Annotated in this window: 42 protein-coding genes and 1 tRNA gene (1 of these 43 running past the window's edge); 22 read left to right on the top strand and 21 right to left on the bottom strand. The window is 66.8% G+C overall.

What is annotated here, in order from left to right; translation table 11 throughout:
• The 6 genes from ACFWIW_RS08775 to ACFWIW_RS08750 all read left to right on the top strand — a co-directional run.
• A protein-coding gene (locus ACFWIW_RS08775) for a copper resistance protein CopC (protein ID WP_378367876.1) crosses the window boundary here: on the top strand, nucleotides 1–281 show its 3' portion. The gene continues 259 nt to the left of window position 1, outside the view; 281 of the gene's 540 nt are visible here — the last part of the coding sequence; its start codon lies beyond the left edge, outside the window; the stop codon is at nucleotides 279–281.
• Nucleotides 282–422: 141 nt separating this feature from the next.
• Complete coding sequence (locus ACFWIW_RS08770; RefSeq protein ID WP_378367875.1) at nucleotides 423–1,079, top strand: glycosyltransferase family 2 protein; 657 nt, start codon at nucleotides 423–425, stop codon at nucleotides 1,077–1,079.
• A complete protein-coding gene (locus ACFWIW_RS08765; RefSeq protein WP_378367874.1) occupies nucleotides 1,076–1,720 on the top strand; it encodes a DUF2064 domain-containing protein in 645 nt (214 codons plus the stop codon). The genes ACFWIW_RS08770 and ACFWIW_RS08765 overlap by 4 nt, the downstream gene beginning before the upstream one ends.
• Complete coding sequence (locus ACFWIW_RS08760; RefSeq protein WP_378367873.1) at nucleotides 1,717–2,325, top strand: methyltransferase domain-containing protein; 609 nt, start codon at nucleotides 1,717–1,719, stop codon at nucleotides 2,323–2,325. Before ACFWIW_RS08765 ends, ACFWIW_RS08760 begins: the two co-directional genes overlap by 4 nt.
• Nucleotides 2,322–3,380 (top strand): molybdopterin-dependent oxidoreductase, encoded by a 1,059-nt coding sequence (locus ACFWIW_RS08755; protein ID WP_378367872.1) that lies wholly within the window; start codon nucleotides 2,322–2,324, stop codon nucleotides 3,378–3,380. The genes ACFWIW_RS08760 and ACFWIW_RS08755 overlap by 4 nt, the downstream gene beginning before the upstream one ends.
• A complete protein-coding gene (locus ACFWIW_RS08750) occupies nucleotides 3,377–3,790 on the top strand; it encodes a hypothetical protein (RefSeq protein WP_378367871.1) in 414 nt (137 codons plus the stop codon). Before ACFWIW_RS08755 ends, ACFWIW_RS08750 begins: the two co-directional genes overlap by 4 nt.
• A gap of 149 nt (nucleotides 3,791–3,939) precedes the next feature.
• Here ACFWIW_RS08750 and ACFWIW_RS08745 read toward each other — a convergent pair whose 3' ends face one another.
• From ACFWIW_RS08745 to ACFWIW_RS08735, 3 genes are all read right to left on the bottom strand, one after another.
• Nucleotides 3,940–5,364, bottom strand: a complete 1,425-nt coding sequence (locus ACFWIW_RS08745) for a trypsin-like peptidase domain-containing protein (protein ID WP_378367870.1) — start codon at nucleotides 5,362–5,364, stop codon at nucleotides 3,940–3,942.
• 72 nt (nucleotides 5,365–5,436) lie between these two features.
• The gene (galT, locus tag ACFWIW_RS08740) at nucleotides 5,437–6,519 is read right to left on the bottom strand and encodes a galactose-1-phosphate uridylyltransferase (RefSeq protein WP_378367869.1); all 1,083 of its coding nucleotides are present in this window, start codon (nucleotides 6,517–6,519) and stop codon (nucleotides 5,437–5,439) included.
• Complete coding sequence (locus ACFWIW_RS08735; RefSeq protein ID WP_378367868.1) at nucleotides 6,516–7,316, bottom strand: DeoR/GlpR family DNA-binding transcription regulator; 801 nt, start codon at nucleotides 7,314–7,316, stop codon at nucleotides 6,516–6,518. The genes galT and ACFWIW_RS08735 overlap by 4 nt, the downstream gene beginning before the upstream one ends.
• A 92-nt stretch (nucleotides 7,317–7,408) precedes the next feature.
• Here ACFWIW_RS08735 and ACFWIW_RS08730 point away from each other — a divergent pair, with 92 nt between their 5' ends.
• Nucleotides 7,409–7,792: a VOC family protein gene (locus ACFWIW_RS08730; protein ID WP_378367867.1), complete on the top strand. Its 384-nt coding sequence runs from the start codon at nucleotides 7,409–7,411 to the stop codon at nucleotides 7,790–7,792.
• Here ACFWIW_RS08730 and lspA read toward each other — a convergent pair.
• The 6 genes from lspA to ACFWIW_RS08700 all read right to left on the bottom strand — a co-directional run bounded on the left by lspA (nucleotide 7,770) and on the right by ACFWIW_RS08700 (nucleotide 12,226).
• Nucleotides 7,770–8,288: a signal peptidase II gene (gene lspA, locus ACFWIW_RS08725; RefSeq protein WP_240599600.1), complete on the bottom strand. Its 519-nt coding sequence runs from the start codon at nucleotides 8,286–8,288 to the stop codon at nucleotides 7,770–7,772. The two genes, ACFWIW_RS08730 and lspA, sit on opposite strands and share 23 nt — an antisense overlap.
• Nucleotides 8,266–8,760: a carboxymuconolactone decarboxylase family protein gene (locus ACFWIW_RS08720; protein ID WP_378367866.1), complete on the bottom strand. Its 495-nt coding sequence runs from the start codon at nucleotides 8,758–8,760 to the stop codon at nucleotides 8,266–8,268. The genes lspA and ACFWIW_RS08720 overlap by 23 nt, the downstream gene beginning before the upstream one ends.
• On the bottom strand, nucleotides 8,760–10,184 hold the full coding sequence (locus ACFWIW_RS08715) for an ATP-binding protein (RefSeq protein WP_378367865.1): 1,425 nt from the start codon (nucleotides 10,182–10,184) through the stop codon (nucleotides 8,760–8,762). Before ACFWIW_RS08715 ends, ACFWIW_RS08720 begins: the two co-directional genes overlap by 1 nt.
• On the bottom strand, nucleotides 10,181–10,873 hold the full coding sequence (locus tag ACFWIW_RS08710) for a response regulator transcription factor (RefSeq protein ID WP_240599598.1): 693 nt from the start codon (nucleotides 10,871–10,873) through the stop codon (nucleotides 10,181–10,183). Before ACFWIW_RS08710 ends, ACFWIW_RS08715 begins: the two co-directional genes overlap by 4 nt.
• 85 nt (nucleotides 10,874–10,958) lie before the next feature.
• Complete coding sequence (locus ACFWIW_RS08705) at nucleotides 10,959–11,573, bottom strand: trimeric intracellular cation channel family protein (protein WP_016337390.1); 615 nt, start codon at nucleotides 11,571–11,573, stop codon at nucleotides 10,959–10,961.
• Complete coding sequence (locus ACFWIW_RS08700) at nucleotides 11,573–12,226, bottom strand: response regulator transcription factor (protein ID WP_005155565.1); 654 nt, start codon at nucleotides 12,224–12,226, stop codon at nucleotides 11,573–11,575. Before ACFWIW_RS08700 ends, ACFWIW_RS08705 begins: the two co-directional genes overlap by 1 nt.
• A 346-nt stretch (nucleotides 12,227–12,572) precedes the next feature.
• Here ACFWIW_RS08700 and ACFWIW_RS08695 point away from each other — a divergent pair.
• Nucleotides 12,573–12,645 (top strand) — tRNA-Arg (locus ACFWIW_RS08695).
• 213 nt (nucleotides 12,646–12,858) lie between these two features.
• On the opposite strand, the gene ACFWIW_RS08690 is transcribed toward ACFWIW_RS08695, so the two are convergent.
• The 9 genes from ACFWIW_RS08690 to ACFWIW_RS08650 form a co-directional block, all read right to left on the bottom strand.
• Nucleotides 12,859–15,042, bottom strand: coding sequence for a UvrD-helicase domain-containing protein (locus tag ACFWIW_RS08690; RefSeq protein ID WP_378367864.1), 2,184 nt, complete (start codon nucleotides 15,040–15,042; stop codon nucleotides 12,859–12,861).
• A complete protein-coding gene (locus ACFWIW_RS08685; protein ID WP_378368047.1) occupies nucleotides 15,039–21,551 on the bottom strand; it encodes a DEAD/DEAH box helicase in 6,513 nt (2,170 codons plus the stop codon). The genes ACFWIW_RS08690 and ACFWIW_RS08685 overlap by 4 nt, the downstream gene beginning before the upstream one ends.
• Complete coding sequence (locus ACFWIW_RS08680; protein WP_378367863.1) at nucleotides 21,548–26,683, bottom strand: class I SAM-dependent DNA methyltransferase; 5,136 nt, start codon at nucleotides 26,681–26,683, stop codon at nucleotides 21,548–21,550. The genes ACFWIW_RS08685 and ACFWIW_RS08680 overlap by 4 nt, the downstream gene beginning before the upstream one ends.
• A complete protein-coding gene (locus ACFWIW_RS08675) occupies nucleotides 26,680–29,499 on the bottom strand; it encodes an SNF2-related protein (protein ID WP_378367862.1) in 2,820 nt (939 codons plus the stop codon). The genes ACFWIW_RS08680 and ACFWIW_RS08675 overlap by 4 nt, the downstream gene beginning before the upstream one ends.
• Nucleotides 29,500–29,591: 92 nt before the next feature.
• On the bottom strand, nucleotides 29,592–30,641 hold the full coding sequence (locus tag ACFWIW_RS08670; protein ID WP_378367861.1) for a serine/threonine-protein kinase: 1,050 nt from the start codon (nucleotides 30,639–30,641) through the stop codon (nucleotides 29,592–29,594).
• Nucleotides 30,642–30,680: 39 nt separating this feature from the next.
• Nucleotides 30,681–31,589, bottom strand: coding sequence for a hypothetical protein (locus ACFWIW_RS08665; RefSeq protein WP_378367860.1), 909 nt, complete (start codon nucleotides 31,587–31,589; stop codon nucleotides 30,681–30,683).
• A gap of 21 nt (nucleotides 31,590–31,610) precedes the next feature.
• Nucleotides 31,611–32,732: a DUF3696 domain-containing protein gene (locus ACFWIW_RS08660; RefSeq protein WP_378367859.1), complete on the bottom strand. Its 1,122-nt coding sequence runs from the start codon at nucleotides 32,730–32,732 to the stop codon at nucleotides 31,611–31,613.
• Complete coding sequence (locus ACFWIW_RS08655) at nucleotides 32,732–33,922, bottom strand: DUF262 domain-containing protein (RefSeq protein WP_378367858.1); 1,191 nt, start codon at nucleotides 33,920–33,922, stop codon at nucleotides 32,732–32,734. The genes ACFWIW_RS08660 and ACFWIW_RS08655 overlap by 1 nt, the downstream gene beginning before the upstream one ends.
• A 442-nt stretch (nucleotides 33,923–34,364) precedes the next feature.
• Nucleotides 34,365–34,736: a hypothetical protein gene (locus tag ACFWIW_RS08650; protein WP_378367857.1), complete on the bottom strand. Its 372-nt coding sequence runs from the start codon at nucleotides 34,734–34,736 to the stop codon at nucleotides 34,365–34,367.
• A gap of 451 nt (nucleotides 34,737–35,187) precedes the next feature.
• On the opposite strand from ACFWIW_RS08650, the gene ACFWIW_RS08645 reads away from it, so the two are divergent.
• The 6 genes from ACFWIW_RS08645 to ACFWIW_RS08620 all read left to right on the top strand — a co-directional run bounded on the left by ACFWIW_RS08645 (nucleotide 35,188) and on the right by ACFWIW_RS08620 (nucleotide 44,476).
• A complete protein-coding gene (locus ACFWIW_RS08645) occupies nucleotides 35,188–35,883 on the top strand; it encodes a hypothetical protein (protein WP_378367856.1) in 696 nt (231 codons plus the stop codon).
• Between the two features lie 20 nt (nucleotides 35,884–35,903).
• A complete protein-coding gene (locus ACFWIW_RS08640; protein WP_378367855.1) occupies nucleotides 35,904–36,425 on the top strand; it encodes a DUF6907 domain-containing protein in 522 nt (173 codons plus the stop codon).
• A 56-nt stretch (nucleotides 36,426–36,481) separates the two neighbouring features.
• Nucleotides 36,482–38,026, top strand: coding sequence for a TIGR02677 family protein (locus ACFWIW_RS08635; RefSeq protein ID WP_378367854.1), 1,545 nt, complete (start codon nucleotides 36,482–36,484; stop codon nucleotides 38,024–38,026).
• A complete protein-coding gene (locus tag ACFWIW_RS08630) occupies nucleotides 38,023–39,216 on the top strand; it encodes a TIGR02678 family protein (protein WP_378367853.1) in 1,194 nt (397 codons plus the stop codon). The genes ACFWIW_RS08635 and ACFWIW_RS08630 overlap by 4 nt, the downstream gene beginning before the upstream one ends.
• Nucleotides 39,213–43,259 (top strand): TIGR02680 family protein, encoded by a 4,047-nt coding sequence (locus tag ACFWIW_RS08625; RefSeq protein ID WP_378367852.1) that lies wholly within the window; start codon nucleotides 39,213–39,215, stop codon nucleotides 43,257–43,259. The genes ACFWIW_RS08630 and ACFWIW_RS08625 overlap by 4 nt, the downstream gene beginning before the upstream one ends.
• Before the next feature lie 95 nt (nucleotides 43,260–43,354).
• Nucleotides 43,355–44,476, top strand: a complete 1,122-nt coding sequence (locus ACFWIW_RS08620) for a TIGR02679 family protein (RefSeq protein WP_378367851.1) — start codon at nucleotides 43,355–43,357, stop codon at nucleotides 44,474–44,476.
• Here the strand turns inward: ACFWIW_RS08620 and ACFWIW_RS08615 are convergent.
• Nucleotides 44,473–44,859 (bottom strand): cupin, encoded by a 387-nt coding sequence (locus ACFWIW_RS08615; RefSeq protein ID WP_378367850.1) that lies wholly within the window; start codon nucleotides 44,857–44,859, stop codon nucleotides 44,473–44,475. The two genes, ACFWIW_RS08620 and ACFWIW_RS08615, sit on opposite strands and share 4 nt — an antisense overlap.
• Nucleotides 44,860–44,937: 78 nt before the next feature.
• Here ACFWIW_RS08615 and ACFWIW_RS08610 point away from each other — a divergent pair, with 78 nt between their 5' ends.
• The 3 genes from ACFWIW_RS08610 (at nucleotide 44,938) to ACFWIW_RS08600 (ending at nucleotide 47,737) form a co-directional block, all read left to right on the top strand.
• Nucleotides 44,938–45,507, top strand: coding sequence for a TetR/AcrR family transcriptional regulator (locus ACFWIW_RS08610; RefSeq protein ID WP_378367849.1), 570 nt, complete (start codon nucleotides 44,938–44,940; stop codon nucleotides 45,505–45,507).
• A gap of 116 nt (nucleotides 45,508–45,623) precedes the next feature.
• Nucleotides 45,624–47,054, top strand: coding sequence for a 3'-5' exonuclease (locus tag ACFWIW_RS08605; protein WP_378367848.1), 1,431 nt, complete (start codon nucleotides 45,624–45,626; stop codon nucleotides 47,052–47,054).
• On the top strand, nucleotides 47,051–47,737 hold the full coding sequence (locus tag ACFWIW_RS08600) for a DarT ssDNA thymidine ADP-ribosyltransferase family protein (protein WP_378367847.1): 687 nt from the start codon (nucleotides 47,051–47,053) through the stop codon (nucleotides 47,735–47,737). Before ACFWIW_RS08605 ends, ACFWIW_RS08600 begins: the two co-directional genes overlap by 4 nt.
• Here the strand turns inward: ACFWIW_RS08600 and ACFWIW_RS08595 are convergent.
• Both ACFWIW_RS08595 and msrA read right to left on the bottom strand, forming a co-directional pair.
• Nucleotides 47,687–48,178 carry a molybdenum cofactor biosysynthesis protein gene (locus ACFWIW_RS08595; protein WP_378367846.1) on the bottom strand — a complete coding sequence of 164 codons (492 nt, stop codon included), beginning with the start codon at nucleotides 48,176–48,178 and terminating at the stop codon, nucleotides 47,687–47,689. The genes ACFWIW_RS08600 and ACFWIW_RS08595 overlap by 51 nt on opposite strands.
• Complete coding sequence (msrA, locus tag ACFWIW_RS08590) at nucleotides 48,157–48,651, bottom strand: peptide-methionine (S)-S-oxide reductase MsrA (RefSeq protein ID WP_063273222.1); 495 nt, start codon at nucleotides 48,649–48,651, stop codon at nucleotides 48,157–48,159. The genes ACFWIW_RS08595 and msrA overlap by 22 nt, the downstream gene beginning before the upstream one ends.
• A 108-nt stretch (nucleotides 48,652–48,759) precedes the next feature.
• Between msrA and ACFWIW_RS08585 the strand changes: the two genes are divergently transcribed.
• The 5 genes from ACFWIW_RS08585 (at nucleotide 48,760) to ACFWIW_RS08565 (ending at nucleotide 57,511) form a co-directional block, all read left to right on the top strand.
• Nucleotides 48,760–49,086 (top strand): hypothetical protein, encoded by a 327-nt coding sequence (locus ACFWIW_RS08585; RefSeq protein WP_378367845.1) that lies wholly within the window; start codon nucleotides 48,760–48,762, stop codon nucleotides 49,084–49,086.
• Nucleotides 49,087–49,173: 87 nt separating this feature from the next.
• Nucleotides 49,174–50,667 (top strand): TIGR02677 family protein, encoded by a 1,494-nt coding sequence (locus ACFWIW_RS08580; RefSeq protein ID WP_378367844.1) that lies wholly within the window; start codon nucleotides 49,174–49,176, stop codon nucleotides 50,665–50,667.
• Nucleotides 50,664–51,884: a TIGR02678 family protein gene (locus tag ACFWIW_RS08575; protein ID WP_378367843.1), complete on the top strand. Its 1,221-nt coding sequence runs from the start codon at nucleotides 50,664–50,666 to the stop codon at nucleotides 51,882–51,884. The genes ACFWIW_RS08580 and ACFWIW_RS08575 overlap by 4 nt, the downstream gene beginning before the upstream one ends.
• Entirely contained in the window at nucleotides 51,881–55,864 is a 3,984-nt protein-coding gene (locus ACFWIW_RS08570; RefSeq protein WP_378367842.1) for a TIGR02680 family protein, read from the top strand. Before ACFWIW_RS08575 ends, ACFWIW_RS08570 begins: the two co-directional genes overlap by 4 nt.
• Nucleotides 55,865–56,293: 429 nt before the next feature.
• Complete coding sequence (locus tag ACFWIW_RS08565; RefSeq protein ID WP_378368046.1) at nucleotides 56,294–57,511, top strand: DUF222 domain-containing protein; 1,218 nt, start codon at nucleotides 56,294–56,296, stop codon at nucleotides 57,509–57,511.
• Nucleotides 57,512–57,671: the final 160 nt, after the last annotated feature.

Here is a 57,671-nt window from a genome sequence, read left to right as displayed (position 1 = left end):
CCGTGGTCACCGGGGAGAAGTTGTCCGCGCCTCTTCGGCCGCTGGGCGCCGCCGGCGTCTACACGGTGAAGTACCGCGTGGTGTCCGCGGACGGCCACCCCGTGTCGGGTTCCGTCCCGTTCACGCTCACCACGGCGGGCCCTGGTACGGCCGCGGTCCCGAAGGTGCGGAGCGAAACCGCGGTGGCGGACGACACCGTGCCGGTGTGGCCGTGGATCGCCGGGGCCGCGCTGGTCGCGCTCGCCGGGGCGTTCGTGGCCAGGCGGATCGCGAAACCGTGACGGGCACCTTAGCCCCGTCCCGGCCACCCGGCGGGCCGGACGCGGAATCCGTCAGAACTCGGTAAGAACTTCGCCGACGTCATGATTCGGTAAGCACGGCAAGGGTTTTCGTCCGTCCATCCCGGACTTAGCGTACTTCGCGTGAACGATGACCAGGTTGACGTCGTGCTCCCCTGTCTCGACGAGGCCGGCGCCCTGCCCGGCGTACTGGCGGCGCTGCCCGAACGGTATCGGGCGATCGTGGTCGACAACGGCTCCACGGACGGTTCCGCCGAGATCGCGGGCGGGCTCGGGGCGAAGGTCGTCCACGAACCCCGGCGCGGCTACGGCGCCGCGGTGCACACCGGGCTGGAAGCGGCGACGGCGGACGTCGTCTGCTTCGCCGACGCCGACGGTTCTCTCGATCTCGCCGAACTCCCGATGCTCGTCCGAGGCCTCGCGGACGCGGATCTGGCGGTCGGAAGGCGGGTGCCGACCGGGCCTGGTGTCTGGCCGTGGCACGCGAGAGCCGGGAACGCGTTGATCTCGTCGCTGTTGCGGCACAAGGGATTGCCGGTCCGGGACATCGCGCCGCTGCGGGCCGCTCGACGACAGGCGCTCCTCGATCTCGGCGTCACCGATCGCGCCTTCGGCTACCCGCTCGAACTGCTGATCAAGGCGAGGCGCGTGGGCTGGCGAGTCACCGAGTTCGACGTGTCCTACGGCGAACGCGCGAAAGGCACGAAGTCGAAGGTGTCCGGTTCGCTGCGCGGAACCCTCCGTGCCGCACGGGATTTCGGGCGGGTGCTGAGCCGATGACCTTCTGCCTGCTGATCGTCGCCAAGACGCCCGTTCCCGGTTTCGCGAAGACGCGGCTCTGCCCACTCGCGACACCGGAACAGGCCGCCGAGATCGCGGCCGCCTCCCTGCTCGACACCCTCGACGCCGCCCTCCGGACCCCGGACGCACGCGTGGTCGTCGCCATGACCGGCGAACACGGCAAGTCCGCCCGTGGCGCGGAAATCGCCGCGGTACTCCGAAAAACGGAGGTGATCCCCCAACGCGGTGAAGGTTTCGACATCCGGCTCGTCAACGCCCACGCCGACGCCCCTCGCCCCGGGGAGCCGGTGCTGCAGATCGGGATGGACACCCCGCAGGTCACCCCGGAACTCCTTGCCGACGCCGCGGACAGGCCCGGGGATTCCGTCCTCGGCCTCGCCGAAGACGGCGGCTGGTGGGCACTGGGACTCAAGGACCCGTCGTACGCCAAGGCGCTCGCCGGGGTCCCGATGTCGCGCGACGACACCGGACGGCAGACCCTGCGCGCGCTGACCGATATCGGACTGCACCCCGGCACTCTGCCCACACTGTCCGATGTGGACACGATCGCGGACGCGCGCCGCGTCGCCGCCGCGGCACCACACGGCCGGTTCGCCCGAGCGGTGGCCGAAGTCCGGTGACCGCCTTCGACCGCGGCCTGCTCGGCCACCGCTGCTGGCTGGAACTGGCGACCGGCGAACGCGTCGACCTGCCGGTGGACCGCTGGACGGCCATCCCCTGCGAAGGCGACGAGGTGCTCCTCGCCGCCTGCGACGGCCCGACCCTCGACGTCGGCTGTGGCCCCGGCAGGCTCACCGCCGCACTGTCCGAACGCGGCGTCGCCTCGCTCGGCGTCGACATCTCCGCCACCGCCGTACGGCTCACCCACGACCGGGGCGCCGCCGCGCTCCACCGCGACGTCTTCGACCGGCTCCCCGGCGAAGGACGGTGGCGGCATGTCCTGCTCGCCGACGGGAACATCGGCATCGGCGGCGATCCGCACCGGCTACTGACGCGGATGGCGGAACTGATCACCGACAGCGGGACCGTGCTCGTCGAACTCGACCCGCCCGGCCGCGGCCTCCGCCAGGACCGGGTCCGGCTGCGCCCCGACAACGGCGCCTGGTTCACCTGGGCGTGGGTCGGTGTCGAGGCGATCGCGGACCTCGCCGCCCGCGCCGCGTTCCGCGTCGCCTGGTCCACCAGCCACGGCCACCGCTGGTTCGCCTGCCTGGAGAAAGCATGAACACCCCTTCGGAGCGCGTGACCTCCCGGATCGGGCTCGCCCTCGCCGTCACGTTCACGCTGTGCTTCGTCACCGGCCTCATCAGCCATCTCATCCAGCATCCGCCGTCGTGGTTCGGCTGGCCGAGCCGTCCGGTCTGGCTGTACCGGGTCACCCAGGGCACGCACGTGCTCTCCGGGATCGCGTCGATTCCCTTGCTGCTGGCCAAACTCTGGAGTGTCTACCCGAAACTCTTCGAGCGGCCGGTGATCCGTTCCCTGCCGCACGCGCTCGAACGCCTGTCGATCCTCGTGCTCTCCGCGGCCGCGTTCTTCGAACTCGTCACCGGCTTGTTCAACGTCGCGCAGAACTATCCGTGGAACTTCTACTTCCCGCAGCTGCACTACGCGGTCGCGTGGGTGGCGATCGGCTCGATCCTGGTGCACATCGCGGTGAAACTCCCCATCGTCCGCCGCTCGCTGACGACGAAGCCCGAACCCTCGCGGCGCGCCTTTCTCCGCACGACCTGGCTGGCCGCGGGAGTCGCCGTCGTGGCGACGGCCGGTGCGACGGTTCCGTTGCTGCGCACGGTTTCCGGCCTTTCGTGGCGCAGCGGTAAGGGCCTTCCGGTGAACCGGACCGCCGAAGCCGCCGGTGTCCTGGACGCGGCGAAAGACCCGAACTGGCGGCTCACGGTGGTGACCCCGAGCGGCACGAGAACCTATTCACTGGAGCAGCTTCGCGCCCTGCCGAGGACTTCGGCCGAACTGCCGATCGCGTGCGTCGAGGGCTGGAGCGAATCCGCGCACTGGAGCGGTGTCTCCCTGCCGGACCTGTTGCGGCACGCCGGAAGCACGCCGGGCACCCCGGTCCGCGTGTTCTCGCTGGAGAAGGCGGGGCCGTACGGGATCAGCGAGCTGCCTGGCGAGCACACCGCGGACGAACTCACCCTGCTGGCACTGGAACTCGACGGTGAGGTCCTCAATGCCGATCACGGTTTCCCGTGCCGGATCATCGCCCCGAACCGGCCCGGCGTCCTGCAGACGAAATGGGTCACCCGCTTGGAGACGCTGTGAAGACGTTGCGGTTGCTGCTGTTCCTGCCCGGCCTCGCCGCGCTCACGTGGGGCGCGGTGCTGTTCTCCGAGTACGCGTTCTCGCTGCGCCCGGACGTCTTCGGGACGCTCGGCTGGCTCGCCGGCGGTCCGCTGGTCCACGACCTGCTGGTCGCGCCGCTGGTCGGCGCCGTTGGCCTCGCGCTGAGCAGATTCCTCCCGGACCGCTGGAAGACGCCGGTCAAGGCGGGCGCGGTGCTCACCGGTGTCCTGACGCTGCTCGCGTTCCCGTTGCTGTGGCGGCCTTTCGGCGGTGCGCGGAACCCGGGCCTGCACGACGCCGACACCGTCACCGGCCTGCTGCTCACCCTCGCCGTCGTGTGGGCCGGTGTGCTCGTGGCCGTGCTCTGGCGACGGCCTCGTGAGTGGTAAGGACGGTTAGAACCGTCCTTACCACTCACGAGACAAAAGGGACCACGCGCGACCGGGATTGGCAGCCGGTCGCGCGTGGTCTCCGTGGTCCGGCCCGCTGGGGGTTCGAGCCGGAGCTGGTCTCGGCCGCGCACGGCGGCCGAGCGTCTCTAGTTCGGGGTGACGGGCTGGCCGCCGAGGGTCACCTCGATGACCTTGTCCCCGCTGAGGGTGAACTTCACCTTGTCGTTCGGCGCCCTGGTGCGGATCTCGGCGACGAGCGCGTCCGCGTTGGGGATCGTCCGGTCGTCCAGCTTCGTCACGACGTCGCCGGATTTGAGGCCCGCCTTCTCCGCGGGGCTGCCCGGCGTGATCTCACCGAGCTGCGCTCCGCCCGTCGGCGCCGTCTGCACTCGCGCGCCGATGAAGGTCTGCGTCGCCTGGCCGGTGTTGATGATGTCGTCGGCCGTGCGGCGCGCCTGGTCGATCGGGATCGCGAAACCGATGCCGACGTTGCCGCCGCTCTCGCCGCCCTGGCCCTGCGCGGACTTCGGGCTGTAGATCGCCGAGTTGATGCCGATGACCTGGCCGGCCATGTTCGCGAGCGGGCCGCCGGAGTTGCCGGGGTTGATCGCCGCGTCGGTCTGCACCGCCGACATCACCGTGGTCTGGTCGCCGTTGCCGCCGGCGCTCACCGGCCGGTTCAGCGCGCTGACGATGCCTGAGGTGACCGTGCCGGTCAGCTCGAACGGCGAACCGATGGCGACCACCGGCTGCCCGACCCGCAGGTCGTCGGACCGGCCGAGCTCCACCGGGGTCAGGCCGCTGACGCCGCTGACCTTCACCACGGCGATATCCGTCGTGGGGTCGCGGCCGACGACGGTCGCCGTCCCCTTCTTGCCGTCCTGGAACACCGCCTGGATCTGCCCGCCTCCGGCGGCGACCTCGACGACGTGGTTGTTGGTGAGCACGTAACCGTCGGTGCTGAGCACGAAACCGGAGCCCTCGCCCGCCCCCGACCGGCCGGACACCTGCAGCTCGACCACGCTCGGCGACAGCTTCTGCGCCACGGATTCGACCGAACCGGCGGGCAGGTTGCCCGTCTGCTGGGCGGGCTTCGGCGCGTCGAGCGCGTTCACGGCGGAACCGCCGGACCCGTCACCGGTCAGGTAGCCGACCGTGCCGCCCGCGACCCCGCCGACCACGAGCGCGATCGCCGCGACACCGGCGAGCAGCTTGCCCGAGGTGGACTTCTGCGCCTGGCGCTGCTGCGGGACCGCGTAGACCGACGGACCCGGCTGGGTGAACGGCGTCTGCTGGCCGGGGATCTGCTGGCTCTGCGTGTACGGACCCTGCGACGCGTGCTCCTGCGTCTGGGTCTGCTGGGCCTGGGTCTGCTGGGCCTGGGGCGACCACGGGTTGTACTGCTGCTCCGGGGTGTAGGCCTGCTGCGCTCCGGTGTGGGGAGTGGCATGGCCGCCGAGGCCGGTCGCGTCAGGCTGCTGCGGCGCGGGCTGAGCCGCCCAGGCAGCGCTCTGCTCCGCGTCCGGCCGATCGCCGGCGGGCCGCGCCTTCTCGGCGTCGTTCTCGGTCATGTCTTCACCTTGCGGGATGGTCCTGAGAAGTTCCTGAGCCAAAGCTGTGCATCGCACATGAGTATGGCCCTGTCAGCGGGTGGCGCGCAGCCTGTCCGCGATCTGCTCGGGGGTGGCGTCGTTGATCCACACGGCCATCCCGGACTCCGAACCCGCCAGGTACTTCAGCTTGTCCTTGGACCGCAGCACCGAGAACACCTCCAGGTACAGCCAGCCGAGTTCGCGGTCGCGTTTGGCGGGCGCCTGGTTCCAGGCCGCGATGTAGGGCAGCGGCCGGTCGTACAGCCCGTCGCAGCGGCGAAGGACTTCGAGGTAGACGTCGGCGAAGTCGTCACGCTCGGCGTCCGAAAGCGCGGGGATGTCGGGCACCTGCCGATGCGGCACGATCTGGACCTGCACGGGCCAGCGCGCGGCGGGCGGCACGAACGCCGTCCAGTGCTCGCCGGCGACCACGACCCGCTCCCCGGACGCCCGCTCGGCGGCCAGGACGTCCCCCATCACCGGACGGCCGTGCTCGGCCTCGTAGGCGCGGGCGACCTCCAGCAGGCGCTCGGTCTTCGGCGTGACGAACGGGTATCCGTAGATCTGACCGTGCGGATGGTGCAGGGTCACGCCGATCTCTTCGCCGCGGTTCTCGAACGGGAAGACCTGCTCGACACCGTCCATCGCGGACAGTTCGGCGGTGCGGTCGGCCCAGGCGTCGACGACCGCGCGGACCTGTTTCGCCGTGAGCCCGGCGAAAGAACCGTCGTGGTCGCTGGTGAAGCAGACGACCTCGCAGCGCCCGACGCCCGGCGCGACCGGCACCAGCCCCGCTCCGTCCACTGTGGACGAGTCACCGAGGACGTTGCGGGCGAAGGAAGGGAACCTGTTCTCGAACACGGCGACGTCGTAGTCCGCCTCCGGGATCTCGCTCGGCTTCCCGGGTTTCGAGGGGCACAACGGACACAGGTCGGCGGGCGGTTTGTAGGTGCGCGTCTGCCGGTGCGCGGCCATCGCGACCCATTCGCCGGTCAGCGGATCGCGCCGGATCTCCGACGCCGCCGCGACCTGGGGCAGGTCACGCGTGTCCTCGGCGGTGCGTTCGGGCGCGCCCGGAGCGTCGAAATAGATGATCTCCCGGCCGTCGGCCAGGTGCCTAACCGTGCGCTTCACGCTTCTTCAGCCTCAGCCGTCTCCGCCGTTTCGGCGATCATCAGCTCACCCGCCTGCTCGGTGAGCGTTTCCCTTGCGTTGTCGGACAAACCGTCGTCCGAGACGACGACGTCGGCCTCTTCGAGCCCGGCGATGGTGGAGATCCCGACGATGCCCCATTTGGTGTGGTCGGCCAGCACGACCAGCTTGCGGCCCGCTTCGACCAGCGCGCGGTCGGTCTCGGATTCGGTGAGGTTCGGTGTGGTGAACCCGGGGCCGTCGGCCATCCCGTGCACGCCGAGGAAGACGACGTCCAGGTGCAGCGACCGCAGGCTCTGCACGGCGACCGGGCCGACCAGCGCGTCCGACGGGGTGCGGACACCGCCGGTGAGGACGACCGTGCGATCCGGCTGGTTCGCGCCGCGCAGCACGTCGGCGACCTGGATGGAGTTCGTGACGATCGTCAGGCCGGGGACCTCGTCGAGCGCCCTGGCCAGCGTCCAAGTGGTGGTGCCCGCGGAGATGCCGATCGCGGTGCCCGGCCGGACCAGCCCGGCCGCGAGGGCGGCGATGGCCTCCTTCTGCGCGCGCTGGCGCACGGATTTCGCCTCGAAACCGGGTTCGTCGGTGCTCTTGCCGACGATGGAGGTGGCGCCGCCGTAGACCTTCTCGACCAGGCCACGGCTCGCGAGCACGTCGAGGTCGCGGCGCACCGTCATATCGGAAACGCCGAGCCTCGCGACGAGATCGCTGACCCGGACCGCCCCGGTCCGGCGCGCCTCCTCGAGGATCACCGCCTGTCGTTGCCGCGCGAGCACGAAGCCTCCGATGACTACACTGGATCAACTACACAAAATCCTACACGATCAAACATGGCGCGGCCCGCCGAGTTGCCTGCCACGATGTGGCCATGGCCAGGCTTCGCGACGTCGTCTTCGACTGCCGGCATCCGGCTTCGCTCGCCCGCTTCTGGGCGGCCGCGCTCGACGGCTACGAAGTCGCACCCTATGCCGAAGAGGAGCTTGATCGCCTTCGTTCCCTGGGGTTTTCCGGTCCCGAAGACGATCCTTCGGTGCTGGTCGAAGCGGCGTCGGGGCCCCGGCTCTTCTTCAACCTGGTGCCGGAACCGAAGGTCGTCAAGAACCGCGTACATCTGGACCTGACCGGAGACAGCGTCGAACGGCTCGTCGCCTTGGGCGCGCGTGTCCTCGCGCACCCTGAAGAGGGATTGGTCGTGCTCGCGGATCCCGAAGGGAACGAGTTCTGCCTCGTCAGTCCTCCGCCGTCTCCTTGACGCCGTCGATCGGGACGCCGCGGAAGCTCAGCACGAAAAGCGAGACGGCGCCGAAGAACAGCGCGATGTCGGCGACGTTCCCGACGAACCAGCCGTTGTAGTCGATGAAGTCGACCACATGGCCGCGCGCGAAGCCGGGCTCGCGGAACAGGCGGTCGCCCAGATGCGTCGTCGCGCCCCCGAGCAGCAGCCCGAGCGAGATCGCCCAGCCCGCCGAACGGACCTTTCGGGAGATCCACAGCAGCGCGACCACCGCGGCCGCGGCCAGGATCGCGAAGATCCAGGTGGAGTTCGCGCCCAGCGAGAACGCCGCGCCCGGGTTGTAGAGCAGCCTGAACCGGATGAAATCGCCGATCACCGGGATCGGCGCGTGATCGGTGAGGGCGTCGACGGCCCACCATTTGGTCAGCTGGTCGGCGGCCAGCAGCACCGCGGCCACCAGCAGTGTCCACAGCAGACGGCGGGGCGGCGGCTCAGGCGCGTTCTCGGTGCTCATCACCCGTCAGAGTAATGGCGAGCGCGTTGAGCGCGGCGGGGAAGCCCACGTAGACGGCGAGATGCAGGATCGCCTCGACAGCCTCCCGGAGCTCCCCCGCGTCCTTCGCTTCCTGGAGGACGTCGGCCAGTTCCGGCGCCACGCCGCCCTTCGCCGTGTACACCGCGATCCGCTTGAGCCGCCCGGTCGTTTCGTCGTCCTGCGCCAGGTCACCACCGACGTTCGACACGGCGTCGCGATGGAACCGAAGCTGCGCCTCCGCGTAGCCCAGGGCCTCCAGCGCGGCGACGGTCACCAATTGCCGCTGTGCCAGCGAAAGCCCCGGCCGCTGGTAGACCCCGCCGTAGACGAAGGCCACCGCTTCCCTGCCGTAGTCCGTCGCCCCGACGGCGTCGAACAGCTTCAGCACGGCGGGGTTCTCGACGCCGCCGAGCAGCCGAAGCAGCTCGAGACCCTTGTCGTAGTCACCCATCAGGCCGGGGCTCCCGGGAGCCGCAAGGTCATCAGCGCGCCGCCGGTGGCCGCGCGGCCCGCGTAGACGTCGCCGCCGTGCCGCTGCGCCGCGTGCTGGACGATGGCGAGGCCGAGCCCGGAACCGGGCAGCGTCCGCGCCTCGGATGAGCGATAGAAGCGGTCGAACACCTTCGGCAGATCCTCGTCGGCGATGCCCGGCCCGGAGTCCTCGACTTCGAGCACCGCCGTGCCGTCGCCGACCGGGTACAGCCGGACCCCGACCGTCGACCCTTCCGGCGAGAACTTCACCGCGTTGTCCAGCAGGTTCAGCACCGCGCGTTCCAGCGCGCTGGTGTCGCCGGTCAGCACCCACGGCTGCAGCGAGACGTCGAATTCGATCTCGCCCGCGCGGCGGCGTGCCCGGTCCAGCGCGCGCTCGACGACGTCGACCATCTCGACCCGCTCGTGTTCGATCCGCGGCTCGTCCTGGCGCGCGAGCTCGACGAGGTCGCCGATCAGCTGGGTCAGCTCGTCGAGCTGGCCGCGGATGTCGGCCTCGATGTCGCTGCGGTCCTCGTCGGACAGCGTCCGCGCGCCCGGCCTGCTCGCGGACAGCAGGAGCTCCAGGTTCGTGCGCAACGAGGTCAGCGGAGTGCGGAGTTCGTGTCCGGCGTCCGCGACGAGCTGTCGTTGCCGTTCTTGCGATTCGGCGACCGTGCCCAGCATCGTGTTGAAACTCTGGGTCAGGCGGGCGAGTTCGTCGTCGCCGCTCACCGGGATCGGCCGCAGGTCGCCCGTGGTGGCGACGCGTTCCGCCGCCGACGTCAGCCGGTCGACCGGCCTCAGCCCGGCTCTCGCGACGGCCGTTCCCGCGGCCGCGGCGACCAGGATCCCGGCGCCGCCGATCAGGAACAGGACGACCGAAAGCTCGTTCAGGGTGCGTTTCGTCGGGCCGAGCGACTGGGCGAGCACCATCGCCTGCCCCGCGCCCTGCGGGAGGGCGACGACCCGGCTGTCGGTCTTCGGGTCGGTCCGCAGGGAGAACGGTGAGTCCCCGGAAGCGACCGCGATCTCTTCGTCGCCGTACGGCGGGCGGCTGCCGGACTGCGGATAGGTCAGCCGGACCTTCTGCCCCACCGTCAGCTGCCCGATCTGCAGATCCGCGCTGGCCAGGAAGGCGCCGGGAACCTGCTGCAGCTCGGTCTGCACCTGCGGCGAATCGACCGCGGCCTGCGCGCGGGCGAGCAGGTTGTCGTCCACCTGCTGGTAGAGGTTCTCCTTCACGACGAGATACGCGCCGAGGGAGACCAGCGCCACCGCGCCCGCCACCGAAACGGCCGCGAGCAGCGTCACCCGGCCGCGGAGCGAGAAGCGCCGCGTGCCCCAGCGGTCGCCGCGCGGATCCTTTTCGGACACGTCGACGACCGGGACCGGCTCGGTCACGGCGGGGTTTCCCTCAGTACGTAGCCCACTCCCCGCACCGTGTGGATCAGCCTCGGTTCGCTCCCAGCCTCGGTCTTTCGGCGCAAATAGCCGACGTAGACCTCCAGCGCGTTGCCCGACGTCGGGAAGTCGTATCCCCACACTTCCTCCAGGATCCGGCTGCGGGTCAGAACGTGCTTCGGGTAGGAGAGGAACAGTTCGAGGAGGGCGAATTCGGTCCTGGTGAGGCTGATCTCCCGCCCGCCCCGGCGCACCTCGCGCGTCCCCGGGTCCAAGGTGAGGTCCGCGAACGAGAGGACCTCCGCGTTCTGGCCTGCCTGCGGATCCGGGATCGCCCGGCGCAGAAGCGCGCGAAGGCGCGCGAGCAGCTCTTCGAGCGCGAAGGGCTTCGGCAGGTAGTCGTCGGCGCCGGCGTCGAGGCCGGACACCCGGTCGGACACCGTGTCCCGCGCGGTCAGCACGAGAATCGGCAGGTCGTCACCGGTGCTTCGCAGGCGTCGGGCGACCTCCAGGCCGTCGAGCCGCGGCATCATCACGTCGAGGACCATCGCGTCGGGTCTGTTGGCGATGATCGCTTCCAAGGCCTGCGCGCCGTCCCCGGCCAGCTCCACCTGGTAGCCGTTGAACTCAAGGGATCGCCTGAGTGATTCACGGACGGCCCTGTCGTCGTCCACTACGAGGATGCGCATGGCGACAGTCTTACGCAGAGTGCTGAGACTCGCCTAAGAACACACACAGAACCAACAAAGGAAATCCGGCGGTCCGGAAGACGTTTCAGCCGGTCTCGGGCCCTTTTGCAACAGGTGCGTTCCATCTCCGCCACAAAGCGAGCATCCGGACCCCCACCACCGCGGCGGCTGCTACCACCGTCACCGGCCCCGGCGGCAGTCGCAGAGCGTGACCGATCACGACGAGCACGGCCCCCGCGAGCGCCGCGACCGCGTAGATCTCCTTCCGCAGCACGAGCGGGATTTCCCGCAGCAGGAGATCACGCACAGCGCCGCCACCGATACCCGTCGTCATGCCGATCAAGCACGCCGCGTAGGGGGTGGCGCCCGCGTTCAACGCGATGGTGGTCCCCGCCGTCGCGAACACCCCGAGCCCGAGCGCGTCAGCGAGCAGTACGGCACGCCTCAGCTTCGCGATCTGCGGATGGAAGACGAACACGACCAGCGCCGTCCCGCCGCAGACCGCGAGATAAGGCCAGGTCCGCAGGGTCGTCGGCGGTGTGATCCCGAGCAGGACGTCACGGATGACCCCGCCGCCGAGCGCGGTCGTCAACCCGACGACCACGACCCCGAAGACGTCCAACCTGGACCGCACCGCCGCGAGCGCCCCCGAAGCGGCGAACGCGATCAAGCCGAGGAACTCGAGCGCGGTGAGGATCATTACTGGTCGAGCAGGCCACCGCGGTAGGCCAGCAGCGCGGCCTGCACCCGGTTCGCCGCGCCGATCTTGGACAGGACGGCCGAGACGTAGCCCTTCACCGTGGCCTCGGACAGGTGCAGGCGCCCGCCGATCTCGGCGTTGGACAGCCCCTGCCCGATCAGCCCGACGACCTCACGCTCCCGCTCGGACAACGACGCGAGCAGCTTGCGCGCCGGCTGCGCGGCCCGCTGCTCGTCCCGATGCGACTGCACCATGCGCGCCGCGACCCCGGGATCGAGCACCGCGCCACCCCTCGCGAGGTCGCGCACCGCCCTGAGCAGCGCCGCGGGATCGATGTCCTTGAGCAGGAAGCCGTTGGCCCCGAGCCGCAGCGCGAGACTGACGTAGTCGTCGATGTCGAACGTGGTCAACATGGCCACGGTCGGCGGATCGGGCAGCGCGAGGATGGCCCTCAGCGCGCGAATACCGTCGTCAGGCGCCCGCATCTTGATGTCGAGCAACGCGACGTCAGGGTGGTACCGCCGGGCGACCTCGACCGCTGATCTCCCGTCGCTCGCCTCGCCCACGATCTCGATATCGGCAGCGCCCGACATCATGGCACGCAGGCCCGAACGGACCAGTTCCTCGTCGTCGGCGAACATGAGCTTGATCAACGAAGCCCTCCGGCAGCCGGGGGAGCGGCGTCTCGCGTCCCGTTAACGAAGATTACCTACTGTTGTTCAGGGTTTCGAAACCAGACACGTACGAGTGACCCGCGCGGGTCATCTGTGTCGATCTAGCGCTCGATTCAGACCCTGTTCTCCTGCTGGAGAGTGTGGCCGCTCCTGGGTGGATCCGCAGGTCGAGTGTCACTGGACGGCCAGTGTCGCTCTCCGGCCGCTGCCCGCTAGCGGACTCTTGGGAACCGCCGTTCGGGGCATTTCGGACCGGCCGCTCGGTTGCTCGGCCCTCGTGCCCGGCCGGGGGCGGTCACCCGGTAGGCTGTGCCTGGCAGTACATGCCCTCGTAGCTCAGGGGATAGAGCACCGCTCTCCTAAAGCGGGTGTCGCAGGTTCGAATCCTGCCGGGGGCACACAGGTCTGAGGCGTCTTCGAAGCTCTCCAGCGCGACGTCGTGACCCCGTCCATGACCCAAACTTCGCCCCTGGCCAAGCCGCGGCATACCGCTCTGACTCTCATCACGCCGCTGCTGTGCCAATGCCTCCTCGCCCAGGAGCCCCCCCCCCCGGCCCCGGCCGTCTCCACCTCATCTTTTGTTGAGAAGGTACCCAGCTGAGTAAGCTTGCTCACGCAGGATCTTTCGACAAAGTGGTCAAGAAACGGCTGGGACTGCCATGCCAGAAGACCGCCAGCTGATCCCGTGCCCGAGTAGCTGCCACAAACAGTAGCGAGCGGTCCCGTTGAATCTGCCGCTGAAACCGAGCCGGGTCCGCGGTGCGCATCCTGTCGACGCTCGTGCGGGGGAGCAAACCCTCGGCGGCACCTGCGATGACAATCCGCTGAAACTCAAGTCCCTTGAATCTATGCATTGTGCCGATGGAGACACCTTCAGTTCCCTTAGGTCCATCCGAAGTCAGCTCAACCGATGAAATACCCGCGTCTGCCAACATTATCGAGAGCCGAGCGACGAGATCTCGGGTTGGAACGCACACCGCGAGATCTTCCATTCGGCTGACAACAGACCACTCGCCCAGCCGAGCGACAACAGCATCGAGTTCGGCCGCTTCGGTCGCGAATCCCTGGAATGACGGCACCGGACCGTCCAGCACCGAGCGGTACCCGTCAAGCCCGTCAATGCCGCCGTCGAGGTCGTCGTAGCTCTGCCCCTTCATGATCGCCATCGCCGAGCTGAGAATCTGCCTGCTGGTCCGGTAGTTCAGAGTCAGCTTCGACGACCGGCCCCGAATATTGACACCAAGGCTGCCCAGGCTGACGACATTGTCGTAGATTCGCTGATGGGTGTCCCCGGCACAAAAGATGTCGTTCCGGTCCTCCGGGACCATGGATCGCAGCATCTTCCAATGTGCGCCATGGAGGTCCTGCGCTTCGTCGACCACCACGTGGCGGTAGCGGAAGTCGCCGGACGCACCGGCACGGAGACGAGCGGCTCGTTCGGCCTCCAGCCGCGCCGCGTACGCCGCGGTGGCGTTGTGCGTGGTCCAGTTTCGGTCATCCAGCCGTTTGCCGAACTGTTCAGCGAGCTGCCAGACGTCCTTGCGGTCGGCCCTGGTGAGCCTGCGCCCCCGACCCGCTCGCCTCACCTGCGCGTATTCAGAGAAGGAGTTGAGGGCTTGTCCCAGGATCACTTGCGACCATTCCTCGGCGAGAAAGTCGGCGTCCCATCCCGTCGTTCCCGTTTCGGCCACCAGGGCCCGCCATTCGGCGAGTGCTTGCTGGTCAGTGATCACGTTCCGTCGGGCGAATGTATCGGTGGCGTCGACGACCCGCCTAGCGAGCTTGCTGATGTTGACCACATCGACACGTTGGGCGACTTCGGGCCCACCCAGATCCATTAGTTTCCGCCGCAGATCTTCTGCCAGGTTCCGCGTGAACGTGGTGAAGAGGATAGGCCTGTCATCACCCGGCGGAAGCTGGGCGGCGAGGTGACACACCCGATGCAACGCGACAACGGTCTTTCCGGTCCCGGGGCCACCGGAGACCCTGGCGGGCCCGCTGTAGTCGCGGGTGACCAGTTTGCGCTGCGTGGGATGCAAGAAGATCTTCCAATGCGGGAAGTCTCCTTGCAGTGCGGTTTCCAACGCCTTGTCGTCGGTCGTCACCTGCGTGGCGGGTCGATCGAGCGCACTGGCGAAATCGTCGGGATCGACCGCGTCCTCGACCGCCTGCGGCGCGACGATGTTCTTTCTGACATCATCGATCGACATTCCGTCGTACAAGGCGAGCAGGATCTCACCGGTCAGACTCGGAGCGTATTCCGCCAGCCCGAGCAGTTCTTCCTCGCTGGTCAGCTTGACGACGATCGGCACGAGCGCTTCCGCGACGCCGAGTTCGATCAATTGGGCCGGCGTACACGAACTGAACAATGGATGGTCCACCGTCGGCCGCGGGACTTTCGACCGCTGGATTCCGATACTGCTCTCGACGGCGACTATGTCCACGAACTCGATGCCACCGGTGACCGGGTTGACACTGTAGGCGAACTCATTCGCGAGCCGCTCGAGCATCTCAAGGTTTTCATAGGATTCGCCACGGTGCGCCACCGTCAGCAGCAGCCACTCACTGTCTCTGATGTGACTGATGATCGCCCGGTAGTCTTTGGTGACCCTCGCCGAGAACAATGGCGACCCGGACAACCTCTTGAACCGCAGACCATGAGTGGCCGGGTCGCGTCGAAATTTCTTCAGAAAGTCATAAATCGCCCCTTTGGTGGAGCGATCCATCTTTTCGATCTCTTTGTCAGCCTTGTCGAGCATCCTCAACGTGACCGCGGCCGCCGCCTGACCGCTCATAGCTCTTCTCCCTTTTCCAAAGCTCGACCATCCACATCAGACTCTCCGAGCAAGCTGATCAAGCCGTCCAACGGCCACTCTCGGACCAGCTTGGCCTTCCACCCGGCCGAAGCGTAGGCGGTGTCGCGCCGACGAGCTTCCTCCGGGCCGATGACGTCGATGAACACCGCGACCTTTCTGTCCGGCCACGCCATTTCCGCGACCCACCCGGCCGACCCCAGCTCGTACCCCACCTCCGGCCTGGGGACCGCATGAGCGGCGAGGGTTCGTGCCAGGTCATGGAGCTCGACATCGTCAGGAGCGAGTTCGGCCATGACACCGGGCCACCTCATGTCGACGGTGGAATCGAAATCGACGTCACGTGCGGAATCCTCGGCGCGTAGTACGGCGTAGGCGCCTGTCCCATCACTGATCGCCAGATCTTCGGAGCAGGCCAGCGTCAGATCACTGGCCGCGAGCTGAATTCCGTCTCCTGGCCCCACGTTGAGGAATTGCAGGAGGTCCCCCCACCGTAGCCAGCTCGCCCATCGTGGCCGGTGGTCCGCGGCACCGACTGAACGCGGGTCGTCGGCCAGCACGGTGAATCCGCTGAACACCGCGGCAGGGCCTCTTCGGTCGACCGCGAAAACAATACGTCCGCCATCCACATCGGAATGCCGCACGATCGTGATGTCACCAGCAGCGGACGCGGGCATCGACACGCCTTCGAGCGCGGCTTCGATCCGTTCGTCTGCTCCGGCCGAATCGGTCGTGATGATCTCTCGTGCCGACGGATCGTGAGCGAGCAGGCCGGCCAGGGCCGCTTCGGCGAGCTGCCGCCAGCCTTGCGGGTCGGGCTCGGACAAGAACGCCAGCAAGGAGCGCACCGGATTGGTCCAGATGAAATCGTCCAAGTCGGCGCCGCGCCCACCCGACCGCTGGTAGTGGCTCCTGGCGGTCTGCTGCGCTGTCGCGAGGTAGGGCTGCCATTCCCGTTGCTCCCCACTGCTCCACCGCACGACGTCGTCCCAGGTCAGCTGGAAGACGAACATGCCGTCAGCGCGCAGCCGCATCCGTTTCGCGGCATCGGTCGCGATCCGGTTGTGTTTGACACTCGCGTGCCAGCTGAGCCCGTCGAGATACACGGCGACTTTCAGCGGAGCGCCGTCGAGTCGGGTGAACATCACGTCTGGAATCTGGTCGCGCAGGTTCTTGTGCAGCTCGACCTGCCAGTGGATCACCTGCGCCGTCACGGGAGCGTCGATTCGGAGGTCGAGTATCTCCTTGTTCGCGACGGACACCCTGCTCGCGATGGTGCCAGGGCTTGCCGGGTCCGCGCACCAGGTCGTCAGAGCGTTGAGGAACTGATCTTCGAGTTCGCTTTCCACCTGATCCACCAGCGGGATCTCGGCGACGGTCTCGATCTCGTCTGTGGAGAACTTGCCTTCTCCGAGAAGTTCGCCGATCAGGTTGAACGCCAGCTTGGCGTCGACGAACGGATGATCCTCATCGGGAACCCGGCTCAGCAGGCACCGATGGCAGGCGCGCTTCCCATCGGCCCGGCAAGGACACGATTTGATAATCGCGCGGGCCGAGCGGAGCACAGCGGCGAAATCTTCGGCTTTCGACAGGCGGTGAAGATACCCGGTGCCCCCTGGCAGGCTGTCGTACAGCACAAGGAAACGACGGCGTTCGCCGGTCTCCTGATCCGGCATCGATGCCGGAACGATCCGCAAATGGTCCGGCTCGCCACGGTAGTGTGCGGCGACTCCCGCGAGCAGCGCCGCGGTGAAGGACGCCCGCCGCTCGTCCACCAAGGTCGTGACGGCGGGAAGAAGGATCCGGATCGCTTCGGTGGTCAGATCGTGGACGAGTACGACGCGTTCGTCCGAACCGGAGTCCGGGTCACGTTTGCGACGGCACCACGGACGATGCGGATTGTTCGCGATCGAGGTTCCGCTGCTCTCCCCTGTGTGTGTTTGCGGCGTCCCGCCGGGATCGTCGGCGGTCGCGAAACCGCAGATGGTGCACACGCCGAAGCCGGTGATCCTGACCTGCTCCCCCGCAACCGTCCCTGAGGGCAGCACGTCGAACCGCTTCCGGCCGAGATTGAACCGCCGGATGCTCGCCTTTCCCGCGTAGTCGACGCCAAAGGCCATGCCCCGACGCCGCCAGGAACCTGGGGCGATGTCCTGCGGCGCGATGTCGACCGTCGTGGCGACCTCGTAGTACATGCGGTCGCGGTCGTCGGAATCGTCGCTGACCCGTGCGTTGTCGCGCCGGTCACGAGCGCTGACTCGGCGCGGCGCAAGCACCTTATGCAGGCAGCCCGCGTCCGCGATGGCGGGACTCTTGCAGCGCTCACACGCCGACGTGTCTTCGAGAGCGTTGAAGGTCCGGGCGTACCCGCAGTTCGGGCACAACCTCCAGTGCCGCCAGTGCTCGCGGCCTGGCGAGCCCAGATCGAGACCGGTGATGTGATGTTTGTAGCCGTTGACATAGAACGTGTTCCCTGGCGCCAGCTCGGTCAAGGCCAGTTGGGCCGGACGCGTGTACTCCCGAAGCTCGGAGTCGTGCCTAACCCCGCCGCTCGCGTCGGTCTCCTGCCAGTACAGCGTGCCTTCCAGCTCGACCGGATCGTCGACAAGAGCGTAGTTGGGCAACATGCCCGACTCGACCAGGAACTCCTGAGCGCCCTTGCGGCGTTGCAGCTCGGTGATCCGCCTGGTGATCGCCCGGCGTTCCCGCTCGAGTTCCCGCGCGAGCTGGGCGTGTTCGGAGTCACCCGCGGTCAGCCCGCCGCGAGCGCGCTGGATGGCGACCAGTTTGGCTTGGAGATCGTCGATTTTGGCCTGGAACACCGTCGCGATTTCGGCGGCCCGCACCTGGACCCCGCTCACGGCGAACTCCCGTACCGCCTCGTGCGCCTGACGGGCGGTTTCGTCGTCAGGTTCGGACGGAAACAGGGCGAGGAACGGCTCGACCAGCTCGTGGGCGTTGGCCAGCGCGGACGCGGCGAAGTCACTCAGCCAGCCGGACTCGCCGAACAACAGCGACGCCTGGCCGGGTAGTGGCAGCACATCCGGCAGCCGTCCTCTCGCCGCGAGATCCACGAGGTGGGCGATGTATTGCCGCTTGAGGATTTCGACCGCGGACAGGTAGCACCCCGGCGGGGCGATGCGGCCCGCGATCATCTCCAGCGGCTCGGCGAGGTAGTAGAGCTCGCGCGGCCGGCGACCGACGAACGAAAGCAGCAAGGCGTTGCCGGTCGCGCGGCCAGCCCGGCCTGCCCGTTGCACGTAGTTCGCGGGGCTGCTGGGCACCGACGCAAGGAGCACCGCCGACAGATCGCCGATGTCGATACCGAGTTCCAGGGTGGGCGTCGCGGAAAGCACGTTGGGATCCGTGTTCTTGACCCTGTCCCGGAATCCCTTCTCGACGCGCTCGCGCTGCTCGCGGTTGAGCACGCCGGTGTGTTCGGCGGCCACCACTTGATAAGGCTCCGCGCTGCGGTACAGCTGGCGGTAGTAGTCGAACTGGAAGTCCCGGCCCGCCCCGGGTTTGGCCTCCGCGGTCAAGACGCCCGTGCACCGGAAACGCGGGCAGGATTTGCCCAGCCAGACGTGTTCGTGGCCGGGGAACAGCGGCTGATGCCTGCCGCAGGCGTCACAGGCCACACTCGCTTGGTCGAGTTCGCCGTCACCCAGCAGTTGGATCCGTACGTGGCCGGGCCGGAATCCATAGATGATGCTGTTGTCCCGCGCCGAATGCCGGGCGAGAGCTCCGATATCTGCGAGTGCTGGGAGCAGCTGCGTGAGATACCGGCCAGCCTGGGGCTTGGGAATTCTCAGGCACCGTGACGCCCAGTCCGCGAACCAGCCACTCGGCGAACTCACGTCGTCGAACAGGCTCCTGCTCTTGCGATCGCCAAGGAGGAAGATCGGTGCGGAGACCCCGTTGGGGAAGGCGGGCATCCCTGTCGGGCGGCCACCCCAGATCTGCCACCTGCGCATCCCCGTCTGGTCGATATACGGGTCGAGCCAGTGATGTTTGATCGCGCCGGAGGTGCGCATCCGCTGGGCCACGCCGTGCACGAACGTCAGATAGTCGTCGAGCGGCGGCAGTGTCCCGTCGATCGTCAGATCGCCACCGAGCCGCTGATGCACGTCACGGGCGAGAGCCGCCACCTCGTCCGGATTCGCGATATCGACGTGGACCGCTGCCGTACGGGTGAGCTCGATCGTCCGGCCCTGCCGGGAACGCACGCCGAACTCGCAGATCGCGGCGAACGCGAGCCGCTCGGCCACCAGATCCCACGTCGCCTGGGTCGCGGCGCCACCGGCCAGCAAATCGGATACGCCAGGCAAATCGCGCACGTCGGGCGGGACCACCGCGGCCAGTGTGTACGAATCGTCGTCGAAGTCGTCCGCGGCGGCCTCGATGACGTCGGCGATAAGGTCGTTGAGGGCGATGGCTCGGCCCTCGACCAGCCTGCTGGTGAGCAGTACCCGCAGCGAGAACGTATAGGCGCGATCCGCGACGAAACCAGCGCGATGCGCCGCGTCCTGCACGGAGTCGGAGAAGATCAATGTCTTCCGCTCGCCGCGCTCCAAGCCGTTCGATGTGAACAGATCCGTAACCGCGACCGAGACCAGCGAAGCGAGTCCGGAACCAAGGAACCGGATGCCGTTGTCAAGTCCACAGCCAGGGCATCGGTCTTGTGCGGCGGCGTCGTCGGCGGCCTTGTCGTTGCGCAGGTCCGCCAGCACGAAAACACCATCCAGTGCTTTCGCTTCGACGTCGGCTTGTTTGAGCGGGCGAACTCGGGCGCCGTCAGCTTCCAGCAGCAACACGGGGACGTCCGCCCCGGCCGCGCGTCGCTCGGCCTCCGCGAAGGAGGCGTGGATCAGCGCGCGACGACGACGCTTGTCGTCAGTGAAAGCGGCACGGTAAACGCGGTCCGCTTCGGTGATCAGTTCGGCCGGGTCGCTCTCGGGTGAAAGCGCCATCCAGCCGGACCGTCCGCAATGACGGCAGTACACGGCAGGCAGATAGCCACTCGGACGGCTGACTCGCTCCGTACGCGCGTCATCGCCGGGAACCACGTCGATCACCGTGTGGCCGCCGTTGTCGTGCTGGTTCGCCTCGCCGAACCAGTGAAATCCGGGTTCGGCGGTGATCCGCCGCAGCAGTCTGCTGACCGAACGGACCCACAAGTGCGCATCGACGTGCAGCAGTGGCCGGTCCGGCGCTTGCGGGTCGCGCGCGTGCGACAAAAGACCGATGAACCGCGAGAGCGCGATCGCAGCCGCCTTCGGATGGGTACGAGTCTCGGTTCCCCAGGCATAGGCGCCGTTTTTCGGAAGCCCGGCCAGTACAGTGTCCACAGTGGCCGGTCCCCCGGACAGCACCTGCAGGACAGCGTAAGTGAGAATGTGTTGTTTGAGCTTGCCACCCAGGTCAGCCGGATCGGTGATCGCCTCACCGAGGACGATCTTCGCGATTTCGGCGAGCGCCTCCGGGTCGCGCGCAGGGTCGGGCGCGCCGGCTAGCTCGCGCGGGCTCGACACGGGAAGCGTGACGTCGATGTCGTCGATGAACTCGTCGACCGTGAGCCTGTCTTCGCCCACGATGCTCGAATCGGTGAATGATGTGCCGAACACCCGGCCCGCGACTTCGAGCAACTCCGTCCGGGTCTCAGTATCGGTGCCGTCGCCGCCGACGGTGGCCGACGTCGCCACCGGGCAGATGTCGCCGAGCGGGGCGTCCGGCCTGCTGGTGCCGGTTGCGGAAGCGAGCCTCCGTAACAGCATCGCCACGTCGGTGCCCTGGGCGCCGTCGTAGGTATGGAACTCGTCGAGTACGACGTAGTTGATGTCGGCGTCGTCCCACAGCCGGAGATCATCCATCCGCTGCAACAGCAGGTCGAGCATCTTGTAGTTCGTGATGAGGATATCCGGCCGGACACGGCGGATCTCGGTACGGGAGTTGAGCACTCGCGCGAACTTCGTTTCCGGTGTGTCGCCGATGTAGAGGCCCGCGGTCACGCCGGCGAGCGCCGGGTCCTGCAACCGCTTGTCGATACGGCCCGCCTGGTCGCCCGCGAGGGCGTTCATCGGGTAGAGCAGGATCGCTTTGATGCCGTTGCCCGCACCGTTCCGTCGCGCACGGGCGCAGTGATCGAGGATCGGCACCAGGAACGATTCCGTCTTGCCTGACCCGGTTCCGGTGGTGACCAGCGTCGGCTCGGCCGGTCCGTGCAATGTGGACAGTCGCTCGAAGGCACGTGCCTGGTGCTGGTGGGGACGAAATCCGGCGGGCGCCCAGTCGAGATGCTTTCGCCAGTCGAGGTCGGTCGGCCGGAATGGGGTACGGATGCGCAAGTACGGCCCGCGGAATATGCCCTCGGCAGGATCGTTGAAGAACTGCTCCAGCGCGTCGCGGGTCGCGTCGTCATCCAGCGCGAAGGTGGTGGTCAAGTACTGGGTGATGTTGCGCCGAAGCTCGTCGGCGGCCAGCGTCGGTTTCATGCGGGCCCCCTGGCTTCCGCGAGCCTCTTGCTGAACACCGCGTGCGCTGCTCGCATCTCCGCGGGCCGATCGGCCTTGTAGAACGGCGCCGTGTAGCCCGCCGGCGGCGGCGCGCCTTCCTCCAGGTGAGCAACCAGTTGTTGGTAATGCTCCTTGGTCTGTCCATACCCGAAGGCATGTGACTTCGCCGCGATCCGGCGGCCGGTGGCGTCGAAGTACATCTGATCCTCGCGTTCGGACAGGATCGGGTAGCGGGATTGGTAGATGGCCACCAGCTCGTCGGCCTCGATCCCCAGCCACACCGCCACCAGCGCGTCGAGCTCGACCAAGGCTGCTCGCCGCGCGTAGTCCGTGCGCAACGGGCTATCCCAGGTCCACTCGTCTTCGACGTCGGACAGTGGTGCCAGCCGCGGCCACTCCATCGCCCAGCTCTCGGCGCTTTGCCAGCCCGGGTCATACAGTTCAGTCCACAGTGGACGGTAGGCATGCGTTAGGCAGTTCAACCGCAACGTCCTCAGCAATAGCGCCGACTCAAGCGGATGACCTGCTTCTGGCGCTGGCATCTTTCTAGCATCGTACGGCGTGAGATCTTGTCTGCCCGTTGCTCGAATCAAGTAGTCAAGGGGGAGACACGCCCAGAAACCTGCGGTTCTCACGGTCACCCGATTCGACGCCATCGCAAGACTGTGCACAGTAATAACGTGTGCGGGACCTGGAGGAATGAGCGACGCGAAGAGGCTGCGTTCCGATCCCTTCGGGTCGATCATGCGCCGCCAGGCAAGTCGAAAGAAGTCGGTGTATTTCCGCTTGGCCACCTCGACCAGATAATCGTCGACTGCCTCACTCGTCGGCTCACCACCGCTATGTGCTGCAACCTCAGTGTAAGCCGCGTGTACCGCTTCGGGCGAGTTGCGGAGGTCGTCGAGCCGCCGGTGGTCCACCCATCGATCTTGAGCACCCTCGTACCGTTGCCGATCACACGCACGTGCGTAAGCGGTGCGCGGCACCGCATCCTCAGGGATGGCCGTCAGGTCCCAAGCCGTCCAGTCATTGTTGCTCCGCAGGTCCTCATCCGGCTGCTTGGCCAACGGTGTAGAGATACCGAAGTGCGGCCCCTGTAGCACTGCCTCGTCCCAAGACTGAGGCGTCGCGATCTCCCACTTGATGTAGCCCAGCTTCTTTCCGTTGGCTTCATCGTAACCACGAGAAATCTCAGGTCTATAGTCCCCGACTCGACGCGAAGTTCGAGACAACGCCGAGATCGCACTTTGTTCAGCGGTGGTAATCGGGTACAACAGGGGTGTTTCCGGTACCGGTGCCACCGAATCCGCGCCGGCCAGTGCCCGCCAATCCGCCAGCTTCACCTCGTCGACCTCGACGATCCGTGCCGAATGCGGGCGTGTGTCCCACGCACCCAAGTGCTTCTGCCCTGGCAGGTCTCCGACACCGTCGTGAATCAAGGAGTCACGCAACACGCTGACATCGTGAAGCTGGCTGAGGTGCTTGAAACCGATCCCCTGCCGAGCTCCGTATACGTGGATACCGAACTCCTGCCGGTCGCTGAGGTCAGAAAACGCCCATTTCGAGACGTTGACAAAGTGACCGTGCACCCGCAGATGCCGGTATGCCTCCGCCCGCAGGGGCCCTTCCTTCACCCCACCGAAATGGGTGTCGGGGTGGATCATGCCGATCGTCCCCGATCGGCCGACATGCGCCCACGTCCGACACATGAAGGCCCGGTACAGATCCGGCTGAGTACCTGCGACGAGCGGATACATGACGGGTGAACCGAGGGTGTCGACCATGCCGACATTCCTCGTCAACTCGGAGAGCACGAAGTCAGCAGCCGTTTGATTGGCCAGCAGCTCAGACTTACGCTCGGCCCGCACCTCGGGCGCGGGTCGCTCGGCGAGCTTGAACCATGGGTCGAACTCCGCGAGGACCGCGTCTTCCTCCCACCTCGGCCGCACCCAGGGCGGGTTACCCAACTGCAGATCGAAGCCGCCCGCCTCGCTCGCGAAGACATGCGCGAAGTCCAGTTCCCAGTGGAAGAAACCATGCTCCTCGGCGACGCTCTCGACGGTCGTGAACCACGGATACCGCTGGATGATCCGGTGCGGCTCCTCCATGTTCATCAGGTTGCGCAGTGCGTCTTCTCGCGCGTCCAGCTCGGACAGCAGTCGCTTCGGCTCACTGAAAAGCGTGCCTTCTTCGAACGTGAGATCAGCGGAACCGAGCAATGACTCGGCGAAATCCAGCCAGTCATCCATTGTGGACAGAGGGATCGCTTCCCTGCGGCGCGCGGGTGCACCCGCTGACCATCCCTTACCTCCCCGCCGCCGAGGAGCCGGCTGCACCTCGACCTCATCGGGTTCGTCGAAGATCGATGTCTGTTCGGCCACGCCGAGGCCGGGAAGGGCGAACTGCCGCATTGGGCCGGTCGCCGCACCCATGCCGGGGGTGGCATCGGAATCCGGTTTAGCCCGCAGCTCCGCAGAGCGAGCGGCGACCATCTTGGCCGTCTCGTACTCGGGAGCGCCGCCATCGAGCAGAGCCGTACGTTGCACCGGCCAGAACCACAGGGCACACCACGTGTCCATGAGTTTCTTGAGTCGCCAGTACGGCGAGCCGGGAGCCTGCAGGTCGTCAAGCACCTTGTCCCGGTGCACGGCTTCCTGAGGATGTGGCAGGTCGTTTTCGTCGACACCCCACACGGGAATATGCCGGGAGATCTCCCGCTGCGAGATCCGCAGGCGAACGATCACCTGCTCCCACAGGAGTTCAACCCGGCCGGCGAGACCCTGAAGCCGCTTGACTTGCGCCGGCGTCGGCTTGTGCCGCATCGACGTCCGCCACGCGCGGAGCCGCGTCGTGTCGTCTCGCGCGAATTCCAGCGCGTTGACCTTCGCTGCGACCGCTCCCCAGCCCGCGGCGGGTAGCAAGAACTGGTGCACGGCACCATCGGGCAATTCGCCGTCGCGGAACGGCAGTTCCGTCGGCTGCTCCGGCTCCTTCGCCTTCGCCCAGTTCCCGGCCTTGACCTGACCGGGAGTGTAGTACCGCCTGCTCGCTCCGATCAGCGAGTTGCCCCACCGCAGATGCAGACCGAACCAGGGGGCCTGCAACCCCGAATGCATGACGTTGAGCCAGAGCGACACCTCGGCCAGCTCGACCGCAATGGGGTTGAGGTCGACGCCATAGCTGTTGTGGAGGGCGATGTAGGCCTTGACCTCACGCAGCCGGTCTTCGTACTCGTGCGGTGGGACCTGTTCCTTGCGTTCTTCCGCGCGACGGCGCAGATACTCCGCCGCGACCTGATTGATCGCTTCGTTCAGGAACGCGCCGGATCCCAGTGCCGGCTCGCAAATCGTCCAGTCCAGGATATCCCGCGCCCGGACTTCGCCCGCTTCGGCGATCCGGTGTTCCAGCGCGAGCTGAACGGTGATCTTGGTCAGCGATTCCGGGGTGTAGTAAGAGGCGCTGGTCTGCCTGTCCCGCCCGGCCAGCCGGTAGACGAACGCGCCCGCCGGATAGCGGACACGCAGCGGGATCCCGGTCTCCTCGTTGACGCGGTGCACGAACACATTGTCCGAGAACTGGTCGGCCTTGTCCGCGGGAACCATCCAGCTGCCGTCAGCCGGATCGCCGCCCTTGGCGACTTCGTACAACTCCTGTTCCGCGATGAAACCGGTATACGACATCAGGCCCTCGTACACCGCGCCGAGCTGGTTGATACCGAGCTGCGCGTAGGAGATGAACCCGCCGCGCTCGCCCTTACGCCCCTTGCTCAGCATGAGCAGCCGCAAGACCTCGTGCAGGCATTTGTTGCGCAGTCGGGTGTCGACCACCACCCGGCGATCGTCGGCGTCGTCGTACTCGGCCGAACCGATCAGCTTCGTGCGTTCCGGCGCGAACAGGTCGGAGTTGAGCTGCTCGAACCGGATTCCCTCGTCGTCCGATCGCTTGTCGTCGTCGCCGAGTGCCGGCGCTCGCTCAGCCATCGGGCGGGCCCGATAGCCCTTGTTCACCAGACGGAACAAGAGATCCAGCGATTCGTGCAAATGGAATCCGGCGCCCGCGGCCTCGTCCGTCAACGGGTGTGTGACGAGTTCGCCCAGCCTGCCCATGCCGTAACCCTCGGCGTACTCCGGATAGTCCGATGGCAGGACACCCAGCTCCGGCCGGGCCTCGGCATACAACAGGAACAGGATCCGGTAGAGGTACCTCAGCGATTGCCGGGCGAGGGTTTTCGCCAGTGCCCTCGGCTCGTCGATCTCGGCCGGGTCCACGTCTTGCTCGCGTAGCCGCGCCAACACCTCGCTCGCGATCAGTTCGACCGAGCGCTGCAGCCCCACGCGAAGCTCGGCGGACACCGCCACGGCGTGCTTGTTCGAAAGCTCGACAAGGGAGGCCAGCGGGCTGCCCTCTGCATCGGCCGACGGACGCAGCGACTCCGCCGAGAACAACGCGGCGATCGTATCGAGTTCGCCACCGGCGGACGTGTCGTTGCGGCCGAACGCGACGTCGAGATTCACCGCGAGGTAACGACCTTCACCCCACGCGTACCTATCGGCCAGCACCACGACGGCACCGGCGAGAAGGACGACATAGCGTGGGGCGTCGGTCGTTCCGAACAGGAACAACGTGAGATCACTGCCCGACGTGATCTGTTTCCCTGCCGGCAACTCCACCGGGTCACGCAGGATTCCGGCGTCGGCCGGGTCGAGAGCGGCGTCCAAGTCGGTCGTCCAGCCGCATTCCACGACCACCACGTCGTGTTCGGCGGACAAGACCGACACCGAGTGTTCGACACCGCTGTGCTCGACTGTGATCGTCCCGCGCCGCGCCTCGGCCGCCTCGGCAAAACCGAGCGCGGCCAGCAGGTCGACGTGGAGCTGGTCGAGTCGCCGTCGGCGGACGGTCGCGGTGGCCTCGTCCTCGGCGAGTACGGCGCGCGCCGCGAAGTAGGGCTCACGAGCCCCGCGCAAACTCGTCCGCGGGCTTTTCACACCCGACTTCTCCGAAGCCGTCCACGCGGCGAGCCTGGTGCGTTTAAGCTCTTTGGGGAACACTTCGGCGAGGTAGTGCGCCGACAGGTACTCGCCCGCGTTCAGCAGGGAATCGAAGGTCATGGCCGCCCCTCCAGCACTGCGAGCAGCCGGACGAACGGTGCCCCGGACGTCCGCATCGCACGGACCAGCTCTTCTTGCTCGTCCACCGTCCCGGTGACCTTCTCCCGCCGCCTGGCGGAACTGTCGTCGAACAGGCTCAGCTGCTTCCAGCTCTCAAGCCTGGCCAGATGCACCTCCAGTGGCTTCTCGATCTCGCGCGAATAGCTTTCTCGCCGGACTTCCAGCTCCTCGCGGGCGGCTGAGACGGCCGCTGGAACCAGCGCCTGCAAATGCGAGAGGTCACCACTGTCCAGCGGGTTCGGCATCGTCGGCCCGACCCCGGCCGTCGCTAGCGCGTCGAACATCGAGCGCACCACGGGAGAGCTGGGGAGCCCGCTCACCGCCATCCACTCCACTACGGTCGGCTTGCCCAGTGCGTTGGAATAGATCCCCTGCACCAGGAACGTCGGCTGGTCCACATTCGCCCGGAGGACCGGGGCCTCCAGCCTGCCGACCCGCACCAGGACCTTGTCCACCAGCCACTCGACGAACGGGTGCAGATCGCTGGCGAAGCCGACTGTCGGCCATGCACTGTCGCGAGCGTGCGCCTTGTCGAGATGCTCTTGCGCGGTCCGCTGATCGAAGGTGATCCGCAGCCGCTCGTGCATCCTCTGCGACTTCAGCACCGCCGGTGGCAATACCTTCAGTCGTCGCAGGAGATCGTCAGGAGGCGTGAGCGCGAAGATCTCGTAGCGGTCGCCCTCACGCCTGATCTCCAGGTCGTTACGTGAGCCATACAGGTCACGGACGGCATCCGTCACGAAGCTTTCGGTGCTTTCGAACAGCGTCGGAAGCACGACCTGTTTCGGCGGTGCCGCCACGACCGTCGCGCCCGCTGGGGCGAGCAGGTCCGCGAGCAGATCGTCCGAGGTCGGTTCCGCCAGGCGTTCCTCGACCGGCTTGCCCAGCAGCAGGTCCTTGGTCAGCCGGTCCTCTTCGAGCCGTGCGTCGTAGAGCCCGGTGACGGTCTCCGCGGTGCCCAAGCTCGCGTGAGCCGCAGCCTCGCGTGCGAGAAGCTTCTCCGCGACCGTCGTGTCGTCCTTCGCGCCCGGTACCGCCGAGGTCAAGACCAGTGCCGTGAACTGGGGCTCCCGGAGCTGGCCGAACCGGTCGATACGACCGTTGCGCTGTTCGATCCGGATCAGACTCCAGGGCAGGTCGTAGTGGATCAAGTGGTGGCATTGCCTGTGCAAGTTGACACCTTCGGAAGCCACGTCCCCGGTCAACAGCAGCCGGACCGAGCTTGACGCGAGCCCGAACTCCTCGATGATCTCCTGCTCTTTCTGATCCGAAACACCGCCGTGCATCACGCGCACCACGTCAGCCGCAGCTTTGGCGCTGAACCCGAGCTTCGCGGGCACCACCTTCGCCAGCCACTTCAAAGTCGGGACGCGCTCCGAGAACACCACGACACGGGTCTCTTTTCCAGGACCGACACCGATCTCCACGAGCTTGTCCACCAGCCCGGTCAGCTTGGCCGACTCGTCATCGGTGATGGCGTCAGCGAGATCCCGCAGGCGCTCCAAGGCGGCTCTCTCGATCTCCGCCGCCGAACCCGCGGCCAGGTTCGCGTCGCCACTCGTCAGCGTCTTGATCCTGGTCGCGGCGGTCTCGACGAGCGCGCGGTGCGACGACAGAAAGGACTTCAGCAGGTTGAACGGGAACAACCTGCCATCCTTGCCACTCGCGGGCGAGGCCTCCGGATCGAGCCAATGCCGGGCAAGTTCGGCGAACACCTTCTCCTCAGGCTCAGACGCCTTACACCGCAAGGGCTGCGACGGGCCACGGTCGGCCCAGCTGCCTTGGATGTGGTCTCGGACCTCGGGGCTGATCTTGGTCCGGCGAATATAGAGATGGGAAATCTGCTCACGTTTGTACTTGTCCCGGTCCGCGATGGCGGCGGGGTCCAGGAGATCGATCAGGTCGGCGAACGAGCGCCGGTCACCGTTGTGGGGGGTAGCGCTGGCGAGGAGCAAAGCGTCAGTGCGGGGTGCGAGTTCCTTCGCGAGCTGCGCCCGCAGGTTCCGCCCGCCCATGAGGTTGTGCGACTCGTCGATGACCACCGCGTCCCAGTGGATGTTCTGCAGGTGATGCCGGTAGTGGCCGATGTGTTTGAGCGTGTCGATCGAGATGATCACGCGCTTGTAGTAGGTAAAGGGGTTCCGGCCTGCCGGGATCTCCCGCTGGATCCGCTGGATCCCGAGTGAATCGAGCCGGATCAGCGGCACGGAAAAACGTGTCCACAGCTCACGCTGGAACTGCTCCAACACCTGCTGCGGAGTGACGACGAGTATTCGTTCTCCGCGACCGCGCCGGATCAGTTCCGCCAAGGTCAGCCCGATCTCCAGTGTCTTCCCGAGCCCGACCACGTCGGCGATGAGCACACGCGGACGCAGCCCCGACAAGGCGAGCTCGGCGGGCCGCTGCTGGTAGGGATTGCGCTTGAGAACGAACTTGTCCGTCATGGCGAGACCGCGCTCGGACTGCGGCAACGGCGTCTTCCGCAGCACGGCTTCCAGGAACAACCTGCTGGTCCTGAAATTCTCGCTGGTGTCCTCGACGACGACGGTTTCTTCCGGTCGAAGAACCTGAATGCCGGTCTCGACCTTGGTGAAGAAGACGCCTTCCTGATCGCGGACTATCCCGCTCATACCGACGGCCACGATCTTGTCGCCGTCGTGCGTGGTAGGGGTCACCGCTCGGACGAGCCAGACTTCCTCCCGGATCAACAGCTGCGCACCTGGCGCGATCCCGTCCTTGTGCCGGCCAGTCGCCACCTGAAACCCCTCGCTCCCCTGACACACCGTCACAGGTCTAGTCGCTCATGATCGGAAAAAGTTACCCGGTCGAAGCAGGCCGACCGCACCGATCACAGGACCGGCCCACTGGCATACGCCGCCCTCAGACGGCGCGCCGCGAGGGCTGCACCTTCCGGCACCACCGACGCGCTAACCACGGCACTCACTTCACGTCTCGGTTTCGGAGCCGAGACGGGGGGTTCCACGATCTCGGTCCGCCGTGCGACACCCGCGGCGGTAGTACTGCGGAGCTGGTCCCGAGCCTCGAGCGGACTCAACCCGGCCCGGTCGACGACGTCCAGCAGCATGTCCCCGGCTGCTTTGAGGACTGGGCGGTCTGCGGGGTCGTGCGCGAGCATCGCCGCGATCGGTGCCACCAGTTCGGAGTTCAGGCCACTCAGATCCGGAAGTTCGCGGGGAGACTCGATCTTGCGCATGAGGTCGAACTGGGTCTTCGCGTTGGTGAACGGATAATGCCCGGTGGCTGCGAAGAGCAGCGTCGCACCGAGGCCGAAGACATCCGCCGCGGCCGTCAGCGGCGCCTGCTGTACCTGCTCAGGCGCCATGCACACGAGCGAACCGAGGATCGTGCCAGGGCGCGAGATCCTGCCCGAGTCCTCAGCTTGCGCGACCTTCGCCGCGTTCAGCAACGCCAGGCCGAAGTCGATGACCTTGGGGCCGTCCGCGGCGAGAACAATGTTATGCGGTTTGAGATCACGGTGCAGCAGACCGGCCTGGTGGATGCTGGTAAGCCCTTCCGCTAGCACCGCACCCATGATCGCGACCATGGCGGGCCGGAGCACACCATGGTCGGCTACCCAGGACCGCAGTGTCGCCCCAGGGACGTACTCCATCGCCAGCCACGGCCGTTCCGCTTCGGCATCCCCCTCGACGAAGGACGCCGTGCGGCTGCCGAACACCGTCTTCAGCGCTTCCATCTCGAGAGCGAAGCGTGCCCTGTCCTCGGCATCGAAATCGAGGACGCGGATCTGCTTGACCGCGACCTGCTCACCGGCGGGTGAAATCCCCAGGTAGACGACACCCATACCGCCTTCACCGAGCAGCTCGGCTATCCGGTAGGGCCCGATGATGGCCGGTATGCCGGTTTCGTCCGCGGTCAAAGCGCTCCTCAAGTCACTGGGAAGGTCAAGGCTGCCAGATCACACGCCCAGCTTCGACCCGATGTAGGCGACTGTGGCCGCTTGTTCCTCACGACGAAGGCGGAAATGCAGCCTGCCGGCACGCGGCGTGAACCTCGCGTGCATATCGAAGACGCGGACCTCCCCATCGAGATCGGTGAACTCGCACAGCCTTCTACGCTGCTCGTGCTCCGTCGTGATCTTGCTGCGCCACAGAGGTACCGCCTCGTTCCGAGGCGTCCAGGCAGCCAGCGCCTCTTGGATCTCGATCAGCCGGGTGCGCACGGGGACCAGCCAGTCGGCAGGCAGCCGACCAAGATCGTCCTCGACCCTGGGCAGGAAGTTCAGGGACGGAAAGTACTCCGCACGCGCTTCCCACAGCGCGCTCCCGGTGCCGATCGAGGTCAGCCCGCCCCTGGCCAGCCACGACTCGTGCACCAGGACGTGGTTCTGTGCGGACGCGTGCGGAATATCGACCTGATCCTCAGCCAAATCACCGTCAGTGACCAGCATGTTCCGAGTCATCGTGACCCGCTCGGCCAGCCAGTCCGGTTCGGTCGGCAGACTCACGGCCAGGCCCTCGACCAAGTGCGCGACCCCGAGGCCGCGCGCCGCCCGCCCCTTGTGCAGATACTCCAGCTCGTCCTCCGGTGGGGAAAGCTCATCGAAGGTGACCGGAGCACGAGCCTGCATGCTCCGGATCAGTCGCCACAGATCCTTGTTCCGGGCGTCGTTGGCCCACCTGGCCATCGGATATCCAGCCGCGAGCTCCACCGACGGCAGTCGCTCGGGGCTGAGCAGCACGCTGCCGGGCCGCACGACACGGGCTTGCTTGAGCGCGCCGACGAACTCACGCATCGCCTTGTCCACTTGATCGGCTTGCAGCACCGTGGCACAAGACAACTCATTAAGGCACAGCCAGGTCGACATGTCGCTCCCCCGGTCGGTTCGTCAGTCGATCAGTTCATCGAGCGAGCGGTCCCATTCGTCGAAGAACCCGGCAGGCCAGTCGGACAAAGTGCCGTCCGCGCCGACTTTGGGAGTCTCGATTCGCTTCTGCTCCCGACCGGGCTGGAAATAGTGCAGGGTAACGTCGTCAGCAGGGAGAAGTCCCTGCTTGACCGCCACTCGAAGGCCATTGAGGACGTGGTCACTGTGCGACTCGATGATGAGCTGCGCGCCCGCGGCCACAGCCTGCGCCGCGAGCCGTGCCATCGCGGACTGGCCACGTGGGTGCAGGTGGGCTTCAGGGTTCTCCAGCAGGATCAATCCGCCTGGCTGTGCGGTCAGGCAGGCGACGATGATCGGCAGCACATAGGTCAAGCCGTAGCCGACGTTCGTCGGACGGTAAGGGTTGGATGAGGACAACCCGGCGGTGCCGAAGCTGAACGCCAGCCGCACCGTGTCGGTTCCGTCGATGCCGGTCGCCAGCAGATTCACCCCAGGACACAAGTGCCCGAGCCATGCCTCGACCTGTCGAAGCAACGTATCGGAAGCAGCTTCGGGGTGCAGCAGAGGTGAAGCCACAACGTCGTCCTGATGATGACGCAGATAGTTGACAGTGTGTTCGCCGCGCGCACCCAGGAATCCCCGCCGGATGGCGACATCGTGCGAGCGCGGGTAGCTGACCGCCGGGTTGATCCGGTCGGCGCGCAGGTATTGGAACGACGTTCCGAAGATCGACAGATCGTGAAGTTCGTCGACCCTTGGACCACTGACCAGCGGCAACAGGTCTTCTTCGGTGCCATAGGACGCTGCCCAACGCCAACTGCCGCCCCCGTCCCGCAGAGCTACCTCGATCGCGCCTTCGGCGAACTCGGTGGGCACCCACTCCTCATGCCGGACGTCACGGCCGACACCCAGCTCGACAAGGTCTCCATTGAGCAGGAAACCGCTTCCCGAGTCTTCGGGGACGAGAACTCCGGCATCGAACGACTGCCGCAGCAGGGCCAGCGCTTGCAGAGCCGTGCTCTTGCCCGACGAGTTCAGGCCGGTCAGCAACGTCAAGCCGCCGAGCGGGATCGAAACTTCGGCGAAGGCCTTGAAGTTGCGCAGATCAAGCTGTTTCAGCATCAGCGACTTCCATCATATCTACCGAAAAGTTCATCTACCGCAGCAAATCGAAGTCGAATCTTGGCGACATCTCCGGTGCCAACGGAAATCGCCGTCTCGAATTTATTGTCGGCGAACAACCCGATCATGGCCACATTGACCTCCGAACGACGCCTGCGCAATTCGTCCAACTGGAAAGGCGTACGGCTCGCCAAGTTCACGGCAACAGTCTCGAAGAGCGCCTTGTTTATCGGGTATCGACCAGACTGACCCTCGCGCTGCTTACGAAATGCATGCTTTCCGAAAATGTCATGCGCAGCCGTCATAGCCTTATGAAAGTCAGCCTCGACGCTACCGATCTCGTCGTCGGAGGCCTCGTTCACCTCGCTCATCGATTCCCTGAGAAAGCGATCAAACTCCTGCGATTTGTACTCAAGAAGATTGGCTCGATGGAATGCAATGAACCGGAGAACCATCTCCCGATCCGCCATACGTCCGGTCGCAACGCTACCCAAAGTGGCGTCGATAAAGGACTTCGATTCAGCAAGCTCTCCAAGTAACCCCCGAGCCTTTCCAGGAATCAACGCATGGCGCAACTCCTGCTGGGAGAGCGGGACTCCACCCGTATTGATACGGGCGAAAATGTTGAACTTGACCTCTTCCGGAGTTCCCCGGCGGATCAAATGCAGAACGACCTCAGTCTCCTCCAGCCGCGTCTTAAGCCGCCCAGGTAGATCTTGGAACGTATACCCATTTAGCTTGTCGAGGTAGTCCAGACCGCTCAGCTTCAAGGCGCCCAGACCCACAGCTTCAGGATCGACAAAACGGCAGATCGTGGTGAGCCGCTGAATCCCGTCAACAATCGCCCAGCGTTCGTCGTCCGTCTCGGCCGCATAGAAGGTCGGCAAGGGTATACGCAGCAGCAAAGACTCAATCAGTCGACTCTGGTTCACAGAGTTCCAGATACCGGCATGCCGCTGAAAATCCGGCGCGAGATCAATGCTGCCACGCCTGATCCGAGACAGGAGCAACGATACGGTGGGAGTACGGGTGACTACGTCGATCTTCTCCGGGTCGAAAGGTTCCTTGATCCACCCGCCTGAATCCTCGGAGATCAGCTCGACGTCCGAGTTGCGTCCACTGGAGTCCGGTTCCACCCTGACGTCATACGGGAATGCGAACTGCCCACCCGTGTACAACTCGTCCGTCATGTCCTCACGCCATCTCCCCGACCTGGCCAGAACGTTCAACCGATCACAGCCTATCGTAGATCGTCACAAGTACACGGGTGCACCTGCTCAAGGTCTTTGTCCATCACCGCAGGCGCCGGACGCGCGCAAGCACGCGGCGCGAAGCCATGAGAAGCGGGTACGGCACCCTGCTGATCGGCGTATCCTCCTGAGCAGGAGTTGATGCCCGCATATCGCTCCTACATCGACTTTCGTCCTGTTCCGCCTACCCGGTCATCCACCCGTTGCCGATGGCGGACTACCGGATATGGAACGCTGCGGGCATCCCGGTCGTTACAGGTCATGCAGCCGCAGGTCTGTTGAACTCGCCGGTCCAACACCATCTCGTTGACGTCACCGAAGGCAAAGGCCCTTCGTTTCAGACCTGATCGAGCAAGTCGTCGTCACCGTTGTCCGGCCCGTTTCAACGGCCCGCGGGACGCCCGTCCGGGTCGGTCAACGTGATGGCGCCACCCTGTGCCCACAACACCACGTCCGCCCGGTATTTCCCTTCACCGAGAGCGGCGAGATTACCGAGGCTGACCATCCGCGTGGCGGCTCCGCCTCGGTCGAACACCAGCAGATTGCCGCCCTGGACATAGTCCCCACTGTGCGTGCCGTCGCCCTCGACGGTGACGGGCCGTCCGAGTTCGCGTTCGATTCGCGCACCCGAAGCGGGACCGATGAGGATGTACACCGACGTCCAATCACCAGGCGCCAGTTCCTTGAGCGGCCGTGAACCGCCTGACCTGGCGAGGTCGCCGATCGTTTTCTCGAGACCCTCGTCGAATTGCACGGTCACTCCTGGAGTACTCGTGCGACAACCCGCCACGAGGGCGAGTAGGGCGAGCAGAGTCACTGTCAAGCGCATGGTCAGTATTGGTCAGGAGTCGCCGACGGTTCGCCAGAGTCGTGATGTTACTGCGCCCTGGCTTGTCCGTAGGCCAAGGCTTGTTCTTGGTTTCGCGGGTCTCACAGGCGACGCTTCGGTGGACGATACGCCGGAGCCAAGAGGACAGCCAGTGCGCGGATGACGATCACCTGCTCGGCGCAGTCCTCTCCTTGCGGGCTGATCGTGCTACCCAGCACCCCTCCTCCAACCTGAAGATTCTCACCTTGCAAGAACCGACATGCCACTCGATGCGGTGAATCATTTGCATACGGTGCCCCCGGAGGCGATTTGGGGAGTGAGACTGCCTCCGACCCCGAAAGGCCCCACAATGACATACTCCCCGTCGGACTTGGACGTGATCGAACGACAGTTCCTGGCATTGGCCGACGGCCCCCGAGCGTTGACGCTCGACTGCGCGGCGCTCGGCTGCGGTCTTCCCGCCGAAGCCAAACCCGTTGACGAGGTGCGAGTGCTGCTCCTCAAGCGGCAGACGAGCTGGGTCACCAAGGACGCAGTATGGCAGGACCTCGTAAGGCGGGCGCATGCGACGCCTGACCCATGGATCATCGTGGCCGCCGCCATGATGATGCCTGGTCTGAAGCACATCGGCGGCAAGCTCCGGGCACGTTATCCCGGTGACCGGAATGACCTGGATTCCGAGATCCTCGAAGGCTTCCTGCAAGCATTGGACCTCGCCGACGACGGAGCTCCGAAGGTGTACGCGCAGCTCTACTGGGCCGCGTTCCGCCGCGCGCATGAAGCGTGCAATCGCGAGACGCGGCTCGCGATGTCCCGTTCCGAACTCGACGACACCGTCGTCAGTCCGAGTCCGGCCGCCGGACATCCGGATCTTGTCCTGGCCGGCGCGATGCTCGAGGGCGCGGTGACCCCCGTGCAAGCGGATCTGGTGTCCGATGTGCTTCTGGATCACGACGAGCGCTCGGCGGCCGCGGAACGTCTTGGCATCAGCCGGTACCAGGTGTCATGTCAACTGGACTCGGCAACGCGCCATCTCGCCGGTTATCTGACCACAGGCCGTCCCGCGGCATGACACACCCGGGAGCCGTCGTCATGAGCATCTCAAACTTCCCTCCCGCGAAGATCGCCACGCTGAGTGAAGCGCAGAAGGCAGGGACCACCTGCGCCCGCTGCGGACGTGTCCCGCTCAGTCCGCAGAGCCTCGATGGCGCGGACCTCGTCGTTTGCGCGGACGAGCACGCGCGCGTCTGTACGGATTCCGTCTTCTGGCTAACCCCGCCATGCCCCTGGTGGTGTGGCTCCAGGTGGCACAGCGATCATGATCGAGGCAGCGACCGCCATCACATGTCGGAGTGGACGGGCAATGTCCCCCTTGTGCTGGAAGACGGCAACGAGATGGGCAGCGGCCTGTCATACCAACCCGAGTACGCGACCGTGCACCTTGTCCAGGGTGTGCGTGAAACCGAGCCGCGTATCTGGTGCGGGAAGGGCGAAACCAACCAGGGCTGGTACATGACTCCGGCCGAAACTCGGGAACTCGCCGCAACACTGAGCTCCGCCGCCGACATGACCGAGCGGCAAGCAGCCCCGCTGGCGGCGGCAAAAGCGTGCTGACCAGGCGCCCGGAGGGGCGCAACCGGAACTGTCGGTGCCCTCCCCATAATGGGATCGTGACCGCCGACCAGGAACCTCAGCCGTTCGCGCACCTCAGTGCGCCGAACGCTGCGCTCTATCGCGATGTCCTGTCGACGTTCGCGCGGGCGAGGGATCGGTTCATCGTGCACATGCGGCCGGAGGACGTCACGACGGACTTGAACCGGCCGGGTGACATCGAGCAGGTCGCGGACGCGCTGGACAAGCTCGTCGACTGGGGCAACTTGCGTGCCGATCCGGATACGAGCCGGGTGACCAGTGTCGCCGACTTCCATCGTGCCCGGTACCTCTACCAGCTCACGGCAGCAGGCCAGGCGGCTGAAGAAGCACTGGCGGTTTATGACCAGGCGCTGGGCCGCCGCGGGTCGCTGCAATCGGTGGCGTTGGAGGACATCGCCGCGCAGCTGCGTGCTCTTGTCGAGCTGGCGGGGGCACGGGAGCTCGACCCGGCGAAGGTGCATCTCCTGTTGCTCGCGCTCGCCGAGCGATTCACCGGTTTGGCCGACAACGCGCAGGCGTTCATGGCGTCGCTGCGCCGGGTCATCGATTTCGCCGACGGGGACGTCGAGGCGTTCGTCGCCTACAAGCAGCGGCTGATCGACTACGTCAACCGCTTCATCGCCGACCTCGCGAACCGAGGTGCGGAGATCGCCACGCTGTTGGGCAACATCGAAGACGGCGGGGTGCGCGAGCTCCTCATGATGGCCGCGAAGCGCGAGGCCGCCGATGTCGCACCTGATGACGACGATAACGCGGCCGCTATCGAAAGCTGCTATGCCACTTGGCAAAACCGATGGCGAGGGCTGCACGACTGGTTCGTCTCGGCAGACTCCCGGCGTCTGTCTCAGGCGCGACTGCTGCGCGGAGCGGCGGTCACGGCGATCACCCAGCTCATCGACACCGTGGCCGCACTCAACGAACGGCGTTCCGGACGATCCGATCGCTCGGCGGACTTCCGCACTTTGGCTCGATGGTTCGCGGAAGCCCCGGACGACAACGCCGCGCATCGTCTGTGGCGGACGGCGTTCGGACTCAATTCCGCGCGGCACCTCACGGTCGACAACGAAACCGTTGCCGCGTGGGAGGAAGAGCAGCCCGCGCCGAGTACACCGTGGCGGCAAGCGGCGGGAGTGCACATCAGCCCGCAGCTGCGCAGGACGGGATCCTACGAGCGGCGCGGCCAGCCCAACCGGGTCGCGGACCGCGCGGAGCAACGACGGATCCTGGCCGAGCAAGCGGCACTCGAAGCCGAGCAGGTCGCCGCGGCACGTGAACGGCTGGCGACACCGGGGCCGACACGACTGTCAGCGCTGGGCGAGCTCGACGCGCGGGCGTTCCGGCTCTTCCTCGGTCTTCTCGGCGACGCGCTCTCGGCCCGCGCTCCTGGCGATCACGAAGTCCGGACCACCACGAGCGACGGCACGATGGAGGTTCGCTTGACCCTCGTACGTGGCGGCGGAACGGTGAGCATCGACACCGAAGACGGGATTCTCCGCGGGCCGGAACACCTGATCGAGATCATCGACCTGATCGGAAACGGCCGGGTGGAGGCGATCGCGTGACCGCACTTGGCGAGGAATCCGTTGCGCAGAAGCGGAAGGCCCTGCGGGCGCTACTCGCCAAGCCGTTGTTGACAGCGGGAACGGATGACGAGGTACTGCGGTTGGTCCGACGTCATGCGGCGGATCTGCGCGATTGGCTGGCCACGGAGACAGGCTGGCGGCTGCTGGTCGGCGCCGAATCCGCGCGCTTGTTCAAAACCGCGCCGACCTTGAGCGATCAGACCCATCCGGCGAGGGACGGCAAGGGAAAGCCACCGTTCGGCCGTCGTAGGTACGTCCTACTCTGCTTGGCGCTGGCCGTCTTGGAACGAGCCGACGCGCAGATCACCCTCGGCCGCCTCGCCGAGGGCGTGCTCGCCGCCGCGGGTGAACCCGAGCTGGTCGACGCCGGCGTGTCTTTCACGATGAGCAGGCGTGACGAACGTTCGGATCTCGTCGCCGCGGTCAGGTTGCTGCTCTCCTGGGGTGTCCTCGAACGCGTCGCCGGCGAAGAAGACTCCTATCTGAGCGACAACGGCGACGTTCTTTACGACGTACAGCGCCGAGTGCTGGCCACGCTCCTGACCAGCGGCCGAGGCCCTTCGACGGTCAACGCCGCCGATTTCGAAACCAGGCTCGAGGAACTCGCCCACGAGCCTGTCGCCGATACCGATGACTTGCGCAAGCGAGCCTTACGCCACCGGCTCACCCGCCGCCTGCTCGACGATCCGGTCGTCTACTACGACGAGCTGGCCGACGACGAGCGCGCGTATCTCACCAGCCAGCGTCATGCGATAACGCACCGGATCGAGGCCGCTACCGGTCTGGTCGCCGAAGTCCGGGCGGAGGGCATCGCGATGGTCGATCCCGACGATGAGCTGACCGATGTACGCATGCCCGAGCAGCGCACCGACGGCCACGCCACCTTGCTCGTCGCCGAGTACCTCGCGGCGCGGAACGGGCCGGTGCCGATCGAGCGAATGCTGGCGTATGTCAGGAAGATCGCCCGTGAGCACGCCTCCTACTGGCGTCGCGGAGTCACTGAAGAAGGTGCTGACGAGGAACTCCTCGCCATCGCCTTACACAAGCTACGCGCGCTGCGGCTCGTCGAGGATTCCGCCGGGGATCCGTCGATGGTGCGCGCTCTGCCCGCGATCGGCCGCTACCGGCTCGACGCACCCACCATCCGGGAGAGGAAGACCGGGAAATGAGCTTGCCCATCCCGGACAAGGCCCGCTGGCAACCGCTCCGGGCAGGCCTTGTCGACCTTTTCTACTACGACCTCGAAGAGTTTCACTTCCACGACGGCCGCTTGCTGTTGCGTGGCAACAACGGAACCGGAAAATCCAAGGTACTCGCGCTCACCCTGCCCTTCCTGCTCGACGGCGAACTCTCGGCACACCGGGTCGAGCCGGACGGCGATCGCAACAAACGCATGGAATGGAACCTGCTGCTCGGCGGGAAACATCCGCACAACGAACGCCTCGGCTACACCTGGCTGGAATTCGGTCGCGTCCTCGCCGACGGGAGCGCCGAGTACCGCACGATCGGCTGCGGACTCAAAGCGGTCGCCGGACGCGGCATCGCCAGGCACTGGTTCTTCGTCACCGATCAGCGCGTCGGACACGATCTCTCCCTGGTGAGCCCGACCCGCGTGGCCTTGACCCGCGAGAAGCTCAAGGACGCCGTGGAGAGGCGTGGTCACGTATACGACACCGCATCGGAATATCGGCGCGCGGTGGACGAAGCGCTGTTCGGACTGGGAACGCACCGCTACGAAGCCCTCGTCAATCTGCTGATCCAGCTGCGGCAACCGCAACTGTCGAAGAAGCCGGACGAGAAACTGCTGTCCCGTGCCCTGACCGAAGCACTCCCGCCACTCGACCCGGCCCTCGTCGCCACGGTCGCGGAGGCTTTCCGCGGTCTGGACGAAGAGCGCGAAACCCTGCGTGCCCTCGCCGAGGCGAAGACGGCGGCCGAGCAGTTCCTGACGCATTACCGGCGCTATTCCCGAATCGCGGCCAAACGACGCGCTGCACCGGTACGCCATACCCACAGCACGTACGAAAAGCTCGGACGTGAGCTGGGTGAAGCGGAGGCCGCTTACGAAAAAACAACGCTGGCACTCGACGAGACACAGCTGTTGCTCGATGAACTGGCAAAAACGAAGACCCAGCTGGATACCCGGCGTGCCGCGCTGGAGAGCAGTCCGGAAATGCGGGACGCCGAAGCGCTGAAACAAGTGGGAGCAGAGGCCCAGAAGCTCGCCAGGTTCGCTGATCTGCGGAATCGCGACCTGCTGTCGGCCGCCCACAACCTGCGACGCCGTGGGGAAGAAGCCGAGACGGCGAAGCGGACGGCCGACACCGACGCGGAGACTTTGAAGCAGGCCAAGGGGATCGCGCAGGAGGCCGCAGACGCCGCCTTCGTGGCCGATGGTCATGCCGCAGTCATCGCCGACGAAGACGAGCGAGCCGGCCAGGCGCTCATCGAACGACAGACCAAGGCGGTCGATCAGCTGCGACGGTTGCTCGATTCCGCAACGCGAGCCGAAGCCGCCTTGCGTAAGGCACGCGAAGAGGTGGACCGGATCACCGCCGAGCAGCAGGGTGCCGCTGAGCGGATCACCGCGGCCGAGGAGAGTATCGCCGAACACGGTGCGGCACTCGTCGCCTCTTACCGGTCCTATCTGACGGACGCCAAGCACTTCGAACTGTCCGATATGGACACTGTAGATGAATTGCTGGACTCGCTGGACGCGTGGACCGAGACGATCGTCGGTGTCAACCCCGCGGCCTCGGCCGTGGAAGAGGCCGTACTGCGGGCGACCGCCGAACTCGGTCGCAGGCAAGCCGGCCTCGACGCCGAACGAACCGCGGCGGAAAACGAGCGGCGAGCGATCATCGACGAGATCGCACGGCTGGAAGCGGGCGGGCACGATGCTCCGCCAAGGCCCTACACACGCGACGAGGACGCACGGGCCAGCCGCCCCGGCGCTCCCTTGTGGAAGGTAGTGGACTTCGTCCCCAGTGTCGCTGAGGAGCACCGAGCCGGACTCGAAGCGGCGTTAGAGGCCGCGGGCATTCTGGACGCCTGGGTGACCCCGGAAGGTGAGCTGCACAGCACGCTGACCGGCGACGTGGTCGTCAAGCCCGGTGAGGCCGCGCTGTCAGGCGGCCTCACCGCTGTGCTCGCGCCCGCGGTGGACCGGGCCGACCCACAGGCTGCGGCTCTGACCGACGACGTGGTCGGTGCGATCTTGCGCGCGATCGGTCTCGGTCCCGGCGCGGACACGTGGGTCGCGGTGGACGGCAGGTTCTCCAACGGTGTGTTGAGTGGGTCGTGGCATAAGGACACGGCCGGCTACTTAGGTGAAGGCGCTCGCGAAGCCGCTCGCAGGGAACGGATTCACCGGCTGAAGGAAGAGAGCACCCGGCTGGATCAACGCCTTTCCGAACTGGCGAACGCTCAGGACGCCCTGTCCGTCCGGCGAGCCGCCCTTGTCACGGAACACCGGGCTCAACCCCAGGACAACGATCTCCGCGAGGCTCATGTCAAGCTCGCTAGCGAGCATGACTCGAAACACCGGATCGACGCCCGCCTCGGCGAAGCGGTCGCGGCTTCCGAAGACTGTGCCGGCCAGGCCGAGCAGGCTCGCGGACAAGCCATCGAGTTCGCCGATGATGTCGGTCTACCGACCGGCCTCGATGAGCTGGACCGAGTACGTTCCGCCGTCGGCGACTACCGAGTCGCCCTTGCCGGGCTTTGGCCCGCGGCACGGGCCTTGGCTCGGGCGAAGGCGGAATCAGCCAAGGCCGAGCACGAAAAGCGGATCGCCGTCGAGCACCACGACGAAGCACGAGAGCTGGCTGCCGAGGCCCGAAGCGAAGCCGAAGCCGTGGCGGAACGTTACCGAGTACTGGTGGAGACCGCCGGCGCGGGAGTCGATGAGCTGCACCGGAAGCTGGCCGCGGTCGCCACGGAAATGGAGGAGCGAGACGCCCGCGAGGAGCGGGTGCGGGAAGACGAACGGCGTTTGCTCGAAGAACGCGGCACGGCCAACGGGCGACGTGAGAAGCTCCGCGATTCGATCTCGACCGCCGTCGCCGAACGTGACCAGGCCATCATCGAGCTGCGCGCCTTCGCGACGACAGGACTGCTGATAACGGCCATTCCCGAATTGGCCGTCCCCGACCCGGACAAGGAATGGCCGCCGAATCCGGCTGTCGCCCTCGCGCGCGCCGTCAACGCAGAATTGGACGGCGTGGACGACGCCGACCGGCCGTGGGAACTGGTGCAGCAGAAGGTGTCCGCCGAGCACAAGCTGCTCACCGACGCGCTGTCCAGGCACGGCCATTCGGTCGGCATGACCGTACGAGGCGGGATCATCGTCGTCGATGTGCTGTTCCAAGGGCGCACCCAGGATATTCCGACGCTGGTGACCGCTTTGGAGATGGAGAACGAGCAGCGGGCGAACCTGCTTTCGGCGAAGGAACGGGAGATCCTCGAGAACCACCTCATCAACGAAGTGGCGGGCACCCTGCAAGAGTTGATCGTCAACGCCGAGGATCAGGTTCGGTCCATCAACACCGACCTGGAGGCCCGGCCGACATCGACCGGAATGCGTCTGCGGCTGCAGTGGCGGACCGCCCGGACGGCGCCCGATGGGCTCGACAGGGTACGAGACCGGTTGCTGCGGCAGACCGCCGACGCGTGGAGCACGGAAGACCGGACCGCCGTCGGCGGGTTCCTGCAGGAGCAGATCAACCGCGAGCACGCCGAAGACGCGGCAGGCGGTTGGGTCGAACAGCTGACCCGTGCGCTGGACTACCGGTCTTGGCACGAATTCGCGATCCAGCGCTACCAGGACGGCCAGTGGCGGTCGGCGACCGGGCCGGCGTCCGGCGGTGAACGGGTGCTCGCCGCACCGGTTCCGCTCTTCGCCGCGGCTTCCTCGTTCTACTCGTCTTCGGCCAATCCTCACACCCCACGTCTGGTCGCGCTCGACGAAGCGTTCGCCGGCGTCGACGACGATTCACGGGCCAAGTGCCTCGGCCTGCTCGCCGCGTTCGACCTCGACGTCGTGATGACCAGCGAACGCGAATGGGGCTGCTACCCGCAGGTGCCCGGTCTGGCCATCGCCCAGCTCGCGCGGCGCGACGGTCTCGACGCGGTATTGGTGACGCCGTGGCGTTGGGACGGCCGCGAGCGTGTCCAGGAAGAACGGCCACTCCCCTACGTGCCGAGTGCTTGATGGCCGATCTTGATCGCCTCCGCAGGCTCTTGGGCGGTGAAGAGACAGCGTGGTTGCTCGACCGCTTACGCCGTCGGATGGTCGCCGAAAGGCCGTTGAGCGGAGTCGTCACTCTCGGAACGGCGACGCATGACCAGCGCAGGGCCGTCGAGCGATTGCTCGGCCGCCGGGCCGGTACCGGCACTTCGCTGAGCGTTTCTCTCGACGAAGTCGACGCGGTGCTCCGTCGTAGCGGTGCGGCCCCGGATGGGCTGGCCGACGCGGCAAGACTGCTGATCGGAACCGTGCCATCCCGTGCGGCTGAAGCCGCGGCCTGGTCGGCGGCTTTCAGCCCCCTGGACGAACTGGTCGCACGACGTCCCTTGCTTGCGACGTGGCGGGCGTGGTTGGACTCCACCGGCATGGTCCGGAGGCTGGCCGCCGATCCGGAAAACGCTTCGGCATTGGTCACCGCGGCTGTCCGCGTTCTCGCCGAGCTGCCATCGAAGGGCATCGCGCTGGGCCGGCTCGCGGCGGAAACCACCGGCGACGCGCACGGCTTGGACGATGGGTGTCCCTTGGCGACCATCGTCCTCTCGGCGGTCAGAGTCCTCCGTGGCAGCCCACCGGGCGGAGACGGCACAGCGGGCGAACGCCGGACTTCTTGGGCGGCGGTCGGCGTACATCGTGACGAGCTGTCCTCGTCCGTGTTGTGTCTCGGCCTGCCCGGTGAGGTGGACACGGTGACCGGCCGCATACTGGCGCTGGCGAAGGAATCCGGCGAACCGTGTGTCCTGACACTGCGCCAGTTGAGTGCCGCGCGATTCGGCGTCGGAGCCGGGATCGTGTCGGTCTGTGAGAACCCGATCGTCCTCGCCTCGGCGGCCGATGAGCTGGGACCCGGCTGTCCTCCCCTCGTCTGTGTGAACGGCCAGCCTTCGGCCGCGGTGTTACGGCTGCTCGATCTTCTCGCAGCGGAGGGAGCCACGTTCAGGTATCACGGTGACTTCGACTGGGGCGGTATCCGGATCGCGAACACCCTGCGGGGCCGGATTTCCTGGGAGCCCTGGCGTTTCGACGCTGCGGCGTACTCCTCGACGACCGTGGCAGGCGGTCCGCTGACGGGACGGGTGGCCGACGCGACCTGGGATCCGGAACTACGGCCGACCCTCGAGCGACGTGGAGTACGCATAGAGGAGGAACTCGTCCTTCCTGCCTTGTTGAGGGATCTCCGCTAGGCCTCGTGGAAGTCGTCGAGGCGGTGCGCCTCGGCTGACGACTCCGTGGCGGCCAGCCAATGCGGATAGGTGACATAGACCAGTTCCGTTTCCTCCTCGGCGACGTAGACAAGTTCAGTACCGGAACGCAGGTAGATCACCTCACCGGCTCGAGCTGTCACCGAGCCCGACGGACCCTCGACGGTGAAAACGCCCGAAGTGATGACGAGGGCCTCGTCGTAGGTCATCTTCCAGGGGTTCTTCTCCCCTTTGCCGTAGCGGGCGAAGCCGACGGACATCGCCGCTCCGCTGTCTTGCGAGACGACGTCGGCCAGGAAGATCCGCTGGTCGAGGCGCTGGAACCAGGTCGAAGGGTCATCGCTCGTGAAGTGATCGACGGACATCCAAGTCTCCTTAAGTGGAAGTTTCTCCACTTAGTTAACTGGAGAAAGTTCCACTTGTCCACCGGTTAGGCTCACGAGGTGCTTCCCATCGCAGGCTCCGGGCCGACAGAGCGGGCGGACGCGGCTCGCAATCGGCAGAAGATCGTCCGCGCGGCGGCCAAGCTCGTTGCGGTCAAAGGGATCGACGGGCTCGCGTTGGACGAGGTCGCGGCAGAGGCGGGCGTCGGGATCGGCACCGTGTATCGCCGGTTTCCGGACAAGGGCGCGTTGGCGCAGGCACTGCTCGACGAGAACGAGCGCGAGTTCCAGGAGTCCTTCATCAGCGGGCCGCCCCCGCTGGGGCCGGGAGCACCTCCGAAGGAACGACTCGATGCCTTCATGGACGCATACGTCGACAGACTCGAGACGCACGGGCGACTTTTGATGGTCGCGGAGACCGAGACGCCAATGGCACGGTTCGCGACCGGCGCGTACCGGCTGCACCATAGCCACCTCGTCGCATTGCTCAGCGAGCTCGAGCCGGAGGCGGACGCGCATTTCAGGGCGGACGCACTGCTCGCGCCACTGGCGGCGGCGCAGTACGTCCATCAGCGAGGAAGTGGCATGACACCGGAACGCATCAAGCAGGGCTTGAGGAAGCTGTCATAGTTGGGCCAGCCCGGTAGGGCCACCTACTGAATCCGAAGTACAAGGCATCGCAATCCACTATTTCCGCAATTACAGGACATGCTCACGGAGCTTGATCAACATGCAATACTCCCCGAATGGGGAACAAGCTTCCTGAACCACAGGGGCAGCAGCGTGAAGTCGTCTATCTGCGAGGCAAAGGACACTGCGTCGCGCTGGGAGTGGCCGGTAGCGGAAAGACGGTCATGGCCGTTCGACGAGCCCGTTACCTGGCAACAGTACCCGGCCTGGGCGGACCGACCTTGCTCATCACGTTCAACGGAGCCCTGGTCACGTACTTGAAGAGTCTGATGGACGAAGAATCCGGTGTCACCGTCGAGCAGTATCACGTTTTCGCCCGCCGTGTCCTTCGCGAGTTTTTCGACGCGAACCCGCGCATTTGCGACTTCACCACCAGGGACAACTTGATAGCGCGAGCAATAAAGGATGTTCGACTCGGCTCCGCCGAACGACCCGCGGCCTTCAGGAGGCCCGTGCGGTTCTTCGCGGACGAGTTCGATTGGCTCAACGGCAACGGTATCGATGACTTCGGCGACTACTTGAGCGGTGAGCTCGAACGGGTCGGACGCGGATCGAACCTACTCAAGGCGGACCGGCTCGTCGTCTACAAGGTCTACCGTCGATATCAGGAACTCCTCGCCGGCGAAGGTTTCGATCTCGACTGGTCGAGCCTGGCAAGCGAGCTCTTGCGCACCTTGAACAGCGAAGTGGCCGTACATGGCTACCGGCATGTCGTGGTGGACGAGGGGCAGGACTTCACACCTGAAATGATTCGCTCACTGGCCGCGTTGATACCCGAAGACGGCTCCCTAACCTTCTTCGGCGATTACGCACAGCAGATCTACGGCAGCCGGATGTCTTGGAAGTCCCTCGGCCTCAAGGTCACCGGCGGAAGGCTGGTGCGGTTCGATCGCAACTACCGCAACACACGCCAGATCGCACAGCTCGCGAAGGCCATATCCGACTATCCGAGATTCGGCGACGGAATCGAGCTGGTGAAACCGGCTGCGCCCGTCCGTACTGGTGAGCCACCCGTTCTGGACGAAGCCAAGTCGGAGTCGGACCTGATCAGAGTGACGGCGCGCTACGCCACACATCTCTGCATCGATCGGAATACCAAGGCGAAGGACCAACGCGTGGCGGTGCTCACCCGGGATGACGCACTCGCCGAGCGAATCGCGAGGCTGGTCGACCGGCAGCGAACGATCAGGCTGCATAAAGGCATGACCAAATGGGACCAGTCCCCCGGCGTCTACTACGGCCCGTACAGCGAGGCGCGGGGGCTGGAGTTCGACACCGTCGTACTCCCTCTCCGTGCTGAGGACGAGCTGCCACCGGAGGCGACCATCGACGCCTTCGGACTGGAAGAAGCCAGAGTGAGACAAGCCCGTGAACTTTACGTCGCCGTGACGCGAGCCCGCACCGATGTCGTCCTCATCCATCACGGCCAGTTGGCAAGCGTGCTTCCCGTAGCCGAGTCCGGCATATATGAATTGATGAGCTCATGAACGAGGTCCTGAACGAAGTCGGACAGCGAGGGATCACCAGGTTGTGTCACTTCACCAAGGCAGTGAGCCTGGCGCACATCCTCGCGAGCGGAACCCTGCGAGATGTCGAGTACCTGCGAGATTCCCCTGATGGGTACCGCCCCACCGACGAACGCAGGCTGGACGGGCACCTCGGCCATATATCCTTCAGCCTCGAATACCCGAACTCCTGGTACTTCAGGGAAGCGCGTAAGCGAGACGAGCAGTTCACCGAGTGGGTGGTATTGACGGCGGATCCGGTACTGCTGGCCACACCGGGCACCAGGTTCTGTCCGCACAACGCCGCAAGGTATTCCGGCAGCGGTATTCAGGACGGCCTCGGCGGCTTCGAGGCGATGTTCGCCGAGCGTGTCGGGCAACGTGTACGCGAACCCCGTCACCCGGCGTGGTGGCCGACGGACGATCAAGCGGAAGTATTGATTCCGGGTCCCATCCCGATCACCGCTGTCCGGGGCGTGATCCTCCAGAGCGATGAACAGGCTGCGCTGGAGAGCTTCCGGCTCCGCGAACTCGGGTTGCGGGAGCACCCGCCGTTCGTCATCGCCCCTGACCTCTTTGAAGCGGACAAGCTGTCGTCGCAGGTCAGAAAGGGTTCAAGGCCGCTCGAACTCGCACACGGAGACCTCTACCGGCCCAACGCGTAAGACACCGTCGTCCAGCGGTACGCAGCGCTTCCCGCCGCGGCCCCGCAGCGCGGCGAAAGTCCCAGCGGGGTAGACGACGTCCATCCAAGCGCACGGATTCGCGGGCCGGTGGACCTCGAAGCGCACCGGACCGTCACCGGAGTCCAGAGTCACGACCGAGCCCCGCGGTAGAGCGTCCACGTCGAAGCCCGAGAGCACGATGTTCCGACGGGCCAGCAGCGGATCACCGGGGACAGCAGTAGAGAAGAGCGTGACCGCGGCGGAACGATGCGCGGGGTGGTTGAAGTACCGGTCCCCCACCAGCCCCAGTCCCGCGCGCACCTCGACGTGGTCGCGCGAGACCGGCACTGGATCAGCACGAGGGCCATCGGAAGGACGGCCCTCGTACGCATGCACCGAAGAGACGTGCAGCGCGACGATCAGCGCTCGCCGAGCTGCCATTCCGGCCGCACGTAGTGGCAGGTGTAGCCGTTCGGGATGCGCTCCAGGTAGTCCTGGTGCTCCGGCTCGGCTTCCCAGAAGTCACCGGCCTGGGTCACCTCGGTGACCACCTTGCCCGGCCACTTGCCGGAGGCGTCGACGTCCGCGATCGTCTGCTCGGCGACCTGCTTCTGCTTGTCGTCGGTGTAGAAGATCGCCGACCGGTAGCTCGTGCCGATGTCGTTGCCCTGGCGGTTGCGGGTCGTCGGGTCGTGGATCTGGAAGAAGAACTCCAGGATCTGCCGGTACGTCAGTTGCGCCGGGTCGAAGACGATCTCGATGCCTTCGGCGTGGGAGCCGTGGTTGCGGTAGGTCGCGTTCGGCACGTCGCCGCCGGTGTAGCCGACCCTGGTGGAGACGACCCCGGGGTGCCGGCGGAACAGGTCCTGCATGCCCCAGAAGCAGCCGCCCGCGAGAACAGCCTTTTCCGTCACTGTAGATCTCCTTCGGTCGTTGACACCCAGTACAACGTGTCGCACCCGCCCTGTCATCCCCGTCCAAGTGTGACGGAACGCTTACGTCCACCGTGCGTCTCACGGTAGGTGAAATCCCTGCTCGCGGTCCTCGCCCTCCTCCTCGCCGGCTGCGCGACGGCCCCACCGGGCCCGACGCCGGAAGACGCCTTCCGGTTCGGCGGGATCTCCATGCCCGCGAGCGGCAAGGTGCTGGAGACGCGGCACGACCGGGGCATCGACTCGCGCTACGTCGTCGTCCTCACCCTTCCGGCGGAGGACGTGCCCAAGCTGCTCGAAGCGTCGGACTTCGCGCCCGGGGTGATGAACGACGACCGGGTCGTCGACGGCCGTCACGTCTACCGCAAGGTCACCGTCGAGGGGACCACGGTGCGTCTCGAGATGTTCACGACGTGAGCACTCTGCGTAAAAAAGACGGTCCGTTCGAACTCGCCTGGGTGACCCCCTAACGTGTACCTCCACGCACCATCCGCCGGAGGACGCATGGATCCGTTCCGTGTACCGCCCGAGCTGTTCCGTTTCACCGACGGGAGCAGATCCGGGCTCCCCCTGGCGATCCTGCACGCCTTCGGCGAGGCGAACGAGCGGCTCGAGACGGCGCTCGGGATCGACGACGTCCGCACGAGGCTGCGCGAGGTCGGCTGGCTGGAGACGCTCGACGACGAGGACCTCGTCAAAGCGCTGGACCAGCTCAAGGGCCAGGGTCAGCTGGACGTCGTCCAGAGCCACGCGGGTGACTACCGGACCGCGTCCGAATACGAGCGCCGCAACCTCCAGTACGCGCTGACCCGGCAGGGCGAGGCGGCGTACGCGGGTGTGGTCCGCGCGAACGAGGTGCTCAACGCGTCCGGGGCGCTTCAGACGGCGACGCTCGAAGCGCTGGGCGAGCGCCTCGGTGAGCTCGCGAAGCAGCTCGAAGACGGCACCGACCGGCGTGTGTTCAGCACGCTCGCCGAAGTCGAGGGACATCTCGAAACGTTCCGCGACAACACGAAGCGCTTCAACGGCGACCTCCAGCGCCTGTTGCACGCGGAGGCCGACCTCGCGACGTTCCACGAGGTCAAGGCGGCCACGGTCGCGTATCTGCAGGAGTTCCTGAACGACCTGGAACATCACACCCACACGATCGCGACCCGGATCAAGGAGATCGACGACCACGGCATCGAGCGCGTACACCGGCGGGCGCTCAACGGGGCGGCCCTTCGCACGCCGGATCAGCGCTGGCTCGACGTCCGCAAGGCGCGTTGGGACGGGCTTCGCGCGTGGTTCCTGCCCGAGGACGGGGCGACGCCCAGGGTCGAGGACCTCCACAACCTCGCGCGGCGGGCGATCATCACGCTGCTCCAGGTCCTCGACCGGATCACCGAGTCGCGGCGGCGCGCGAGCAGCGCGGTCGCCGATTTCCGTGAGCTGGCGCGGTGGTTCACCGTCGTCCCGGCGCAGGAGGACCTGCATCGCCTGTGGTCCACGATGTTCGGGCTGAGCTCGGCGCGGCACGCGCATCTCGCCCACGCCGACCCGGAAGTGGTCAGCACGACGGCCTCGTGGCTCGACGCGCCGCCGGTCGAGGTGTCGGAGCTGCTGCGTTCCGCGGGCCGCACCGAGCGGTTCACCAGGACCGGACGAGTCCGGGACGTCACCGCGATCCGGGCGGCGCGAGTCCATCAGGCGATCCAGGAACGCGCCGAACTCGAAGCGGCGTGGAACATGCTCGACACCGGCGGCGTCGTGCGGCTTTCCGCGTTCGAGAAGCTGGACCACACCGTTTTCGAGCGGCTGCTGGACCTGCTGGGCCAGGCGCTGGGAAGGCCTCCGGGCGCGGAGGGCACCCGCCGGAGCACGACCTCCGACGGGCAGATCGAGATCGTCCTGCGGCCGCCGCGGAACGGCGCGGTCGCCCGCTTGACCACCACGAGCGGCGTTTTCCGGGGCCCCGACTACGAAATCGAGATCAGCACGGCCGGAGGCGGTGCGTGAGCCTCACGAACCAACTGGTCATCGCGGAACGCGAAGAGGTCGCGCGCGGGATCCGGGCGCTGCTGGCCACCCCGCTGATCGGCGAACGCGGCTCCCCCGAGACCTTCGACCTCATCCGCCGCCGCCGCGAACCCATCCGGCAGTGGTTCGACTACTACTGCGGCTGGACGCTCACGGTCGAACCGCGGCTCGGCTACGCCCGGCTGGTCAAGGTCCGCGCGGCCACCGATCCCACCCGCCCGGCGCGGCGGCTGCGGTCCGGGCGTGCGGCGTTCGACCGCCGCCGCTACGTCCTGCTGTGCGTGGTGGCCGCCGAACTCCTGACCGTGCCGGTGACCACCATCGGCCTGCTCGCCGGCCGGGTCGCGCAGGCGAGCGGCGCGGACGACCTGGTCACCACGTTCGACGGCGCCGTCCGGGCGGAGCGGCTGGCGTTCGTGGACGTCCTCAAACTGCTGGAGTCCTTCGGCGTCCTCGAAGCCGCGGACGGCGACCCGGAGTCCTTTGTGGACGATCCGGCGGCGAAGGTGCTGTTCCGGGTCGACGCGACGTTGTTGCTGCGGCTGCTCGCCGCGCCGGTCGGGCCGTCGCAGCTGGCCGTGCCCGCCGACGACGTCGCTTTGCGGTTCGAGGAGCTGCTGGAGGCGGTGTCGCACGAGCAGCGCTACGGCCTTTCGTCGGGCCGCCACGAGGACACGCCGAGCGCGTCGGACGTCCAGCGGAACCTGTGGCTGCGGCACACGGTGTTCCGGCGTCTCGTCGACGATCCGGTGCTGTACTTCGCCGAATTGACCGCGGAGGAACGCGCGTACCTCGGGACGCCGACCGGGCGCCAGCTGCTGCGGCGTGCCGCGGAGCAGGGCGGTTTCGTCCTCGAAGAACGCGCAGAGGGCGTGCTGCTCGTCGATGTCGACGGGCTGGCCACCGACGAGAAGTTCCCGGACGACGGCAGCAACGCCAAGGTCGCCGCGCTCCTGCTGCTCGACGCGCTCGACGAGCCGCGCACCACCGACTATCTGCAGAAGGCCACCGCCAAACTGCTGAAACGCTTCCCGCGCTGGGCCAAGACGTACCGGGGCAAGGACGGGGTGCGACGGCTGACCGTCGACGCGCTCGCCGTGCTGACCGGATTCGGCCTCGTCCGCACCGAAGCCGAACTCGTCCGGCCGCTCCCGGCCGCCGCGAGGTACACCGACCGCTCCGAGGAGGCGCCGTGACCGTGACGAGGTGGATCCCCTCCCGTGCGGGCATTCTCAACATCTGGCGCTACTACGACGAGATCTTCGAGTTCCACGACGGGCGCCTGCTGCTGCGCGGCCCCAACGGGAGCGGGAAGTCGAAGGCGCTGGAGCTGCTGCTGCCGTTCCTGTTCGACGCGAGCCTGCGCGCCAACCGGTTGTCGACCTTCGGCACCAGCGAACGCAGCATGCACTGGAACCTGATGGGCGAAGGCGCTTCCGGCGCCACACGTGTCGGGTATGTCTGGCTCGAATTCGGCATGGCGGGCGAGAAGTGGTTCACCTGCGGCGCGCGGCTGCAGGCGAGCACGCACACCAGCACGGTGCACGCCGACTTCTTCACCACCGATCTGCGCGTGGGCGACGGTTTGCCGCTGGTCAACGAGGCGGGTCAGCCGCTGACCAAGAACGCGCTGGAGGAAGCCCTCGGCGAGCACGGGACCGTGCACGAGGGCGCGACCGAATACCGCGCGGCGATCCGCGCGAAACTGTTCCCCACCTTGAGCGAACAGCGCTACGACGCGCTGATCACCGCGCTGCTCCAGCTGCGGATGCCCAAACTCTCGCAGCGGCTCGACCCGAGCCTGCTGTCCAACCTGCTTTCCCGCGCGCTTCCGCCGTTGGGGCAGCAGGAGATCGCGGATCTCGCCGAGGGGTTCGAACGGCTCGACGCGCAGCGCGAACGGCTGGGCTCGCTGGAGACCGAGGTCGATGCGACCCGCGCGCTCGCCGCGCGGCAGAAGACCTACGCCCAGCGTGTGCTGCGCGCGGGCGCCGCGAACCTCATCAACGCGACCACGGAACTCGACGAACTCGCCGCGGCGGCCCGCCGTTCGGCCGAGGAACACGACGAGGTCGCGGCGAAGAAAGAGGCCGCCGAGGAACGGGCGGCGAAGCTCGAAAAGGACGTCGAAGAGGCCGAAGCCCGTCTCTCCGGGCTGACCGAATCCGAGTCGTACCGCAAGGGCCAGGAGCTCGACAAGCTGCGGCAACGGGCCTTGTCCACGCGTGAAAAGGCGGAGGCACTGCGCGCGGACGCCGACCGGCTCCGTGCCGAGGCGGACGCCGACGAGGAACGCTCGCGGGCGGCGAAGCAGGTCGCGAAACGGCAGGCCGACCTCGTGCGCTCGCTGGAGACCGAGGTCCGCGCCGCCGCGACCCGCGCGAACCTGGCCGGGGTGCACGACGAACTCGTCGCCGGACTGGACGAACCGGTCAGGCTCCGCCCGCTGCTGCAGGCCGCCGTCCGCGGCAAACGCGACCAGGTCGAGGCACTCGGCCGCGCGCTGGACAAACACGAACGCGCCGTCGGGCGGCGTCACCAGGCCGAGGCGGACCTGGACCGTGCACGAGCGGATTTCTCGGTCGCGCAGGAGCGGGTGGACCTCACGACGGCGACGCGCGAGCTCGCGCTGAGCGATCTGCGCACCCGGCTCGCCGAATGGGCGATCGGCTGCCGTGAGCTGCGGTTCCCCGACGTGGAAGCGGTCGTCCGGGACGCCGAGGCGGAGGTCTCGCTGCTGAGCAGGCTCGGCGCCGTCGCCGAGGGCGTGCTCGAAGACATCATCCGCCGGGAGGCGGCGACCGGTGCCGCGCTGGCCACCGCGCGCGCCGAGCACGACGAGCTCCTCGTCGAAGCGGGCGTGCTCGAAACCGAAGACATCCTCGCGCCCGAGTCGCCGCGCACCCGTACGGCGGACCGGGCGGAGATGAGCGGCGCGCCGCTGTGGCGGCTGGTCGATTTCGCCGGCTCGGTCCCGGAAAGCAGCCACGCGGGAATCGAGGCCGCGCTCGAAGGCGCCGGTCTGCTGGACGCCTGGGTGAACTCCCACGGCGTCGTCGATGGGCACGACGTGCTCGCGGAGTCCGGAACATTGCCGGTGGCCTCCGGTCGTTCGCTCGCCGACGTCCTCGTCCCGGAACCCGACGCGGAGGTTTCTCCTACGAAGATCCGCCGGATCCTGGAAGTGATCGCCTTCGACGACACGCTCCCCGCCGGTCCCGCGGCGATCGGCGCGGACGGCAGCTGGCGGATGGGCAGCCTGTCGGGCAGCTGGACGAAGGACGCTCCGGCGTACATCGGTGGTTCCGCACGGCTGCGCGCCCGCGAACGCCGTATCGCCGCGCTGCGGGACAAGATCTCCCTCCGCGAGAAGACCATCGCCGAGCTGGAGGGCGAGCTCGCCGCGTTGCGCGGCAGGCGCGAGCTGATCAAGATCGAACGCGCCGCCCGCCCCGGTCACGACGATCTCCTTGCCGCGACAGGGGAACTGACCACGGCCGAGGCCGAGCTGACCGCCGCCGACGCCGCCGTCCGGCATCTGGAGGCGGCCGTCGGCGCGCTGGAGATCGAGGCCAAGACCGCACTGCACGAGCTGACCGCCCAGGCTTCGGAATCCGGGTTGCCGACCGAACGCGCGCCGCTGGCCGCACTCGCCACGGCCCTGCGCACCTACTCCGACCAGGGTGAGAACTGGTTGTACGAGAACGGAAACCTGCTCACCGCGACGCAGCGGGCCGAGCTGTGCGCCGAACAGGCGGACCGGTCGGAGGCGAACGCGGCCCGGCGCGAGGACGAGGCCGCCGACGCGGAGGCCGAACGCACCAAGCTCACCGCGATGCTCGACGCGATCGACGGGACGGTCGGCACCGGCCAGCGCGAGGTGCTCGCCGAAATCGACGGCCTGCGCACGAAACTGCGTGAACTCTCGGGCGAACTCCGCGCCGCGAACGCCGACGCCAAGGAGCTCGCGGTGTCGCTGGGCGCGCTCGGTGTCCGCCGGACGACCGACGCGCGGGCCCGCGAAGAGGCGGCCAAGAAACAGGACGCGGCGGCGCTCCGGTTCCGGAAGCTCGCCACCGGGATCTTCCCCGCGGACGGCGGGATCGAGGACCTGCCGAAGTTCCAGGCCACCCTGTCCGCGTCCGAGAGTGTGCGTGCGGCGCTCGACACGGCCCGGCTGGTGGCCGCGGCATGGCCGTCCGTCCCGCACGCGCCGAGCAACCTCGGCGAGGCACTGCACCGGCTGTCGGAGGCCGTGCACACCTGCCGGAACACGCTCAGCTCGCGCGCGGAACTCGATCTGGAGACCGACGAGGACGTCCAGATCTTCACCGCCGTCGTCGACGGGCTGCGGGTCGGCGCGGCCGAACTGCTGAAGATCCTTTACGCGGAAGCGGAACAGAGCAGGCACGAGATCACCGATCGCGAAAGCGACCTGTTCGACAAGACCCTGACCGGCGACACCCGCCGTCATCTCGCGGCCCGTATCCGGCAGGCCAACGACCTCGTCGACGGGATGAACGCGCGGCTGGAACGCGTGCGGACCGCGTCGCGGGTCGCCGTCCGGCTGGTCTGGCAGGTCTCCCCGGATCTGCCGCCGGGCACCAAGACCGCGCGGGATCTGCTGCTGAAGGATCCGGATCAGCTGACCGCCGAGGATCGTGTGTCACTGCACAAGTTCTTCCGTGAGCGCGTCGAGCAGGCGAAGGCGGACGACACGGCGACCAGCTGGGAACAGCAGCTCGCGCAGGTCTTCGATTACACGTCGTGGCACCGGTTCGTGGTCAAGGTGGACCGCGCGAACGGGGCGGGCTGGCAGCTGCTGACCAAGAAGCTGCACGGCGCGCTTTCCGGTGGGGAGAAGGCGATCGCGCTGCATCTGCCGCTGTTCGCCGCCGTCGCCGCACACTACCAGGCCGCGCCAGAGGCACCGAGGGTGATCCTGCTCGACGAGGTGTTCGTCGGCGTCGACACCACGAACCGGGGGCAGGTGTTCGGCCTGCTGTCCGCGCTCGACCTCGACCTGATGCTGACTTCGGACCACGAATGGTGCACTTACGCCGAACTCGGCGGCGTCGGGATCCATCAGCTCATCACCGGCGGCGACGGCGACGACGCGGTCACCACGGCGCGATTCACCTGGAACGGTCACGACCTCCAGCCCGCGGGGCATTAGCCTGAGCGGGCCCTTTCCGTCGCTATTCCTTGTGCGGCGCGGGAGGCTCGCTACGTTCCTGCCGGTCGGGGATGTCGCGATGGCGCTCGATACCAACTGAGCGGGGAACGCCGGTGTCCGGTCTTCGGGCCGGACACCGGGGTTTCCGGGAGAGCGGCTGGTGCCTGCGGTCTTTCGTCGGGGGTAGTTGCCGAAAAACGGCGACGTTGCTAGGCACCCCTCGGCTGGGTCTTCTAACGCCCGCTATTGCCGTCCAGACGACCTGCGGCATTCCGCCAGAGCGCGGTTGCCGAAAAACGGCGACGCCGCCCAGGGCGCATGATCGACAGATCTCGTTGCCGAAAATCGGCAATGCCGCACTCTCGCAAAAGGCCGGGAATTGTCGGTGGTGGGTCGTATGTTCGTGGGGTGGACACACATTCCGCGCCGGTGGCGCTACTGGAGAATCTCACCAACCCTGAGCTGCTTTCGGCAGTGAATACCGCGGTGGATTCGTTGGACGACAAGGATTCCGTCGCGTTGGCGCAGGCGGCGTCGGCGGGGATCGCGCGGTTGGAGGCGGTCCGGTTCCGGGCACTCGCGCAGCTGAACCGGCACCGCGACGGCGCGCGAAGCGTGACGCAGGAGGTCGCGTTCGCACTGTTGCTTGTGGACAATCACGCGGGTGCGATGGTCGCCGCGGCCGACGCGCTGACCACTCGCCTGCCCCGCACCCTGAATCTCATGGATGAGGGAAAGCTGTCCGGGTTCAGCGCGATGAAGGTCGCTTCGGCGACCGTGTGGCTTTCCGATGAGGACGCTCGCGCGGTCGACGCGGTGTTGGAAGACCGGCTCGCGGACAAGAACCCGGACCAGGTCCGGAAGGCCGCCAATCACGCGGCGAACACCATCGACCCCGAAGGCGCCGGCAAACGCGCCGAGCAGCATCGAGACGGCCGCCGCCTCACCGTGCGGCACGGCGAAACCGGGGTGGCGTCGATCGAGGTCGAGGACGGCCCGGTCGAGAAGGTCACCGCCGCCTACCAGCGCATCGACCGCGAAGCGAGAGCCCTCAGAACTGGCGGCGAAACCCGCACCCTCGACCAGTTGCGTGCCGATGTCGCGCTCGATCTGCTGCTCGGCGGGCGGGGCGGCACCAGTGAACGCAGCGAAGTCTTCCTGTACATGGATTTGTTCACCTATCTCGGGATGAATGACGCTCCGGCGGAGCTGGCCGGGCACGGCACGATCCCCGCCGCGCTCGCCCGCCATATCTCCGCCGGCGAGAACACTGTGCTGCGGCGGATCATCACCGACCCGCCCTCCGGACAGGTCCTCGACCTCGGGCGCGATCGCTACCGGCCGACCGCCGGTCTGGCCGAGTTCGTGCGGGTGCGGGACCGCGAATGCCGAAGACCCGGCTGCCACCGCCCCGCCCAAACCTGCGACCTCGACCATTCCCTGCCCTGGCAACACGGCGGCCACACCGCCGACACCGAACTCATCGACCTCTGCCGCCGCGACCATCGCTTGAAGGACGAACCCGGCTGGAACTACCGGCTGAGTTCGGACGGCACCCTCACCATCACCACTCCCACCGGACAGCAGCACACCAGTACACCGCCACCGCTCCACGAACCCCGGCCAGCCGACGAACCACCGTTCTGAGCCCGTCGCCGGAAAACGACGACAGGCGGGTTGTGCGGAAAGGCCTTCAGCCGCGGATGGGTTCCGCTGTTCCGGTCCGTCGCCGGAACAGACGAGTTGCGTACGGCGGGGCTGGGCTCAGCCGAATCCCACGCTGACAAAGTCCCCCGCTGTTCCGGTC

Origin of the sequence: Amycolatopsis sp. NPDC058340, assembly GCF_042723975.1 — a bacterium.
Lineage (GTDB): Bacteria > Actinomycetota > Actinomycetes > Mycobacteriales > Pseudonocardiaceae > Amycolatopsis.
This window is presented reverse-complemented; position numbering and strand designations above follow the sequence as displayed.

What these genes read in the sequence shown, in the direction of transcription:
- ACFWIW_RS08765 (WP_378367874.1), top strand. Translation starts at nt 1,076, where the DNA reads ATGACCTTCTGCCTGCTGATCGTCGCCAAGACGCCCGTTCCCGGTTTC.
- ACFWIW_RS08755 (WP_378367872.1), top strand. Translation starts at nt 2,322, where the DNA reads ATGAACACCCCTTCGGAGCGCGTGACCTCCCGGATCGGGCTCGCCCTC.
- ACFWIW_RS08745 (WP_378367870.1), bottom strand. Translation starts at nt 5,364, where the DNA reads ATGACCGAGAACGACGCCGAGAAGGCGCGGCCCGCCGGCGATCGGCCG.
- ACFWIW_RS08730 (WP_378367867.1), top strand. Translation starts at nt 7,409, where the DNA reads ATGGCCAGGCTTCGCGACGTCGTCTTCGACTGCCGGCATCCGGCTTCG.
- lspA (WP_240599600.1), bottom strand. Translation starts at nt 8,288, where the DNA reads ATGAGCACCGAGAACGCGCCTGAGCCGCCGCCCCGCCGTCTGCTGTGG.
- ACFWIW_RS08720 (WP_378367866.1), bottom strand. Translation starts at nt 8,760, where the DNA reads ATGGGTGACTACGACAAGGGTCTCGAGCTGCTTCGGCTGCTCGGCGGC.
- ACFWIW_RS08710 (WP_240599598.1), bottom strand. Translation starts at nt 10,873, where the DNA reads ATGCGCATCCTCGTAGTGGACGACGACAGGGCCGTCCGTGAATCACTC.
- ACFWIW_RS08705 (WP_016337390.1), bottom strand. Translation starts at nt 11,573, where the DNA reads ATGATCCTCACCGCGCTCGAGTTCCTCGGCTTGATCGCGTTCGCCGCT.
- ACFWIW_RS08690 (WP_378367864.1), bottom strand. Translation starts at nt 15,042, where the DNA reads ATGAGCGGTCAGGCGGCGGCCGCGGTCACGTTGAGGATGCTCGACAAG.
- ACFWIW_RS08685 (WP_378368047.1), bottom strand. Translation starts at nt 21,551, where the DNA reads ATGAAACCGACGCTGGCCGCCGACGAGCTTCGGCGCAACATCACCCAG.
- ACFWIW_RS08680 (WP_378367863.1), bottom strand. Translation starts at nt 26,683, where the DNA reads ATGACCTTCGATTCCCTGCTGAACGCGGGCGAGTACCTGTCGGCGCAC.
- ACFWIW_RS08665 (WP_378367860.1), bottom strand. Translation starts at nt 31,589, where the DNA reads ATGTCGACCTGGCTGTGCCTTAATGAGTTGTCTTGTGCCACGGTGCTG.
- ACFWIW_RS08660 (WP_378367859.1), bottom strand. Translation starts at nt 32,732, where the DNA reads ATGCTGAAACAGCTTGATCTGCGCAACTTCAAGGCCTTCGCCGAAGTT.
- ACFWIW_RS08655 (WP_378367858.1), bottom strand. Translation starts at nt 33,922, where the DNA reads ATGACGGACGAGTTGTACACGGGTGGGCAGTTCGCATTCCCGTATGAC.
- ACFWIW_RS08640 (WP_378367855.1), top strand. Translation starts at nt 35,904, where the DNA reads ATGAGCATCTCAAACTTCCCTCCCGCGAAGATCGCCACGCTGAGTGAA.
- ACFWIW_RS08625 (WP_378367852.1), top strand. Translation starts at nt 39,213, where the DNA reads ATGAGCTTGCCCATCCCGGACAAGGCCCGCTGGCAACCGCTCCGGGCA.
- ACFWIW_RS08615 (WP_378367850.1), bottom strand. Translation starts at nt 44,859, where the DNA reads ATGTCCGTCGATCACTTCACGAGCGATGACCCTTCGACCTGGTTCCAG.
- ACFWIW_RS08605 (WP_378367848.1), top strand. Translation starts at nt 45,624, where the DNA reads ATGGGGAACAAGCTTCCTGAACCACAGGGGCAGCAGCGTGAAGTCGTC.
- ACFWIW_RS08600 (WP_378367847.1), top strand. Translation starts at nt 47,051, where the DNA reads ATGAACGAGGTCCTGAACGAAGTCGGACAGCGAGGGATCACCAGGTTG.
- ACFWIW_RS08595 (WP_378367846.1), bottom strand. Translation starts at nt 48,178, where the DNA reads ATGGCAGCTCGGCGAGCGCTGATCGTCGCGCTGCACGTCTCTTCGGTG.
- ACFWIW_RS08580 (WP_378367844.1), top strand. Translation starts at nt 49,174, where the DNA reads ATGGATCCGTTCCGTGTACCGCCCGAGCTGTTCCGTTTCACCGACGGG.